We start from the raw sequence: 56,282 nt of genomic DNA, 5'->3' as shown, positions 1-56,282 counted from the left end.
ATGTACTGCTTGCAGGTCTCCACCAGCTTGGGCAGCTCATCGTGGCGCTGCTTGAGCAGCACGTCGATGTTCGACCAGGCCTTGCTCACGCCGTGCTTGAGGCGCACCAGGCCGTTGTACAGCGACACCGCATAGGCGCCCAGCAGGACGAGGACGACGATGAGAATCACAGCGGTCAGGCTCATGCAGTTTTCTCCATACAGAACTGCGAATCGGGTGCTGGCATTCTAGCGGCAACGAAGCGGCCGGGCAGCGATATCCCGCACAGCGGCGAATAATGGCCTTTACACATAATGCGAAACATTTGCATTATGTCGCGGTTTACCAGGTACACCCGCGTACCACTCATATTCAGTACATGCAAAGGACCCCGCCATGATTCGTATGCCCCTGGCTTCGGCCAGCCTGCTGGCTATTGCCATTTCTCTCGCCGGTTGCGGCGACGACAAAGCTCCCGCCACTCAAGCCGCAGCTCCGGCGGCCAGCAGCGAGAGCACTGCAGCGGCCGGCGCGGCGCAGGTCGACGAGGCAGCGGCCAAGGCGGTGGTCAATCATTACGCCGACCTGGCGCTGGCCGTGTTCAGCGACGCTGCCAGCACCGGCAAGGCCCTGCAGAGCGCGGTCGACGCCCTGCTCGCCGACCCCAGCGAGGCCACTCTGAAGGCCGCCCGCGAAGCCTGGCTGGCTGCTCGCGTGCCTTACATGCAGACCGAAGTGTTCCGTTTCGGCAACCCGGTGGTGGACGAGTGGGAAGGCCAGCTCAACGCCTGGCCGCTGGACGAAGGCCTGATCGACTACGTCGCCGACGACTATCAGCACGCACTGGGCAACCCCGGCGCCCAGGCCAACATCATCGCCAACACCGAGATCCAGGTCGGTGAAGACAAGATCGACGTTGCCGAGATCACCGGCGAGCTGCTGGCCAGCCTCAACGAGCTGGGCGGCTCCGAAGCCAACGTCGCCACCGGTTACCACGCCATCGAGTTCCTGCTCTGGGGCCAGGACCTCAACGGCACCAACCCGGGCGCCGGCGAACGTCCCTACACCGATTACCTGGTTGGCGAAGGCGCCACCGGCGGCCACAACGAGCGCCGTCGCACCTACCTGAAAGTCGCTACCGACCTCTTGGTCAGCGACCTCAACGACATGGTCGAGCAGTGGAAGGATGGCGTCGAAGGCAACTATCGCAGCGAGCTGGTCGCCGACTCGGGCGAGAACGGTCTGCGCAAGATGCTGTTCGGCATGGGCAGCCTGTCCCTCGGCGAGCTGGCCGGCGAGCGCATGAAGGTCGCCCTCGAAGCCAACTCCACGGAAGACGAGCACGACTGCTTCAGCGACAACACCCACAACTCGCACTTCTATAACGGCAAGGGCATTCGCAACGTCTACCTGGGCGAGTACAAGAAGGTCGACGGCAGCACCCTGAGCGGCCCGAGCCTGTCGGAACTGGTGGCCAAGGTCGATGCCCAGGCCGATGCCAGCCTCAAGGCCGATCTGCAAGCGACCGAGGCCAAGCTGCAGGCTCTGGTCGACAGCGCCGAGAAGAACAACGTGCACTTCGACCAGCTGATCGCCGAGGACAACGCCGAAGGCCAGCAACTGGTACGCGACGCCATCGCCGCCCTGGTCAAGCAGACCGGCGCCATCGAGCAGGCCGCGGCCAAGCTGGGCATCAGCGACCTGAACCCGGACACTGCCGATCACGAGTTCTGATCGACGTAGCGGGCTGAAGAAGCCGGCGTCCCGATAAGGAGCGCCGGCTTTTTTGTGCCTCGTGCCTCGGTCCGCTCAGCCTCGCGCCACCGCGCTGCGGTATTCGCCGGGGCTGACGCCATAGGTCTGCTTGAACTGCCGCGACAGATGGCTCTGGTCGGCGAACCCCAGCTGCATGGCGACGCTGAGCGCCGAGCAGCCACTTCTGAGCAGCGTCCGCGCCTGCTCCAGACGACGCTGCCTGAGCCAGGCATGCGGTGGCAGACCGGTGGCCCGGCGGAATACCCGGGCGAAGTGAAAGGGTGAGAGATTGACCGCCGCCGCCAGCTCTTCCAGCGATGGCGGCTCGCTCAGCTGGCTGGCAAGCAGCTCCTTGGCCAAAGCCACCGCCCGCGGTTCCTGGCCGACGCCACGCGGCGCCGGCAGGCGCGCGTAACGCTGCAGCAGCTCGAGCATCGCCTCGCGCCACAGGGTCTGACGTTGCAGCGCCTCGCTGTGCGGATCCTCCAGCAGACGGTGCAGCGCACTCAGCCGCGACGCCAGGAGCGGATCATGGTGCACGCTGTCGTGGAACATGGGCGGTGCAGCCGGTGGCGACTCGAGTTCGGCCAGCAGCGCCTCGAAAGTACCGGGCTGCGGGTAGAACACCCGGTACTGCCAGCCTTGCTCGACCCCTTTGGAACCGGTATGCACCTCGTCCGGATTGAGCAAGGCGATGCTGCCGGCGCCCGCCAGGTGATCGACACCGCGATAGCGATAGCGCTCAGCACCGGCTTCGAGCACGGCGATCACATGACCGTCGTGCACGTGCGGGGCGAAACGATGTTCGACAAAGCGTGCGGACAACAGCTCCAAGCCGTGCAGATCGTCGCTGGCGCTGAACCGCGCGCGTTCGCTTCCCGTCAGTGGCTGCATGTTCAGCCGCCGAAGCGCGCTTCCAGGGCGGCGCGCACCTGCGGCCATTCCTGATCGGTGATGCTGTACAGCACCGTGTCGTCGAGACGGCCGTCGGCCAGGCGGCGATGGTTACGCAGCAGGCCCTCGCGGGCGGCGCCCAGCTTCTCGATGGCGCGTTGCGAGCGCAGGTTGCTGGCGGCGGTTTTCAGCTGCACACGGACCATGCCCCAGTTGTCGAAGGCATGCTTGAGCATCAGGTACTTGATGCTGGCGTTCAGCCCGCTGCCATGCTGGGCGCGATCGAGCCAGGTCCAGCCGATCTCGCAGGCCGGCAGGCTGTTCATGAAATCGCCGAAGCGAGTGGTGCCGACCAGCTGCTCGCCGAGACGGATGGCGAATGGCAGCGCGCGTTGCTCGCGCAGTTCGGCCAGTGCGCTGCGATACCAGTCCAGAGGCTGGGTACCGCTCATGTACAGCAGCTCGTCACGATTGGCCTCGGCCAACGCGACCAGGGCCGGGATATCGGCATCGGCCAGTGGCTCCAGGCGCAAGGCTCCTCGCTGCAGCGTGACCAATTGCGGTTTGAACATGCTTCCTCCTGGCGCGGTTGCAAGCCGACCACGCTATCAGCCCATCGCCTGCGGCACAATCGGACCGTTTCGCAAAGCGCGGTCGACACCCTGCGACCTTGGTCGCAGCCGACAGGCCGCGGCTTTGTGCAACACTGATGATTATCCGCCTCGCCCAGCAGCGCAGGCTTCTTCGTTCCACTCTGCGTTCCGGAGTTCGCATGTCGCTGTCCCCCGGGCTGATCGCCGCGGTCGCCCTGATCTACATGGCCATTCTCTTCGCCATCGCGTTCTATGGCGATCGCCGCGGCACGCCCATGCCGCCGAAGGTTCGCGCCTGGGTCTACTCGCTGTCCCTGGCGGTCTACTGCACCAGCTGGACCTTCTTCGGCGCGGTGGGTCAGGCCGCCGAGCAACTGTGGTCGTTCCTGCCGATCTACCTCGGCCCGACCATTCTGCTGCTGACCATGCCCTGGGTGCTACAGAAGATGGTGATGATCAGCAAGCAGGAGAACATCACCTCCATCGCCGACTTCATCGCCGCGCGCTATGGCAAGTCCCAGTCCCTGGCCGTGGTGGTGGCGCTGATCTGTCTGGTCGGCGTACTGCCGTACATCGCCCTGCAGCTCAAGGGCATCGTGCTCGGCGTCAACCTGCTGATCGGCATCGATCCGCAGACCATCGGCACCAGCGCCCAGGACACGGCGCTGATCGTGTCGCTGGCCCTGGCGCTGTTCACCATCCTGTTCGGTACGCGCAACCTGGACGTTACCGAGCACCATCGCGGCATGGTGCTGGCCATCGCATTCGAGTCGCTGGTCAAGCTGCTGGCCTTCCTCGCCGTCGGTGCCTTCGTCACCTTCGGCCTGTACAACGGCGTGGGCGATCTGCTCGCCCAGGCCCGGGTCACCGCCGAACTGGACGACTTCTGGGCCAAGCCGGTCAACTGGCCGGCGATGCTGGTACAGACCGGCATGGCGATGATCGCCATCGTCTGCCTGCCACGGCAGTTCCACGTCACCGTGGTGGAGAACATCGAACCCAAGGACCTGCGTCTGGCGCGCTGGGTATTCCCCGCCTACCTGATGCTGGCCGCACTGTTCGTCGTGCCCATCGCCCTGGCCGGGCAGATGCTGCTGCCGGCGGGCATCACCCCGGACTCCTTCGTTATCAGCCTGCCCCTGGCCGAGGCCCATCCGAGCCTGGCGGTGCTGGCCTTCATCGGCGGTGCCTCGGCGGCCACCGGCATGGTGATCGTCGCGTCCGTGGCCCTGTCGACCATGATTTCCAACGACATGCTGCTGCCCTGGCTGCTGCGCCGGCAGAGCACCGAGCGACCGTTCGAGGCCTTCCGCCACTGGATGCTCACCGCCCGCCGGGTCAGCATCGTGCTGATCCTGTTGCTGGCCTACGTCTGCTATCGCCTGCTCGGCGAGGGCACCAGCCTGGCCACCATCGGTCAGGTGTCGTTCGCCGCCATCGGCCAGCTGGCGCCGGCCATGTTCGGCGCCCTGGTGTGGAAACAGGCCAACCGCCGCGGCGTGTTCGCCGGGCTGATCTTCGGCGCCATACTGTGGTTCTACACCCTGGTCCTGCCGCTGGCGGCACGCGGCATGGGCTGGTCGCTGGAAAGTTTCCCCGGCCTGACCACCCTGCTCTACGCGCCCCTCGGCCTGCAGGTGGATCCGCTGACCCGAGGCGTGGTGCTGTCGCTGGCCGGCAACCTACTGTTGTTTGCCTGGGTCTCGTGGTTCTCGCGCACCCGGGTGTCCGAGCACTGGCAGGCCGGGCGTTTCATCGGTCATGACCTGGGTACCAAGCCCAGCAACCGTAGCCTGCTGGCGGTGCAGGTGGAGGACCTGCTGGCGCTCGCCAGCCGCTTCGTCGGCGAGGAACGTGCCCGGCAGAGCTTCGCCCGCTTCGCCCTGCGTCAGGGCAAGGGCAAGGACTTCGACCCCAACCAGCCGGCCAACAGCGAATGGATCGCCCATACCGAGCGCCTGCTGGCCGGCGTGCTCGGCGCCTCCTCGACCCGTGCGGTGGTCAAGGCCGCCATCGAAGGCCGCGAGATGCAGGTCGAAGACGTGGTGCGCATCGTCGACGAGGCCTCGGAAGTCCTGCAGTTCAACCGCGCCCTGCTGCAGGGGGCGATCGAGAACATCACCCAAGGCATCAGCGTGGTCGACCAGAACCTGCGCCTGGTGGCCTGGAACCACCGCTACCTGGAGCTGTTCGACTACCCCGACGGGCTGATCTACGTCGGCCGCCCCATTGCCGAGATCATCCGCTTCAACGCCGAGCGCGGCATGCTCGGCAGCGGCGACGTCGAAGAGAACGTCGCCAAGCGCCTGTACTGGATGCGTCAGGGCACCGCGCACAGCTACGAACGGGTGTTCCCCAACGGCCGGGTGATCGAGCTGATCGGCAACCCCATGCCCGGCGGCGGCTTCGTCATGAGCTTCACCGACATCACCGAGTTCCGCGAGGCCGAGCGCGCCCTCAAGGAAGCCAACGAGAGCCTGGAACGGCGCGTCGCCGAGCGGACCCAGGAACTGTCGAAACTCAACCAGGCGCTGACCGAGGCCAAGGCCCACGCCGAAGCGGCCAACCAGTCGAAGACGCGCTTTCTCGCCGCGGTCAGCCATGACCTGATGCAGCCGCTCAATGCCGCACGCCTGTTCTCCGCGGCCCTGGCCCACCAGGACGAAGCCCTGCCGGTGGAGGCCCAGGAACTGGTGCGCCACCTGGACAGCTCGCTGCGCTCGGCCGAGGATCTGATCACCGACCTGCTGGACATCTCGCGCCTGGAAAACGGCCGCATCGCCCCGGACCGACATCCCTTCGCCCTGGCCAGCCTGTTCGACACCCTCGCCGCCGAGTTTGGCGTGCTGGCCGCCGAGCAGGGCATCGATCTGCGCGTGCGGGGCAGCAGGCAGTGGGTCGACAGCGACATCAAGCTGCTGCGGCGCATTCTGCAGAACTTCCTCACCAACGCCTTCCGCTACGCCAAGGGGCGTGTGGTGCTGGGCGTGCGCCGCGAGGGCGAGCACCTGCGCCTGGAAGTCTGGGACCGCGGTGCGGGCATTCCCGAGGACAAGCGCAAGGTGATCTTCGAAGAGTTCAAGCGTCTGGACAGCCACCAGACCCGAGCGGAAAAGGGGCTCGGCCTGGGCCTGGCGATTGCCGACGGGCTGTGCCGCGTTCTCTCACACCGTCTGGAGGTTCGCTCCTGGCCGGGCAAGGGCAGCGTGTTCAGCGTCAGCGTGCCGCTGGCGAGAAAACCCGCACCCAAGCCGCAGGGGCCCGCCTCGCAGGCCGCAGACGGCCAGCCGCTGCACGGCACCCAGGTGATCTGCATCGACAACGAGGACAGCATTCTCACCGGCATGCACAGCCTGCTGTCACGCTGGGGCTGCCAGGTGTGGACGGCGCGCAACCGCCTGGAATGCGAGCATCTGCTCAGCGAGGACGTGCGTCCGCAACTGGCCCTGATCGACTATCACCTGGACGAAGGCGAGACCGGCACCGAACTGATGGCCTGGCTGCGCACCCGTCTGGGCGAACCGGTACCTGGCGTGGTGATCAGCGCCGACGGCCGCCCGGAACTGGTGGCCGAGGTACATGCGGCGGGGCTCGACTACCTGCCCAAACCGGTCAAGCCGGCGGCCCTGCGTGCCCTGCTCAGCCGCCATCTGGCATTGCGCGGTTAATCGAGCGGCTGCTTTCCGCGAGGGTTCGCCGCTGGTGGCAGCCTAACCCTGGCTGCGCTGCAGAAACCCCTGCAGCAGCCGGTGCACCCGTTCGCTCAGCTCGCGGTTGGCCGCCACCGGCAGGCCGCGCGCCAGCTCGGCCTCGACCACTTGCTCGACCAGTGGCCGCAGACGCAGCAATTGCGTGCTGAGGTCTTCCAGCTGGTCGGCACGGGGCAGCGCACTCTGCAGCAATGGATTGACCAGATGCCCGACGATCATCTGCACGATGCCGGTGGATACCTGCTCGACATGCCGGCGAATCGACTCCAGCTCATCCAGCAGCGCCGGCAGCGGAATACCGGCGCGGTACAGCTCGACACCCGCGGCAAACAGACGCGGGCTGGGCACGCTGAGGTGGTCGCCGGCGAACTGCAGCAGGCCCATGGCCTGGGCGCGATCGATCAGCTCGTCGTCCAGATCGTCCGCGAAGATCGCCTGCAGCTCGGCGAACTCCAGCCGTCCGGGCTGTTCGGGCTCTCCGGGGCCGCGGATGGCCTGTTCCAGGCCCAGCACATGCGCCAGATCGCGCCCCTGCGACCAGGCCTCGAACAGCTCGCGAATATTGGCGATGCTGTAGCCGCGCTCGAGCAACTGGCCGATCAGGCGCAGGCGCGCCAGATGCTCGCCACTGTAGATGCCGACTCGCCCGCGCCGCTCGGGCGGCGGCAGCAGACCGCGATCCTGGTACGCGCGCACGTTGCGCACCGTGGTCTGCGCGGCCTGGGCCAGCTCGTCGACCGTGTATTCGGCGACAGCCGCCGCGGCCACGGGGGCGGCGCTGCCGAGCAGGCGCTGGAGAAACAGAGAAGTCGGAGTCATGGCGCGATCATAGCGTCGCGCTTCGCCGGCCAACAACCGCGCGCATCCCCCCAACCAAGGGCTGGACTTGCCCTTCGCGCCAGGCCCGATAACGGCCACGAAAGCCGCGCGATCCCGGCAGTAGAGCGGCTGCTGCCTCCAAGTGACAGGAAAGTGCCGATGCCCACACGACGCCGGACCGGCTAGGCAAGGGCAGGCGCAGGGCAAACAATGACATCAGACGATGTCATCCTGATCAGCGGAGCCCGCCATGCCTGCAACAGTCCTGCCACCCGCCCCGTTCGGTGCCGACCTGTGAACGCCCCGCTGCACCGCCGCGAGCTGCCAGCGCAGCGCTGCCACGTGCAGGGGGACGGCGTACGCCTGCAGGCCTATGTCTGGGGCAAGGCCGACGGACCGACCCTGCTGCTGGTCCATGGTTACCCGGACAGCCACGAGATCTGGCTGCCGCTGGTGAGCGAGCTGGCTGCCGACTACCGCATCCTCGCCTACGACGTGCGCGGCCATGGCGCCTCGCAGGCGCCGCGACGGCTGCGCGATTATCGCCTGGAGCGGCTGGCGAACGATCTGGAAGCGGTGATCCGCGCACTCAGCCCGCAGCAGCCGGTGCACCTGGTGGCCCACGACTGGGGGTCGATCCAGAGCTGGGAAGCGGTGACCGAGCCGCGCATCCAGCCGTTACTGGCTTCCTATACCAGCATTTCCGGACCCTGCCTGGACCACGTTGGCCACTGGATGCGCCAGCGCATCAGCCTGCGCAGTCCAGGCGCTCTGCGGCAGGTGCTCGGCCAGCTGCTCAGTTCCTGGTACATCGCCCTGTTCCACATCCCGCTGCTGCCGGAGCTGTGCTGGCGCCTGGGTCTGGACCGCGCCTGGCCCTGGCTGCTGCGCCGCGTGGAGGGCGTGCACGGCCTGCCGCCCAGCAGCACGCAACGCAGCGACGGCATGCGCGGGGTGCAGCTGTATCGCGCCAACTTCGTCCGCAGCCTGTTCAGCCCGCGGGCGCGCAGTACCCGCGTGCCGGTGCAGCTGATCGTGCCTCTGGCCGACCGTTTCGTACGTCCGCAACTGTTCGACGACCTGCCGCATTGGGCGCCTTCACTGACGCGCCGTGACGTTCGCGGCGGGCATTGGCGCGTGCTGGCGGAGCCGAAAGCCCTGGCCGGCTGGATACGCGAGCATGTCACTCGGATGGAGGAAGATCAGGGCGTATCGAAACCGCCCGCAGGTTAACTACGGCGGAGAGAAACGCCCTCAGGACAGACGCGCAGCTGCGATGCCGGCTACTCGCCCAGCTCGTCCAGCGCCGGCAGGTCGGCGGCGCGCTCGAGCAGCTCGGTCGGCAGGCTCTTGCTGGCACGGGCGCCAAGCAGCTTGAGATTCTCCGCACGACCGATCAGGTTGCCGCGCCCCTCCACCAGCTTGTTGCGCGCGCTGGCGTACGCCTTGTCCAGCTGCTGCAAGCGGCTGCCCATTTCATCGAGGTCGGCGATGAAGGCGACGAACTTGTCATACAGCTGGCCGGCCCGCTCGGCGATTTCGCGTGCGTTCTGCCCCTGGCGCTCCTGACGCCAGAGGCTGTCGATCACCCGCAGGGTCGCCAGCAGGGTGGTCGGGCTGACGATCACCACCTGCTGCTCGAAGGCTTCCTGAAACAGGTCGGGCTCGGCCTGCAGCGCTGCGGCGAAGGCCGCTTCGATGGGCACGAAGAGCAGGACGAAATCCAAGCTGTGCAGGCCTTCCAGGCGCTGGTAATCCTTGCCGGACAGGCCCTTGAGGTGACTGCGCAGCGATAGCAGGTGCTGCTTCAGCGCCTGCTGGCGGAGCGGCTCGTCCACGGCGGCGACGTACTGCTGATAGGCGCTGAGGCTGACCTTGGCATCGACTATCACCTGTCTCTCGCCTGGCAGGCGGATCAGCACATCGGGCTGGAAGCGCTCGCCGCCCTCCCCCTTGAGGCTGACCTGGGTGTGATACTCGCGACCCTTTTCCAGGCCGGCATGCTCCAGCACCCTTTCGAGCACCAGCTCGCCCCAGTTGCCCTGGGTCTTCTGGCCCTTGAGCGCACGGGTCAGGTTGGTCGCTTCATCGCCCAGGCGCTGGTTGAGCTGCTGCAGACGCTCCAGCTCCTTGCCCAGGGAGAAACGCTCGCGCGCCTCCTGCTGGTAACTCTCGTCGACGCGCTTCTCGAAGGCCTGGATGCGCTCCTTGAGCGGATCGAGCAACTGGCCGAGACGCTGCTGGCTGGTTTCGGCGAAACGCTGCTCGCGCTCGTCGAAGATCTTCGTCGCCAGCTCGGCGAACTGCGCGCGCAACTCGTCGCGCGCGCCCTGCAGATCATCGAGGCGCTGCTGCTGATTATCGCGATGCTCCTGCAGCTCGGCGGCCAGCGCTGCGCATTCGGCGGTCAGCCGGCGCAGTTCGGCCTCGTTGCGTTCGCGCTGCTGATGCCAGGATTGCGCCGCCTCACGGGCGATCTGTCGCTCCTGCTGCAGCAGCTCGTTCTCGCGCCGCAGGCCGGCCAGTTCGCTCTGCTGCTCCACCTTGATCTCGCTGACCTCGGCCAGCTCGGCACGGCAGGCGTCGAGCTGAGCGAGCAAGCCTGTCTGGCTCAGTTGGGCGTGTTCCAGGCGCTCCTGCAGCAGCGCCTGCTCGCTCTGCGCCTGGGCGACGCGTCGTTGCAGCGACCAGAGACCAGCCAGCAGCGGAACAAGGGCCGCGGCGGCACCAATGGCGAGGGATAGGGGGTCGACGGGCATAGACACTCCATGTTGAACCGCTGGCAGTATACCCAGCCAGCCCGTCCGTGGGGTCAGCGCGCCAGACGCTCCAGCTCCAGCTGTGCGCCGCGGTCACCGGCCCTGGCCGCCTGGCGCAGCAGTTCGAAGCCCATGCGGCGGTCGCGCGGATTGCCGCAGTCGCGGCACAGCAATTGCCCCAGGCGGCTCTGCGCCTGCACGCAGCCCTTGCGCGCGGGCTGCTTGAGCAGGTTGCCGGCGATGCGTTTGACACTGGGGGTCCGCCCCAGGCGCGGGCTGTCGAGCAGCCAGAGGGCGACACGCATGGGCAAACGCGAGGCATTGGAGTCGGGGGCCGAGGTGGTAGCGGGTGTAACGCGTGGCATAAAAAAGAAGGGGTGACTGCCGGGGCGCGCCACTCTACTCCTTTTTTTGCCGAGGTAAAGACTTGCCAAAACCCACCATTGGCGTTCCAGAGCAAGCGCTCGGCACAATCCACAGAAGCTGTGGATAACTCCGTGCACAACTTGGGCGAAAGGGACGTGAGCCCCGATGCTTCGGGGCTCTCAGTCAAACTGTCGATTTTTTCACCAACGAAAAAAATGCATATTTTTCATTGACTTAAAAATCAGCCACGAAAAATCAAGCGTTTAGCGTTGTTTCTGACAGTGATGTGACAGCCTGCATCAGCATTGTGCACAACTCCCTGCGACAGATCCGCGCAGCGCTCTGTTTCGGGGCATCGACGCGGTCATGCGGGCTGCGGCAACTGCCCTTGAACCAGGAACTGCTCCCAGCGAAACAGCCGCGGCTGATCGGGGGTCTGGGCATGCTTGAAGGCCACGTATTCGCCGGTGGTTTCGCACAGCCAGGCGGTCAGGTTGCGTGGTCGCTTTTCCGCAAACGCACCGGGAACGTACAGCGCAACATTGCTGCCACCGGCCGGGCAGCGCGCCGAGCGGTACTCGAAGGCCTCGATGCCGGCCGCTCGCATCGCCGCCCCCAAACCTTGCGGCACGCTGTAATCGCTGGGATGGGCCAGCAACTGGCGATGCAGGTCGAATGGCGGCTGCTGCAGCTGAATGCCGCGCTCGACCCGATAGCGCGCCTCGAAGGTGGAATGTTCGGAAAGGATGCGCCCGCTGGGCGGCGGACTGACCATGCCGTTCCACAGCACGAAGCGATAGTAGGCCGCCTCGGCCATCGCCGTTTCCAACCGCAAGGCCGCGTAGAACAGGCTGGGTTCGTGCACCGTGCCAAAGCGCGAGCCCCAGCGCAGCGGCGGATAGCGAAACGGCGTCTTCAGCAGATAGTGCAGCGGCTCGCTGCCCTGCGGCAGCGGCGGCTTGCTGGCTTCGAGCAACTCTTCCAGCAGAGCCTGCTCGGCCAGGGTATCGACCAGTTGCAGGGTGGCGACTTGCGCCTGGCTCTCCACCATGCGCAGCAGCTTGCCGCGCAACGGTCGAACCTGCCGTTCGCCTTCGCATAGTTGCCAGATGTCCATGGCGATACCTCCCAAGGGTAGAGCCTGCTCAAGGCATCGCGACGCTGGAGCCGTACAAGGCGCTGGGTTAGTGACAGCCTCCGGCTGATCACAGCAGGCAAGCAATGCTCAGAGCCGCGAAAAACTGTATTTTTATACAGCATCTTGACCCACGGCAATCACCCCTTCGGACGAACTGCGCTGGTCGTACGCAGCCTACCGAGCCCGTTCTCGATGCCGCAGGACTTGTTGGCTTTCAGACCTTGCCGCGAATGGCGTCGAGATACTCGACGACGCGCACCAAGCCCTGCACCTGAGTCATCTGCTGCAGCGGCACGCCAGCCAGATGGCGGTTCTCGGTACGCAGAAAATGGCGCATGTCCTGCTGATTGCCGCCGAACAGGGCGAACAGGGCTCGGTAGACCCGGATCAGCAACAACGCCAGTTCACCGGTCTTGCTCTGCGGACGCAAACCGCCCTGCTCGCCCCAGCGCCCGATGGCACTGCGATGGACGCCGACGATGTCCGCCAGTTCCTGTTGGGTCAACCCCAGTTGCTCGCGGGTATTGAGCAGCGCCTTGGCCAGCACCGCATCGGCGTCGGGTTGACAGTGAGTCACCGCGCTCATCACTTCCTCCTTCGCTTGTTCACAACAAAATAAACATCAAAAGCTGTAAACACACAATAGCACGGAAAGTCGCTTGGCACTCACTCGGGCATGGGGTACCGTCCGATGGACCGCATCGAGCAAGGAAAACTCATGAGCCGCCAGCGTTTCTGGCTGAGCATCTGCGTCGCGACACTGGCGCTGCTGTCGCTACTGGTCTGCTATGCCGGCTACCGCATGCAGCAACTGCTCGAGGAGCAGCACATCGAACTGGACTGGCAGCACCTGAGCCTGTCCTGGCGCGGCCTGCAGCTACAAGGCGTGAGCCTGGTGCAGCGCCGTAGCGGTGAGCTGCAGATGCAGGCCGGGCAGGTGCGCCTCTACTGGCTGGCCAGCGAAGCGCCTCGCTACCGCCTGACTGCGCAGGATGTGCGGCTGTTCTGGCGGCCTGAGCAGACAGAACCCGAAAGCCTGAGCGCAAACGATCCGGCCGGTGTCCTCCAGAGTCTGACCCAGACCCTGCCATGGCTACCGCGACGAATCGAGGTGCACGACGCCCAGGCGCAGCTGCCCTGTCACAGCGGCCGCTGCACACTGCAGGGCGACCTCGAATTGCAGCTGCTGGACGATGAGCTGCAGCTGCGCGCCCTGCTCCTGCGCGACACGCACCAGGCGCAGTTGAGTGCGCAGTTGCAGGGGCTCGGCAGTGCGCCGGACAGCCCGCGCCAGGCGCAGCTGAACCTGCTGCTCGACGACCAACCGCAGATCACCCTGCACAGCGACCTGCAGCCTCAGGCCGCTGCCCTGCAATGGAGCGGCAACCTGGAGATCGCTGCATTACCGGATACGGCCTGGCTCGTCGACTGGCTGAGCGAATGGACGCAGCTCGACACCGCCGCCCTGCCTGACACGCCCCGGCAGGCAGGCGTGAACGCCCAGTGGCAGCTGCAGGTGCCGCAGGAAACCCTGGCATTCAGCGCGCTGCTCGCCACGCCCGGATGGCTGCGAGTCGATGCGCAGCTGCCGCAGCCCTGGCCGCTTCCCGGCGTCGGCCTGGTCAGCGGCGAGCTGGCGCTCGACCTGCGCAACGCCATGGGCCAGTGGCAGGCCCGCCGCCTGGACGGCCAGCTGCAGCTCGACGCTCAGGATGCACCCTGGCTGGCGTCGCTGCCGAGCGGCCTGCGACCGCAGCGATTGCAGTTGCACTTCGCCCCACTGGACGACGCTACCGACGAGGAGCTGGCCCTGCGACTGAAAGTCAGCGGGCAAGGTCCGCTGGAACTGCAGGCCGATGCCGAGCTTGGCCTGCGCCAATCCCCCGCCTGGGCGGTGGAAGTTCGACAGCTGCAGTTGCAAGCCCGCAGCAAACGCCTGGACCTGACCGACAGTCGTCTCGATGACCTGCGCCTGAATCTCGCCCTCAAGGGCAGCGTCACGGCGCAGCAGTGGCAGCTTGGCCTAACAGGCAAGTCCCGCCTCGACGTCCAGCGCCTGCGCAGCGCCGAGCTGGACCTGCAGCAGGCTCAGGCGACACTGGCCGGCACTGAACTGGGCGGCACCCCGAGCGCACCGACTCTCTCCGGCCCGCTGGGCATCCGCATCCAACGCCTGCAGCACCCGCAATTGCAGACACAGGGCTGGCAATGGCAGGGACGGATCGACGCGAACAGCGCCCGTCAGTCCCTCGACGGCGCCCTGCTGGCCGATTCGGGCCTGAGCGCGGCCCTGCGCCTGAACAACACGACCAATGCACTGAAGCTCAATGCCACCCTCGACGAGCTGTTCCTGCGTGCCGGCAACCCGTTGGCACAGACCCTGGCCGCCTGGCCGCCATTGCTGTCGCTGGACAATGGCCGCGTGCAGGCCGAGGCGCAGTTGCAACTGCCCAGCGGCAAGCCCCTGCAGCTCAAGGCCAGTCTGACCGGCAAGGGTCTGGCCGGCGTCTATGACCGCACCACCCTGAACGGTGTCGATGCCGAACTGCGCCTGCAACTGGCCGGCGATCGACTGCGCCTCGACCTGCCGCAACTGAGTGCCCGCCAGCTCGATCCCGGCATCGAACTCGGCCCCCTGCAACTGCAGGCCAGCTACCAAGCCAGCCTGCAGCGGCCGCTGGCCGGCAACCTGACACACCAGCGCGCCGAGCTGGGCGTGCTCGGCGGCAGCCTGAGCCTGGCACCGGCAACCTGGGCACTGGCACAGCCCAGCCAGTTGCTGCCCCTGCGCCTCAGCGGCCTGGATCTGCAAGAGCTGTTTCGCGTCTACCCGGCCGAAGGCCTGTCCGGCAATGGGCTGATCGACGGCACCCTGCCGCTGCGCCTGGGCGACGCCATCAGCATCGAGCAGGGCCTGATCGAAGCCAGGCCGCCGGGAGGGCGACTGCGCTTTCAGTCGCCGCGCATTCGCGCCATGGGCCAGGCCAACCCCGGCATGAAACTGGTCACCGACGCACTGGAGGACTTCCACTACGATCTGCTCAGCAGTAGCGTCGACTATGATCAGTCCGGCACACTGCGCTTGGGCATGCGTCTGCATGGACAGAACCCGGCCATCGAGAAGGGCCGGCCCATCCACTTCAACATCAACCTGGAAGAAGACGTTCCGGCCCTGCTGGCCAGTCTGCAGCTGACCGACAAGGTCAGTGGCATCATCCAGCAACGGATTCAGCAATGGATGCGCCAGCGTGTCCCCCAAGAATCAAAGGAGTAGCGCCATGCGCACGTACCGCCTCCTCGCAGTCCTGAGCCTGGGGCTGCTGTGCCTGGCCTGTACCCCGACGGTACAACTGGCCATGCCCAACGAGCCGATCAACATCAACCTGAACGTCAAGGTCGAGCACGAAATCTACATCAAAGTGGACAAGGCTCTGGACAGCGTATTTAGCGAAGGCAGCGGTCTGTTCTAAGGAGAAAGGCGATGATCCGTTACATTTCGACCCTGTTGCTGGCATTGAGCCTGAGCCTGCCGGCCTACGCACTGAACCTCAACCAGGCCATGAGCGCACTCGGCGAGGCCAAGAGCAGCGGGCAGCTGGGCGAGCAACCCAACGGCTACCTCGGCGTGGTCAAGCCCGGTGGCCAGGCCGAGGAAATCGCCCGCCTGATCAACCAGGCGCGCCGTGCCGAGTATCAGAAGGTGGCGCAGGACAACGGAATCAGCCTGAGCGATGTCGAAGCCATCGCCGGCAAGAAGGCCATCGAGCGCACGCCGAAGGGACAGTTCATCCAGCTCAATGGCCAGTGGCTGCAGAAGTGACTTAGGGTATCGCGGTGCCGCCCAGGCCGTGCGCACCGGCGCCCGTCGGCTTTATTAGGCGCAGAAACGAAAGAACCCGCCTAGGCGGGTTCTTTTTTGCGAAGGCAGCGATCAGGCGCCGGCTTTGCTCACGGCATCCTTGATCAGGGTCTGCAGCTCGCCCTTCTCGTACATCTCGGTGAGGATGTCGCTGCCGCCGACCAGCTCGCCGGCCACCCACAGCTGCGGGAAAGTCGGCCAGTTGGCGTACTTCGGCAGGTTGGCGCGGATTTCCGGATTCTGCAGGATGTCGACATAGGCGAACTTCTCGCCACAACCCATCACCACCTGGGCGGCACGGGCGGAGAAGCCACACTGCGGCGCGTTGGGCGAGCCTTTCATGTACAGCAGAACGGTGTTGTTGGCGATCTGCTCTTTGATGGTTTCGATGATATCCATTGGGCACCTCAGCATAGACTTCGCGACCCGACGGTCGCCACGGTGGCGCGATTGTAGCGAAAAGCCGAGCACAATGCTCGGCCTTGCCGTCGCTCCCTTGCCTTGATACGACCCCGGATCGCAGCTATGCGGCCACCACCTCGACCGGCACGCCATTGAGCACCGCATTGCCGGACAACGCATCGAGGCGGCGCTCGTCGGTCAGGTCGTTGGCACTGGCGCCCGGCTGCTCGCTGGCAATAGCCATCTGCACGCCGGGGCGCGCATGCCCCCAGCCGTGCGGCAGGCTGACCACGCCGGCCATCACCTCGTCGCTGGCCGCCACCTCCACCTCGATGCTGCCAACCCGCGAGCGCACCTGCACGCGCTGGCCGTCGACCAGGCCACGACTGGCCAGGTCGGACGGATTCATCAGCAGCTGGTGACGCGGCTTGCCCTTCACCAGGCGGTGGTAGTTGTGCATCCAGGAATTGTTGCTGCGCACGTGGCGTCGGCCAATCAGCAGCAGTTCGTCCGCCGCTGGCGGCACCTGCGCGGCGAAGCGTGCGAGGTCGCCCAGCAGCAGTTCGGGAGCCGCCTCGACGGCCTTCGAAGCGGTCTTCAGCCGCGCCGCCAGGTTCGCCTGCAAGGGCCCTAGGTCGAGCCCGTGCGGGTGATCGCGCAGCGCTGCCAGGCTGAGCTTGCGCTCGCTGCGATCCCCATAGGGGCCGAAGCGCAGCCCCATGTCGATCATCTGCTCCGGTGCCAGGGTCGGCTTCAGCTCCAGGCCATTGCGCGCGGCAAAGGCCTGGGCCAGGCCGACGAAGATTTCCCAGTCGTGCAGCGCACCTTCCGGCTTGGCCAGGATCGCCTCGTTGAAGCGGGTGACGTTGCGCACCGCGAAGACGTTGAAGGTGGTGTCGTAGTGATCGTGTTCCAGCGGCGCGGTCGGCGGCAGGATCAGGTCGGCGTAACGGGTGGTCTCGTTGATGTAGAAATCCACCGAGAGCATGAAGTCCAGCCCCTGCAGCGCCTGCTCCAGCTGGCGACCATTGGGGGTGGACAGCACCGGATTGCCGGCCACCGTGACCAGCGCGCGGATCTGCCCCTCGCCGGGGGTGAGCATCTCTTCGGCCAACGCCGAGACCGGCAGCTCACCGCCGTATTCCGGCAACCCGGACACCCGGCTCTGCCAGCGATTGAAATGCCCGCCCGAGGTGCTCGCCACCAGGTCCACCGCGGGCATGGTGCAGAGTGCCCCGCCGACCCGATCGAGGTTGCCGGTAACCAGGTTGATCAGCTGCACCAGCCATTGGCAGAGGGTACCGAAGGTCTGGGTGGAAACGCCCATGCGCCCATAGCAGACCGCCTTGTCCGCCGCGGCGAAGTCCCGCGCCAGCTGGCGAATGGTGGCAGCCGGTACGCCACAGCGAGCGCTCATGGCTTCGGCCGTAAATTCGGCGATGGCCGCGCGCACCTGCTCAAGCCCCTCCACCGGCAGATGGCTGCCACGGGTCAGGCCTTCCTCGAACAGGGTATTGAGCAGCGCCAGCAGCAGCGCGGCATCGCTGCCGGGACGCACGAACAGGTGCTGATCGGCGATGGCGGCAGTCTCGCTGCGCCGCGGGTCGACCACCACCAGCTTGCCGCCACGGGCCTGGATGGCCTTCAGGCGCTTCTCCACATCCGGCACGGTCATGATGCTGCCGTTGGAGGCCAGCGGGTTGCCGCCGAGAATCAGCATGAAGTCGGTGTGGTCGATGTCCGGAATCGGGATCAGCAGGCCGTGGCCGTACATCAAATGGCTGGTCAGGTGATGCGGCAGCTGGTCGACCGAGGTGGCCGAGAAACGGTTGCGCGTCTTCAGCAGGCCGAGGAAGTAGTTGCTGTGGGTCATCAGCCCGTAGTTGTGCACGCTGGGGTTGCCCTGGTACACGGCCACGGCGTTCTGCCCGTGCTCGGCGCGGATCGCGCTGAGGCGCTCGGCGACCAGCTCGAAGGCCTCGTCCCAGGCGATGGCCTGCCACTGCTCGCCGCTGCGGCGCATGGGCTGGCGAATGCGGTCGGGGTCGTTCTGGATGTCCTGCAGCGCCACCGCCTTGGGGCAGATATGGCCGCGGCTGAAGCTGTCCTGGGGGTCGCCCTTGATCGAGCGGATCTGCGTGCTGCCGTCAGGCTGGAGCTCGGTTTCGATGGCGAGGCCGCAGATGGCTTCGCACAGATGGCATGCACGGTAATGGAGGGACTTGGTCATGGCCTGGCCTCTTGTTCTGATGCGAGACGACCGGTCAGGTCGCAGACTTCGAACTATGGGCCGGGCAAGGGGACGACGCCAGCAGCGTTCGTCTCATGAATCGGCAGGCATCATGCCTGCCGATTCAGGGTCGCAACGATCCGAATTAACGGATGGAGGTCACGGTGCCCTTGTTGCCGGTAACGCTGACGCTCACGGTCTTGTACACGAAGTAATCCTGAACGTTCACTTCGTAACGCGGGGCGACGATCACGTCGGCACCCGAGGCCTTGACTGCCTTGTAGGCAGCTGCGGACTTGGCGGAAGCAACCGGGTCGAGACCCAGCGCGAAACCACCCTCGCCACCACCGTAGGTCACGCCATCGGCGAACTGGGTATCACCGCCCAGCTTGAACACACCGAACAGGATGTTCACCGAAGATTGACCGGAGATGGGCTCGCCCACTTTCACGTCGGCCTTCAGGTTGGTCTGCACGGTGCCGTTCAGCGGAACGGTCGGCTGGCTAACGTTCTGGCTGGCACAGCCAGTCAGCAGGGCGAGAGCGGAGAAAGCGGCGGCGTAGGCTACGTGTTTCATGCAAAACTCCTTTGCACATATATTCCATGGATGTCCCCGTTGCGGGGCAATGCATTGCCTAGGAAAGGCGGCGGCATCCTAGAGGCCCGTTCCAGAGCGGCGCAAGCAATGATGTCAGTTTTGTGACATTTCGCACGCAGCTTTGCGAAAAGACTTACAAAACATCCATTTGCCGGTTCGAGGGCGGCAATTTGCGCCTTCTCGTCATTTCCTTATAAGATCGCGCCTTCCCCTGTTTCGTCGCACCCTGCGGCCTCTGCCGCAAGCCCTGCCGTTTTCCCGTTTTTTTGCATTCGCCTCGGGCTTGCGAACTGTAGTGATAAAGGTAGTTAACGATGAGCGTCAGACACTTTCTCTCGATGATGGATTACACACCGGACGAACTGGTGGGGCTGATCCGCCGAGGCATCGAGCTGAAGGACCTGCGCAATCGCGGTGTGCTGTTCGAACCGCTGAAGAACCGCGTGCTGGGCATGATCTTCGAGAAGGCCTCGACCCGCACCCGCCTGTCGTTCGAAGCCGGCATGATCCAGCTCGGCGGCCAGGCCATCTTCCTCTCGCCGCGCGATACCCAGCTGGGCCGCGGCGAGCCGATCGGCGACGCCGCCATCGTCATGTCGAGCATGCTCGACGCCGTGATGATCCGTACCTTCGCCCACAGCAACCTCACCGAATTCGCCGCCAAGTCCCGAGTGCCGGTGATCAACGGCCTGTCCGACGACCTGCACCCCTGCCAGTTGCTGGCCGACATGCAGACCTTCCTCGAACACCGTGGCAGCATCGCCGGCAAGACCGTGGCCTGGATCGGCGACGGCAACAACATGTGCAACTCCTACATCGAAGCGGCGATGCAGTTCGACTTCCAGCTCAAGGTCGCCTGCCCCGCAGGCTACGAGCCGGACGCACGTTTCCTCGCCCAGGCCGGCGAGCGCGTGCAGGTGCTGCGCGACCCGCGCGAGGCGGTGGCCGGCGCCCACCTGGTGAGCACCGACGTCTGGGCCTCAATGGGCCAGGAAGACGAGGCCGCACAGCGCATGGCGCTGTTCCGCCCCTACCAGGTAACCCCGCAACTGCTCGACCGCGCGGCCGAGGACGTGCTGTTCATGCACTGCCTGCCGGCCCACCGCGGAGAGGAAATCAGCGTCGATCTGCTCGACGACCCACGCTCGGTAGCCTGGGATCAGGCCGAAAATCGCCTGCACGCGCAGAAGGCGCTGCTGGAAATGCTGGTCGAACCGGCGTATCACCACGCATGAGCGAACCGTTGCTGCAACTGCGCGGGCTGAATTGCGGCTACCACGCGCACAAGGTGGTGCAGGACCTCGATCTGCATCTGAACGCAGGTGACATCGGCTGCCTGCTCGGCCCCTCCGGCTGCGGCAAGACCACCACGCTGCGCGCCATCGCCGGTTTCGAGCCGGTGCTCGAAGGCGAGATCGAACTGGCAGGCGAAGTGATTTCCCGCGCCGGTTTTACCCTGGCTCCGGAGAAACGCCACATCGGCATGGTGTTTCAGGACTACGCCCTGTTTCCCCACCTGAGCGTGGCCGAGAACATCGCCTTCGGCATTCGCAAACAACCCGACGCCGAGCGCGTAACCCAGGAGCTGCTGGAGCTGGTCAAGCTCGGTCACCTGGCCAAACGCTATCCGCACGAGCTGTCCGGCGGGCAGCAACAGCGTGTCGCCCTGGCCCGCGCCCTGGCGCCGGAACCACAGCTGCTGCTGCTCGACGAGCCCTTTTCCAACCTCGATGGCGAGTTGCGTCGACGCCTCAGTCATGAGGTGCGCGAGATTCTCAAGGCGCGCGGCACCAGCGCCATTCTGGTCACCCACGATCAGGAAGAGGCTTTCGCCGTCAGCGATCACGTCGGCGTCTTCAATCAGGGCCGCCTGGAGCAGTGGGATACGCCGTTCAATCTGTACCACGAGCCGCTCACCCCCTTCGTCGCCAGTTTCATCGGCCAGGGCTACTTCATTCGCGGCCAGTTGCTCAGCCCGGATACGGTGCAGACCGAGCTGGGGGTGATTCGCGGCAACCGTGCCTATACCTGGGCACAGGGCAGCGCGGTGGACGTGCTGTTGCGCCCGGACGACATCGTCCCGGATGAGAGCAGCGGGCTGAAGGCGCGCATCGTCGGCAAGACCTTCCTCGGCGCCGCCACTCTCTATCGCCTGCAGCTGCCCACCGGCAGCCAGCTGGAATCGATCTTCCCCAGCCATGCCGACCACCTGCCGGGTGACGAAGTGGGCATCCGCATCGCCGCCGATCACCTGGTGGCCTTCCCGGCTCTGGGCAGCGTGGCGGCGCAGTTGCAGCTGACCGACTCCGGCGGCGTGCGCCGGGTCAGCAGCAACTGAATCAGAGCATCAGCCGGCCAGAGGCGATGTGCCGCGCATGGCCGGCGATCTTGACCCGCTCCCCCTCCAGGCGACAGAGCAGCTCGCCACCGCGCGCCGAGCACTGAAAGGCGCTCAGTTCGCTGCGCTCCAGGCGTTCTGCCCAGTAAGGCATGAGCATGCAGTGGGTGGAGCCGGTGACCGGGTCCTCATCGATGCCGATGCTCGGCGCAAAGTAGCGCGAGACGAAATCATGCCGCTCGCCGGGCGCCGTGATCAGCACGCCCAGCCCCGGCAGCTCGGCCAGCGCCGGCAGATGGGGAGCGAAGCCCCGCACCTGCGCCTCGCTGGCGAGCACCACCATCAACTCCTGCACGCTGCCATCGGCGTTGAGCAAGGTCAGCACGTCCTGCGCCGCCAGACCTAGCGCACGGTCGACCTGGGCATGCAGCGATGCCGGCGCCGGCACCACCGGGCGCAGCGGGAAATCCAGCTCCAGCCGCTCGCCCTGGCGGGTCACACGCAGCTCGCCGGACAGGCAGGTGAACAGCAGCACCTCACCCGCTTCCTGATAGAGATCGAACAGTACCTTGGCGCTGGCCAGCGTCGCATGGCCACACAGCGGCACCTCGCTGGCCGGCGTGAACCAGCGGATATGCCAGGCTTCGCCCTCCTTCACCACGAATGCCGTCTCGGCCAGGTTGTGCTCGGCGGCGATGCGCTGCATCAGCGCATCGTCGAGCCAGGCATCGAGGCGATAGACCATGGCGGGGTTGCCCGCGAAAGGACGGTCGGTAAAGGCGTCAACTTGATGAAATTCGAGCGGCATGATGCGTTCCTGACCAGACAAGAGCGGCCAGCATGCCTGCGCCAGGTAAGCGGCAACAGATACAGTTGCCGTTTTCCAGATGCCCTGGGCGCCATCCGCACAAGCGGCTTGCTCAGCGCCGGCCCAGGCTCCATATCTGCAGCCGCTCCCACGCTCTTGCGACGCCGCTCAGCCCTCGCTGCGCACCCGCTTCACCGCATCCAGCCAACCGGCATAGAGGCGCTCACGGTGCGTCTCGCTCATCCGCGGCTCGAAGCGATGCTGGCGATGCCAGTGACTGGCAATGGCCTTCAGATCGGGATAGAGCCCCAGTTGCAGGCCGGCCAGATAGGCAACCCCCAGCGCCGTGGTCTCGGTGACCTCGGGGCGCTCGACGCTGACCCCGAGGATGTCGGCGAGAAACTGCATGACCCAGTTGTTCTCCACCATGCCGCCGTCCACCCGCAGCGCGCTGGGCGCCGCGGCGCCGTCCTGACGCATGGCCTCGAGCAGGTCGCGGGTCTGGTAGCACACCGACTGCAGGCCGGCGGTGACGATCTCCTTGATCCCGGTATCGCGGGTCAGGCCGAAGATCGCGCCGCGCGCCTTGGGGTCCCAGTACGGCGCGCCCAGGCCGGTGAAGGCCGGTACCAGGTAGACGCCACAGGCCTCGCCGGTGGCCTCGGCCAGCGCCTCGCTGTCACGCGCATGGCTGATCAGCTTGATGCCGTCGCGCAGCCACTGCACCGCCGCCCCGGCGACGAAGATGCTGCCCTCCACGGCGTAGGTGACCTTGCCACCCAGGCGATAGCCGACGGTGGTCAGCAGGCGATTCTTCGAGCTCACCGGCTGATCGCCGGTGTTCTGGATCATGAAACAGCCGGTGCCATAGGTGCTCTTGACCATGCCGGGCTCGAAGCAGGCCTGACCGATCAGCGCCGCCTGCTGATCGCCGGCCATGCCCAGCACCGGAATACTGGCACCGAGCAGCTCGGCTTCGGCATGACCGAACTCGGCCGCGCAATCGAGCACCTCGGGCAACAGGCTGGCAGGGATGTCGAACAGCTCGAGCAAGTCCTGATCCCATTGCTGGGTGTGGATGTTGAACATCAGCGTGCGCGAGGCATTGCTGGCATCGGTACGATGCACCTTGCCACCGGTCAGGCGCCACAACAGGAAGCTGTCCACCGTACCGAAGCGCAGCTCGCCGCGCTGCGCACGCTCGCGGGCGCCGGGTACGTTTTCCAGGATCCAGCGCAGCTTGGTGGCGGAGAAATAGGGGTCGATCAGCAGACCGGTCTTGGCCGACACCATGGCCTCGTGCCCTGCATCCTTGAGGCCGGCGCAATAATCGGCGGTACGGCGGTCCTGCCAGACGATGGCCGGGTGAATGGGGGTGCCGCTGGCGGCATCCCACACCAGGGTGGTCTCACGCTGATTGGTGATGCCGATGGCAGCGATCGCCTCCGCCTGCAGGCCGCTGCTGGCGATGGCCTCGCGACAGACCTTGAGGGTGGACAGCCAGATTTCCTGGCCATCGTGCTCGACCCAGCCGTCCTGCGGAAAGTACTGCTTGAACTCCTGCTGGGCACGCGCCACCGGCAAGCCCTGGGCACTGAAGATGATGGCACGGGAACTGGTGGTGCCCTGATCGATGGCTAGCAGGTATTTGGACATGCGCGTTTCCTTGTTGTTATGTCGTCTGTTCGCTGCGCGAACGCAGGCGATTCAAGTCATGGGCGACCGATTTCGGCGAAACCGGCCTGGGTGAGCTTCGCCAGCACCTCGGCCGCCAGTTCCACCTCCAGGCCGCGCCGCCCGGCGCTGACGTAGATGCTGGAATGGTTGCGGGCCGAGCTGTCGATGAAGGTACGCAGACGCTTCTTCTGCCCCAGCGGGCTGATGCCGCCCAGCAGGTAACCGGTGGCGCGCTGGGCCGCGGCCGGGTCGGCCATGTCCGCCTTCTTCGCTCCGGCGGCCAGCGCCAGCGCCTTGAGGTCGAGACTGCCGGCAACCGGAACCACCGCCACCAGCAGCTCGCCCTTCTCGGTCGCGGCGAGCAGGGTCTTGAACACCTGCGCAGGTGCCAGGCCGAGTTTCTCCGCCGCCTCCAGCCCATAGGACGGGGCCTTGGGATCGTGCTGATAGCTATGCACCCGGTGCACGGCCTTGGCTTTCTTCAACAGGTCGATGGCTGGGGTCATGTTCGAATGTGAAAACAAGCTGAAAGAAAGCGTACATTAGCCGAAATCGTCCGGTTGGGCAGCCTATAATGGTCCGTCACCAAAGGAAGCCATCATGAATCTGGCCCCTCGCCAACACGACATCCTCAATCTCGCCCGTGAGCGCGGCTACGTCAGCATCGACGAACTGGCCCAGGCCTTCGCCGTCACTCCACAGACCATACGTCGCGACATCAATCAGCTGGCCGAGCACGGCCTGCTGCGCCGTACCCACGGTGGCGCCGCCTGCGAGGCCTCGAGCATTCAGAACACCGCCTACGGCATGCGGGCCGGGCAGATGCGCGAGGAAAAACAGCGCATCGCCGAAGCCGTGGCCGCGCAAATTCCCGATCATGCCTCGCTGTTCATCAACATCGGCACCACCACCGAAGCCATCGCCCGCGAGCTGCAGAACCACAAGGGTCTGAAGATCATCACCAACAACCTGCACGTGGCCGCCCAGCTCAGCGCCAAGGCCGACTTCGAGGTGCTGGTGGCCGGCGGCACGGTGCGCAGCGACGGCGGCATCGTCGGCCAGGCGGCGGTGGATTTCATCCAGCAGTTCAAGGTCGACTACGCCATCGTCGGCATCAGCGGCATCGACGAGGACGGCAGCCTGCTCGACTTCGACTATCAGGAAGTGCGGGTTTCCCAGGCCATCATCGACAACGCCCGCCAGGTGTTTCTCGCCGCCGACTCCAGCAAGTTCGGTCGCAATGCCGTGGTCCGCCTGGGCTCCATCGCCCTGGTCGACCGCGTGTTCACCGACTGCGCACCGTCGCCCGCCATCGCCCGCCTGCTGCACAGCCACAAGGTCCAGCTCGACCTGGTCTGATCAGGCCGAAGCCGGCTGCTGCAGCGCGGGTGCCCATCGCCAGCCCCGCGCTGGCCGGCTGCACCCGCCCTCCCCTCGCTCCACGACCACTCGGCGCACAATCGCGCAGCGGGCTAGCGAAGTCGCGCATCTTCGTCTAGCATATTTTCGAAAGTGAACATCAACACATTCGAATCCAATAGCCGAGCGTGCCCCATGCCTCACGATCCGTTCGCCAGTCCCGTTGCGGAAGTCTATGACCTCGCCGTCGTTGGCGGCGGCATCAATGGCGTGGGCATCGCCGCTGACGCGGCCGGCCGCGGCCTGTCCGTATTCCTTTGCGAAAAGGATGACCTGGCCAGCCACACGTCCTCGGCCAGCAGCAAGCTGATCCATGGCGGCCTGCGCTATCTGGAGCATCACGAGTTCCGCCTGGTGCGCGAGGCCCTGGCCGAGCGTGAGGTGTTGCTGGCCAAGGCGCCGCATATCGTCAAACCCATGCGCTTCGTTCTGCCGCACCGCCCGCACCTGCGTCCGGCCTGGATGATTCGCGCCGGCCTGTTTCTCTACGACCACCTCGGCAAGCGCGAACGTCTGCCCCCCTCGCGCGGCCTGCGCTTCGGCGCCGGCAGCCCGCTCAAGGCGGAGATCAGCCGCGGCTTCGAGTACTCCGACTGCTGGGTGGACGACGCCCGCCTGGTGGTACTCAATGCCATGGCCGCCCGCGAGAAAGGCGCTCATATCCATACCCGCACCCGCTGCGTCAGCGCGCGACGCAGCAAGGGCCTGTGGCACATCCACCTCGAACGCAACGATGGCAGCCTGTTCTCCATCCGCGCCCGCGGGCTGGTCAACGCCGCCGGCCCCTGGGTTGCCCGCTTCATCCGCGAAGACCTCAAACAGCAGTCGCCCTACGGCATCCGCCTGATCCAGGGCAGCCATATCGTGGTACCGCGCCTGTACGAGGGCGAGCAGGCCTACATCCTGCAGAACGAGGACCGACGCATCGTCTTCGCCATTCCCTATCTGGAACGCTTCACCCTGATCGGCACCACCGACCGTGAATACCAGGGCGACCCGGCGCAGGTGGCCGTCAGCGCCGAGGAAACCGACTACCTGCTCAAGGTGGTCAACGACCATTTCAAGCAGCAGCTGAGCCGCGCCGACGTGCTGTACAGCTTCTCCGGGGTCCGCCCGCTGTGCGACGACGAGTCGGACGAGCCTTCGGCCATTACCCGCGACTACACCCTGTCGTTGTCCGGTGCACCTGGCGAAGCGCCGCTGCTCTCGGTATTCGGCGGCAAGCTGACCACCTACCGCAAGCTGGCCGAATCCGCCATGGCGCAGCTGCAGCCCTACTTTGCGAACCTGGGACCGGCCTGGACCGCCAGCGCCCCCTTGCCCGGGGGCGAGAATCTGGAGAGCCTGAGCGCGCTGATCGAAGCCCTCTGCGAGCGCCATGGCTGGTTACCCACCAGCCTGGCCAGGCGCTGGGCCGTCAGCTATGGCAGCCGCACCTGGCGCCTGCTCGAGGGCGTACACAACCTGACCGATCTTGGCGAACATCTCGGCGCCGGGCTCTACACCCGCGAAGTCGACTACCTGCGCCGTGAGGAATGGGTGCGCGGCAGCGCCGACCTGCTCTGGCGGCGCAGCAAGCTGGGCCTGTTCATGACGCCGAGCCAGCAGGCCCGCCTGCAGGACTACCTGCGCAGTCACGACCCGCATTCCGCTCACGCCGCCTGAATTCCGCGTGCTCAATGCCCCGCTCTGCGGGGCTTTTTTATGGCGCGAAAAAAAATTTGTCGATCCGCTTTCCGGACCATTCAGCCAGTTGAATTCCCGGGCAAGTTTTTTATTGCGTCAATTCAATAACTTGGCACTTTGATGCGGAATCGAAACATTCGTATTCAGTTTTATTTTTACTTATCTTTCAATAACTTAGGTTTGACAGAGAAGAAAACGGGGCAGAAAATTCGTAGTCATCCACCTTCATCGAAACAGCAGGAGCGATCATGAAAGGCGACAAGAAGGTCATTCAGCACCTGAACAAGATTCTCGGTAACGAACTGGTCGCCATCAACCAGTACTTCCTGCATGCGCGCATGTACGAAGACTGGGGCCTGAAAAAGCTTGGCGAGCACGAGTATCACGAGTCCATCGACGAGATGAAGCACGCCGACAAGCTGATCAAGCGCATCCTGTTTCTCGAAGGCATTCCCAATGTGCAGGATCTGGGCAAGCTGCTGATCGGCGAGAACACCAAGGAAATGCTCGAATGCGACCTGAAGCTCGAGCACAAGGCCCATGCCGATCTCAAGGCCGGCATCGCCTACTGCGAAAGCATCGGCGACTACGCCAGTCGTGAGCTGATGGAAGAAATCCTCTGCTCCGAGGAAGACCACATCGACTGGCTGGAAACCCAACTGGGCCTGATCGAGGCGGTAGGCCTGCAGAATTACCTGCAGTCGCAGATGGACGAATAAGTCAGCCGCAACAAAAAACGGGAGCCAATGGCTCCCGTTTTTTATTGCGCCAGGCAATCAGCGCGCCTCCTGCTCCTTGACCCGGAACCAGGCCGCATACAGCGCCGGCAGGAACAGCAGGGTCAAGGCCGTGGCCACCACCAGGCCGCCCATGATGGCCACCGCCATCGGCCCGAAGAACACGCTGCGCGACAGCGGGATCATCGCCAGCACCGAGGCCAGCGCCGTCAGCACGATGGGCCGGAAGCGGCGCACCGTGGCTTCGATGATGGCGTGCCAGCGGTCCAGTCCGGCCTCGATGTCCTGCTCGATCTGGTCGACCAGAATCACCGAGTTGCGCATGATCATGCCGGCCAGGGCAATGGTGCCGAGCATGGCGACGAAGCCGAACGGTTGACGGAAGATTAGCAGGAACAGGGTCACCCCGATCAGCCCCAGCGGCGCGGTGAGAAACACCATCGCCGACCGCGAGAAACTCTTGAGCTGCAGCATCAGCAGCGTCAGCACCACGACGATGAACAGCGGCACGCCGGCGTTCACCGACTTCTGCCCGCGGGCGGAATCCTCCACCGTACCGCCGACTTCCAGCAGGTAGCCATCGGGCAGTTCGGCGCGAATAGGCTCCAGGGTCGGCAGGATCTGCTGGGTCAGGCTGGCCGGCTGCTGCTGGCCGTAGACATCGGCGCGCACCGTGACGTTGGGCAGGCGATTGCGGTGCCAGATGATGCCCTCCTCGAAACCGTATTCCAAGGTCGCCACCTGCGACAGGGCCACGCTGCGGCCGCTGTCGGTCGGGACCGCCAGGCTGGGCAGCAGGCTCAGGGCCTTGCGCTCCTGCGCGGTACCGCGCTGCAGGATCTCGATCAGCTCATTGCCCTCGCGATACTGGCTGACACTGGTGCCGGACAGCGAGCCCTGCAGGAAACGCGACAGCTCGGCGGTGTTGACTCCCAGTGCACGGGCGCGGTCCTGATCGATATTGAGGATCACCACCTTGCTCGGCTCCTCCCAATCCAGGTGCACGTTGACCACATGCGGGTTCTCACGCACTTTGTCCGCCACCTGGCGAGCCAGGGCGCGCACCTCGTCGATATGCTCGCCGCTGACGCGGAACTGGATCGGATAGCCCACGGGCGGGCCGTTTTCCAGGCGGCTGACGCGACTGCGCAGGGCTGGGAACTCATCGTTCATCACCTGGATCAGCCAGGTGCGCAGACGCTCGCGCTCCTCGATGCTCGAGGCCAGCACCACGAACTGGGCAAAGCTGGCTGCCGGCAACTGCTGGTCCAGCGGCAGGTAGAAACGCGGCGAACCGGTGCCGACATAGGCCACGTAGTTGTCGATGCCCGGCTGCTCCTTGAGCAGCTGTTCCAGGCGACGTACCTCGGCCTCGGTGGCACTGAGCGACGCGCCCTCTTCCAGCTTGATGTCCACCATCAGCTCCAGACGCCCGGACGCCGGGAAGAACTGCTGCGGTACGAAACGGAACAGCAGCACCGACGCGACGAACAGGCCGATGGTCAGCATGATCACCGTGCCCCGGTAGCGCACGCACCACTCCACGGCAGCCCGCACGCGACGGTAGAAGGGGGTCGCGTAGGGGTCATGGCCGGCGTCGCTGCCGCCATGCTTGGCGGCATGCAGCTTGGCCAGGTCGGGCAGCAGCTTGTCGCCGAGATAGGGCACGAACATCACGGCGGCGATCCACGAGGCGATCAGGGCGATGGCCACCACCTGGAAGATCGAACGGGTGTATTCGCCCGTGCCGGACTGCGCGGTGGCGATGGGCAGAAAGCCCGCGGCGGTGATCAGGGTACCGGTGAGCATGGGGAACGCCGTGCTGGTCCAGGCGAAGCTAGCCGCCTTGAAGCGGTCGTAGCCCTGCTCCATCTTGATCGCCATCATCTCCACCGCGATGATCGCGTCGTCCACCAGCAGGCCGAGGCCAAGTACCAGGGCGCCGAGGGAAATCTTGTGCAGGCCGATGCCGAGGTAGTACATGGTGGCGAAGGTCATCGCCAGCACCAGCGGAATCACCAGCGCCACCACCAGGCCGGTGCGCAGGCCGAGGGAGAAGAAGCTGACCGCCAGCACGATCACCAGCGCCTCGACCAGCACCTTGACGAACTCGCCCACGCCGGTCTTCACCGCCGCCGGCTGATCCGACACCTTGCGCAGCTCCATGCCCAGCGGGAGCGTCTGTTGCAGGCGGGCGAACTCGCCCTCCAGCGCCTTGCCCAGCACCAGAATGTCGCCGCCGGCCTTCATCGACACGGCCAGACCGATGGCATCCTCGCCCATGAAGCGCATACGCGGCGCGGGTGGATCGTTGAAGCCGCGCTTGACCTCGGCCACGTCGGCGATGCGGAAGGTGCGATCACCGACGCGAATGGGAAAGTCGCGAATCTCCTCCACCGACTCGAAACGCCCGGTCACGCGTAGCTGAATGCGCTCGCTGGCGGTCTCGAAAAAGCCCGCGGCAGCCACCGCGTTCTGCGCCTCCAGCGCCTGCTGCACCGCCGCCAGCGGCAAGCCGAGGGTGGCCAGCTTGGTGTTGGACAGCTCGATCCAGATCTTCTCGTCCTGCAGGCCGACCAGCTCCACCTTGCCGACGTCCTTGACGCGCTGCAGCTGCAGCTGGATGCGGTCGGCGTAGTCCTTGAGCACTGCGTAGTCGAAACCGTTGCCAGTCAGGGCGTAGATGTTGCCGAAGGTGGTGCCGAACTCGTCGTTGAAGAACGGGCCCTGAATGCCCGGTGGCAGCGTATGGCGAATGTCGCTGACCTTCTTGCGCACCTGGTACCACAGCTCGGGAATCTCCGAGCTGCGCATCGAGTCACGCGCCATGAAGGTGACCTGCGACTCGCCCGGCCGCGAGAAGCTGGTGATGCGGTCGTACTCGCCGGTCTCCATCAGCTTCTTCTCGATGCGTTCGGTGACCTGGCGCGACACCTCCTCGGCGCTGGCGCCCGGCCAGTTGGTGCGGATCACCATGGCCTTGAAGGTGAAGGGAGGATCTTCGCTCTGGCCGAGCTTGGTATAGGAAAGCGCCCCCACCACGGCCAGCAGCAGCATGATGTAGAGCACGATCTGGCGATGGCGCAGCGCCCAGGCAGACAGGTTGAAGCTCATGCCGGCTTACTCCTTGGCGGCCAGTTCGACGTTGCGGTTGTCGCGGTCCACCGGGCGTACCTGCAACCCCTCGCGCAACACCTGGACACCCGCCGCTACCACCCAGTCGGTTGCCGACAGGCCTTCGAGCACCGGCACGCGATCGTCGCCATAGGCGCCGACCCGCACCAGACGGCGCTGCACGGTGTGCTCCCGGGGATCGACCACCCAGACGAAGGGCTGGCCCTGTTCGGCGCTGAGCGCCGACAGTGGTACCGCCAGCGGCACCTCGCCGTTGCTGGCGATGAATACGCGCGCGCTTTGTCCCAGTTCGGCCGGCACCTTGCCTTCGCTGAAGGCAACCCGGGCGGCGAAGGTGCGCGACTGCGGATCGGCCGCCGGCGCCATCTCGCGGATGCGACCGGGGAAGCGCTGATCAGGCTGCGACCAGAGTTCCACCTCCACCGGCTGACCGATTGCGAAGCGACCGAAGCTCTGCTCCGGCAGGCTGATGGAGACCTCGCGCTCGCCATCGGCGGCCAGGGTGAAGACGGTCTGTCCGGCGGCCACCACCTGCCCCACCTCGACGGCGCGACGCGCAATCACGCCGTCCTGGGAAGCGCGCAGCACGGCGTAACCGGCCTGATTGCTGGCCACGTCGTACTCGGCCCTGATCTGCTTCAGGCGCGCTTCGCCGGAACGGTAGAGGTTCTCGGCATTGTCATACTGCGAGCGGCTGACCAGGTTGCGCTCGAGCAAAGTCTTGTAACGGTCGCGCTCGGCACGCACGGTCTGCAGATTGGCCTCTGCGGCCGCCACCTGCGCACGGGTCGCCTCCAGTTGCAGGCGTACGTCCTGCGGGTCCAGCTCCGCCAGCGCCTGATCCTTCTTCACTCGATCGCCGACATCCACCATGCGCTTGCTCACCTTGCCGGTGATGCGGAAAGCCAGCTCCGGCTCGTAACGTGCGCGAACCTCGCCCGGATAACTGTCGACCAGGGCCGCAGCCGGTTGCGGCTGCACCACCATGGCAGGTCGGATCGGCTGCTGCATCGGCTCGCCGTTACCGCAGGCAGACAGGAGAAAGACAAGACCCAGAGACGCAACTAGGGGAAGCACATGGCGGGACATGATGGCGACCTTTCGGAGAAGGTTTGGAATATTTGTACTGGCGGGTATAGTAAAAATAGCAAACTCGCCAGTCCAGTATTAAAATTCGCCAATGCCTGACAAGTTGTTACAGCCTTCCGGCCCCGGCCGACCGAAGGACCTCGCCAAACGCCGCGCCATCCTCGACGCGGCCAAGACCCTGTTCCTGCGCCACGGCTACGACGGCAGCAGCATGGACGCCATCGCCGCCGAGGCCGGGGTTTCCAAGCTCACGGTGTACAGCCATTTCACCGACAAGGAGACGCTGTTCTCCGCGGCGGTGAAGGCCAAGTGCGAGGAACAGCTGCCGGAGCTGCTGTTCGAGCTGCCGGCCGGGGCGCCGATCGAGACCGTGCTGCTGAATATCGGCCGCGGCTTCCACGCGCTGATCAGCAGCCGCGAGTCGGTGGAGTTGCATCGGATGATGGTCAGCCTGGCCAGCCAGGATCCCAAGCTGGCGCTGATGTTCTATCAGGCCGGGCCGCAGCGCGTGCTGCAGGAGATGGAAGCGCTGCTGCGCAGGGCAGATCAGGGCGGCCTGCTGCGGATCGACGACCCGCTGATGGCCGCCGACCAGTTCTTCAGCCTGGTCAAGGGCGGCGCGCACTTCCGCCTGCTGATCGGTTGCTGCGCCCCGCTCGAAGGCGCGGCCGCCGAACGACACGTGCACGAGGCAGTGGAACTGTTTCTACGCGCCTATCGATGCTGAACCACCGCAGGGTGAGCCGTGCGCACCGCTGCAATCGCGGCGAACCCTCAGTCGGCGCACCCTACGCGCCTTCCAGCTTCTTCTTCGGGTAGACGTCGTAACGGCTGGACTTGCCTTCCAGCACGTAGCCGGGTTTCGCCCCCTCGATGGCCGGCGCCTTGCGCGGGCGCTTGACCACCACCCGGTGACTGGCCAGCGCCAGCGCCGCCGCCAGCAGCGCCGGCGCGTCCAGATCGTCGCCCACGAACGGCCTGAACAGGCGCATTTCCTTCTTCACCAGGGCGCTCTTGTCGCGGTGCGGGAACATCGGATCGAGGTAAATCACCTGAGGCGCCTCGCCCTGCCAGTTCTGCATCAGGTCGATGGCATTGCCTGTCAGCAAGCGCATGCGTGCAACGATGGGCGCCACCTCGAGGTCGAGCTCGGCGCGTTGCAGGCCGTCCTCGAGCAGCGCGGCGATCAGCGGCTGGCGTTCGATCAGAGTCATTTCACAGCCCAGGCTGGCCAGGACGAAGGCGTCGCGCCCCAGACCCGCGGTTGCATCGAGAATCCGTGGACGGATACCCGACTGCACCCCTACCGCCTTGGCGATCATCTGCCCGCTGCCACCGCCGAACTGGCGTCGATGGGCTGCCGCGCCCTCGACGAAATCCACCCGCACCGGCCCCGGCGCCTTGTCGCCCAACTCCACCAGTTGCAGGCCCTGATCACCCAGTTGCAGGGCAAAATCGGTCTCGCCAACCCGCGGCAGGCCAAGGCGCGCCGCCCAACGGGCTGCTGCCTCGGCGTGATGGGCTTGCAGGGCATCCATGCGGATGCTGGCGTTGCGAGGCTCGTCGGTCATGGGCTCTGTCTGCTCAGGAAACATTCACACTCGGCCTCACGGCCGCTATCGAAGAAGCGGCATTCTGCCAGAGCCGGCCGCCGACAGCCGCATCGAGTGTCACCCTGGTGGATGCTCCTTGCGCCAGCCCCGAGACGCCCGGCCGGGCTTTTTGGCCAGGTGCCAGCTTCAGAGTCACCTCCCCGCATGCTCCATAGGGTGCGCCGTGCGCACCGGTACACCCGACAAGAAACCGTCCGCCCCTACCAGCGCCGCCTTAACGGCACATGCGCCACATACCCATGTCCACGTGAAAGTGGTCGCGGTGGGCGGCGTTGTAGTCCGGCCCCAGGGTCACGTTGAAACTGTCGCAGGCCGCCTCCTGCACCAGGCGCAGGAAGCGCGCCTTGTCGCCCTCTCCCGGCCAGTCGTGCAGCACGCTGATGCGCCGTCCGTCGCGCAGCCGGAAGCCGACCATATCCAGGGCATTGGCATAGGAATGCTGGCTGGGTCGCTGGCTGCCGGCGATGCTGCGGCAGGCGAAGCTGCCGACGTGCTCGATGCGGCTGACCGGCTGGCCGAACACCGCCTGCGCAGCGGGCTGCAGCCCATGCCGTTCGAACAGGGCGAAACTTACCGCCAGCGGACAGGTGGCCATGAAGCTGCTGCTCAGGCCGACGTTGGCGCCCTGGATACGCACGGCATTTTCTATCGGGCAGCCGGGATGCGGCGTGCTGTCGGGAAGACGGGTGAAACGCAGCTCGGAAGTCGCCAGGGCCAGGTCGCACAACTCGCGATCCTCGCTCAGGCGCCAGAGCTTGAAGCCGGTCAGCAGGTTCGGCTGCTCGCGCACGTCCAGCGGCGCCCAGGGATTGAAACGTGGCGCCACATCCACCCAGCCGCGCCACAGCGCAACCAGCAGAGCCGCGCCGAGCAGCACGGCGAGCAAGAGCAATCGGCCGAATATCCGTATCAGCATGTCCATGTCCTATCAGAGCAGGCCGAGCTGCTCCAGTTCCGGCTCTCTATGCAGCGTCGGCAACTCCGGCAAGCCGGGCAGACGCAGGCTCAGTTGCTGGTGAAAGCGTCGCGCCAACTCGGGCGCCAGGCGGTTGTCCGAGGTGTGGGCGAAGACGTAGGGGCGCAATCCCTGCTCGATCCAGGCGGCGACCTTGTCCAGCCAGGGCGCCATGAAGGGGTCGTTCGCCAGCAACTCGGGATGACCGATGAAGCGCAGCTGCGGGCTCTGGCTGAACGTGGTGGGCCGAGTCGGCAGGCGCGGCTTCTTGGCCTGCGCGTGGAGCACGGCCGCTTCCTGTGAATCACAGCTGAACAGGGCACGGGAATCCAGGCAGATGCGCTCGACACCGCGCTCATGCAACAGGCGATTGAGCACGCGCTCGGCATCACCCTTGGCGAAGAACTCCGGGTGCCGCACCTCGATGGCCAGCGGCCAATCGCCCCAGTGCTCGATGAACGCCGCCAGCTCGGCCAGGCGCGTCGGGCCGAAGCTGGCCGGCAGTTGCAGCCAGTACGGCGCAACCCTGGCGCCCAGGGGCGCAAGCAACTGGCGAAAACGCTCGACCTCCTCCAACTGCTGGCACAGGTCGTCACTGTGGCTGACATCGCGCGGCAGCTTGGCGCAGAAACGGAAATCCGCCGGCATCTGCTGGGCCCAACGCGCAACGGTCTGCTCGCTGGGGCGAGCGTAGAAGGTGGTGTTGCCCTCGACGGCGTTGAACACCTGAACGTAGCGGCCGAGAAAATCGGCGGGCCGGGTGTCATCGGGGTAGAGCGTGGCGCGCCAGGCGGCTTCGCTCCAGGAGGGACAGCCAAGATGATAGGGAAGCGCAGCGCTCATCGATCGATTGTGGCGGACCTGACAGAGGCGCGCGGAACACGCCGTGGGACGATGTTAGGCGTAGAGGTCGAGACCGAGCACTTCCTGCGCGTCGGATTCGTTGGCATAGGCGGCGGTGGTGCTGTAGCTGGCCAGCGCCTGGACGGCGCGGTTGCTCATGGCCGGCTGCTGAAACGCCAGGTCCTGGGAACGGGCCGGCAGGCTGTCGGTGTTGGCGCTGCTGGCCTGCACCCGACGAATCTGCGGAGCCTGCTCCAGCCCCTGGCTGCTGGCCGGTGCGGTCGGTTGCTCACGCCGAACCTCGATCTCCCGCTGCGCCTCGCGATAGGGCGTGACCGCAGTGCCCGAACGGGGGCCGCGATCGGGCGAGTAGGAAGGTAGGTAAGCGTCGATCCGCATCTAGGACTGCTCGGTGGGCTCGGCTGAACGAAGGACAGTGCTGGCAATGTAGCGGCGGCCACCGGACTTGGCAAATGCCAAGGGGTTCTTGACGCCAAACATCCGACCAATTGTCATGCCGACGGCGCCTTGGGTGTCGCGACCTGATCGCGCAGGTACACCGGCTGGGCCTGATCGGCCGGCAACGCCTCGCCACGCGCCCAGGCAAAACGGGCCAGAGCGAGCAGGTCTTCGGCGTGCGGCAGCAGGCTGCCATCCATATGAGTGGGCTTGAGCGCGATACGCGCGGCATAGGTGCCCCAACCGGTACCGGCGCCGAACCAGTCGCCGCTGCAGCCACGCGGCGCCTCGGCCTGCTCCGGCGGCAACACCGCCTCCTCGCCGAGCAGACGCATCTCGCCGGCATCGGCGCGGTAGCAGCCCCAGTACACCTCATCCATGCGCGCGTCGATGGCTGCCGCCACCTGGGTCGCGCCCCGCTCACGCAGCGCGCGCTGGGCCAGCACGGCCAGATTGGATACCGGCAACACCGGCCGGTCCAGGGCAAACGCCAGGCCCTGAACCACGCCGATGGCGATGCGTACGCCCGTGAAGGCGCCCGGGCCACGGCCAAAGGCGATGGCATCCAGCGCCGAGGCGGCGATGCCGGCGTCGCCCAGCAGTTGCTGAATCATCGGCAACAGGCGTTGCGCATGCAGGCGCGGGGCAACCTCGTAGTGGCTGAGCACGCGACCGTCATGCAGCAGCGCGACGGAGCAGGCTTCGGTGGCGGTATCCAGGGCCAGGAGAGTGGTCATTGCATTCGGACAGCTGCAGAAAAAAGAGCCGGCATTAGACCGGCTCGAGGAGTTTTTTTCCAGCACCCTGACGGCCAGACGCCACCGGCGCACGACCGGTGGCGGCCGCAACGCCCTACCAGGGCTCGACGACCGTCTCGGCCTCCCAGCCTTGCAGCGGCGCCTTGGACCAGGTGCCGTAGCTGGCGTTGGGGAACACGATCCACTCCACGCCCCACTTGCCGGCCTCTTCGGCAACGGTGTTGCGCTGCGCGTCGAGCGGCGTCTTGCGAAAGCGCGCATCGAAGTCATGCAGCGTGTCGCCCAGCAGCATGATGATCTGATGATCGGCGCTGACGATGGCGCGCCGCTCGACCTTGGGCGGGCCGAGCAGCAGCACGCTCTGCTCCGAGACCTGCGGCAGGCCCAGCTTGCTCAGGGTGGCCAGGGTGTATTTCTTTTGCTCGTCGGCGCGGTCGGAGATGTAGCGGATGGTCACGCCCAGCTTGTCGGCGCGGTCGAGAAACTGCTTCGCGCCGGGAATCAGCCTGGGCACGCCGTCGCGCTCCCAGGGCAGCCAGGTATCCCAGGCGTCGTACTGGTGACAGTTGGCCAGATCACGCGCCAGCAGGGCGCTGTTGTCGATCACGGTTTCGTCGAGGTCGGTGACGATGGCCAGCTTCGACGGATCCTTCGCTGCGGCCACGGCCTTGTCGAGTTTCTCCGTGGCGATGTTGTAGGCCTGCAGCTGCAGCGCCTGGATTTCCGCCGATTGCTGCTGAAAGCGCAGGCCCATGGCGAACTCGGCAACGGAACAGTCGGCCTTGCCCGGTGCGGCGGTCTCGGCGAATACCGGCGGAGTGGCCAGCAGTGCTGCCGCAAGGCCCAGCCAGATGCGTTTCTCGATCATTGAATGCCCTCTTCCTTATAGGTTGTCGACGCGCCCCGACGCAGGCCGGAGGCTTGCATCGTCGATACTAGTCGGCCCGCCTTGCGCGGCCATGCTTGAGAGCGACCAGAACGTATCCATGTTCCATATACGACAAAGGCCCCTTGCGGGGCCTTTGTCGGAGACAGCTGGCGGTGGACTCAGTCCAGCGCGGCCAGGGTCTTGGCGGTGATGTCTTCGACGCTGCCGACGCCCGGAATGTGGCTGTACTTCGGGGTGCCGGTCTCGGCGGACAGCTTCTGGTAGAAATCCACCAGCGGCTTGGTCTGCGAGTGGTAAACGGACAGGCGATGACGCACGGTCTCTTCCTTGTCGTCTTCACGCTGAACCAGTTCCTCACCGCTGACGTCGTCCTTGCCGGCGACCTTCGGCGGGTTGTACTCGGTGTGGTAGACGCGACCGGAAGCCGGGTGCACACGACGGCCGGACAGACGCTTGACGATTTCCTCGTCGTCGACGGCGATTTCCACCACGTGATCCAGGGTCACGCCGGCGTCACGCAGGGCTTCGGCCTGCGGAATAGTGCGCGGGAAGCCATCGAACAGGAAGCCATTGGCGCAGTCGGGCTGGGCGATGCGCTCCTTGACCAGGTTGATGATCAGGTCATCGGAAACCAGGCCACCGGCATCCATCACGCTCTTGGCCTTCAGGCCCAGTTCGGTGCCCGCCTTGACCGCAGCACGCAGCATGTCGCCGGTGGAGATTTGCGGAATACCGAATTTCTCGGTGATGTAGCGAGCCTGGGTACCTTTGCCGGCACCGGGCGCCCCCAGCAGAATCACGCGCATCGATGTGCTCCTCAAGAGTTATCTAGTAATCGGTCGGACTCGCCTCGTGGGGCCAATCTCTTAAATGGTGCGGCAGCCGCAGCGGCCAAAAGGCTGCTCAAGATACACAGCGCACCCCAGGCGCACAAGCCGCCAAAAGTCGGATAAAACCCCTTCGCCCGACCCGGTGAACAGGCTCGGCGAGGCCGGCCTGGCACATGCCTTGCCGGCCTCTGCGCCCCTCAACCGGTGTTGCGCAGACCGGCCGCAATGCCCGCCACGCTGACCAGCAGCGCCTGCTCCAGAGGGCTCTCCGGCGCCTGCTGGCGTAGCCGGCACCGTGCCAGCAGCTCGGCCTGCAGCAGATGCAGCGGATCGAGATAGGTGTTGCGCACGCTGATCGATTCCAGCGTCTCCGGGCTGTGCGCGAGCAGGCGCGACTGACCGGTCAGTTCCAGCACCGCGGCACAGGCCTGCGACAATAGGTCGCGTAACTGCGCACCCAGTGGCTGCAGCGCCGGCTCCACCAGACGCTGGTCATACAGTGCTGCAATGCTGGCGTCGGCCTTGGCCAGCACCATCTCCAGCATGTCGATGCGCGTGCGGAAGAACGGCCACTGCTCGCGCATGTTCTTCAGCAGCTCGCCTTCGCCACCTGCCAGTGCCTGACCCAGCGCCTGTTCCCAACCGAGCCAGGCCGGCAGCATCAGGCGGGTCTGGGTCCAGGCGAAGATCCACGGAATCGCCCGCAGGCTCTCGACCCCACCTTCGCGGCGCTTGGCCGGACGACTGCCGAGTGGCAGCCTGCCCAGCTCCTGCTCCGGGGTCGCCTGGCGGAAGTAGGCGACGAACTGCGGATGCTCGCGCACTACGCCGCGGTAGGCCTTGACCCCGACGTCGGCGAGACGATCCATCATCGCCCGCCAGCTCGGCTCGGGCGCAGGTGGCGGCAGCAAGGTGGCCTCCAGCACCGCAGCGAGATACAGATTGAGGTTCTGCTCGGCGATGTCCGGCAGGCCGAACTTGAAGCGGATCATCTCGCCCTGCTCGGTGGTGCGGAAACGCCCCGCCACCGAACCCGGCGGTTGCGACAGGATCGCGGCATGAGCCGGGCCACCGCCCCGGCCCACGGTGCCACCGCGGCCATGGAACAGCAGCAGCTCCACCTGATGTTCGCCACACAGGCGCACCAGCTCCTCCTGGGCGCGGTACTGCGCCCAGGCGGCCGCGGTGGTGCCGGCATCCTTGGCCGAATCGGAATAGCCGATCATCACTTCCTGCGGCCCGTGCAACCGCACCCGATAACCGGGCAACCCCAGCAGGCGATCGATCACCGGGCCGGCGTTGTCCAGATCGGCCAGGGTTTCGAACAGTGGCACCACGCGCATCGGCCGGCGCAACCCGGCCTCCTTGAGCAGCAGTTGCACCGCCAGCACGTCGGAGGCTGCACCGGCCATGGAGATCACGTACGAGCCCAGCGCTGCCGCGGGCGCAGCGGCCACCTCGCGGCAGGTGGCGAGCACTTCGGCGGTATCGGCCGAGGGCCGGTAGTCGCTCGGCAGCAGCGGCCGACGGCTGTCCAGTTCGCGCTGCAGGAAGGCCAGGCGCTGCTCCTCGTCCCACTCGGCGTAACGCCCGAGGCCCAGGTAATCGGTGATCTCCGACAACGCGGCGGCGTGCCGGGTGGAATCCTGACGCACATCGAGACGCACCAGGAACAGGCCGAAGGTCGCTGCCCGGCGCAGGCAGTCGAGCAGCGGCCCATCGGCGATCACGCCCATGCCGCAGGCATGCAGCGACTGATAGCAGAGCTGCAGCGGCGCCAGCAGATCATGATTGTCCTGCAACACCGCAGCGCCGGGCGCGATGTCGGCCGTCAGCGCCTGCTGCGCCCAGCTGCGCGTCTCGCGCAGGCGCTCGCGCAACTGCTTGAGCAACGCCCGATAAGGCTCGGCGCTGTCACCGACCTGGGCGCGCAGCTCGGCACTGGCCTGCTGCATGGACAGCTCGGCGGCCAGTTGATCGACATCGCGCAAGTACAGGTCGGCGGCCATCCAGCGCGCCAGCAGCAGCACCTCGCGGGTGACGCGAGCGGTGACATTGGGATTGCCGTCGCGGTCGCCGCCCATCCAGGACGCAAAGCGAATCGGCGCCGCCTCCAGCGGCAAACGCAAACCGGTGGCGGCCTGCAGGCTGCGGTCGGCGCGGCGCAGGAACTGCGGCACGGCCTGCCACAGCGAATGCTCGATCACGGCGAAGCCCCATTTGGCTTCGTCCACCGGGCTGGGCCGGCTGCGTCGAATCTCTTCGGTATGCCAGGCCTCGGCGATCAGCCGCTGCAGACGCAGGGCGATACGCTCACGCTCGGCCGGCAGCAGGTCACTGTGGTCCAGCGCCGTCAGCTGCGCGGCGATGGCATCGTATTTCTGGATCAGGGTACGCCGCGCCACTTCGGTGGGGTGAGCGGTCAGCACCAGTTCGATGTCCAGGCGCCCGAGCTGACGGGCCAACTCGTCGGGTTTCTGACCGGCGGCGAGCAGGCGTTCGAGCAGCTCGTCGAGCACCCGCAGCTCGAAGGGCTCGGGCTCGTCCGGGCGGCGTCGGCGCACACGGTGTTGCTGCTCGGCGATATTGGCCAGATTGAGAAACTGGTTGAAGGCCCGCGCAACGGGCAACAGCTCGTCGTCGCCGAGGTCGCCGAGGGTGCTGGTCAGCTGTTCGGCTCCGGCCGCCGAGCCGCGGCGGCCGGCCTTGGCGCCCTTGCGAATGCGTTCGATCTTGTCGAGAAAGTCGTCGCCGAGCTGGGTTCGTATGGTCTGCCCGAGCAGCTCACCGAGCAGGTGGACTTCCTCTCGCAGGCGCGCATCGATTTCCGCCATGTCGCACTCCTTGTCCTGATCAATGTCAACAGAGTGCCCAGCGCGCCAACTTCTTACAAGGGTGCGACGCACACCGCGGCGGTGTCCATGCGCTGGGTCTAGGCTTACCTACAGGCATTCCCGGCATGCGCCGGGCTGTCCCGTCCGCGCTGCCCTTGAGGAGCTGAGACATGAGAATTCGAGAACTGGCCAAACATTGGGAGCAGAACGCCAAAGGCCGCCTGACCACGACCCGCTACCACATCCATCTGGATGTAGAGGCAGCGGCGCGCCTGGCCGCGCTGGCCGAGATGTACCCCAAGCATCACAGCGAAGAACTGCTCGGCGAACTGATCGGGGCGGCACTGGAGGAGCTGGAAGCCAGCCTGCCCTACGTGCGCGGCAGCAAGGTGGTGGCGCTGGATGAACAGGGCGACCCGCTGTACGAAGACATCGGCCCGACGCCACGCTTTCTCGCCCTGTCACGCAAGTATCTGCGCGAACTCACCGAACAAGGCTCGGAACAGACGCACTGAAACCGCTTCAGCCGGCTCGCCTGTTCGATATATCGCGCATATCGCCTTACACCGCCGGGCGCTGCAGCGCAACCAGAAGCGCTGCGGGGCGTCGGCGGCCATCCGTTAGCGGCCCCCATCCGGCGGGGCCGGCGCTGCCCATAACCTCAAGCGAACGCCCATGGATCGCCGTTTCGCTTGCCTTTGCGCATCCTTCCAGGCGGCCCTCCTGCCGCTGCAATCCGCCCCGCCACACCAGGTATGCGAGCAGAAAACTGACCAACAGGTCACTGTTGCAATCATGAGCTAGCTGTCTTTTTTTCTGAACCTTTCAAAAAATGTTTCGGTCCCACTTCTAGGCCATCGAGCAACGCCGGCGCCGTCCAGGCCCCGGATAGACGCTCGTCGCGATGCGCCAGCCACGGATATCGTCGTTCATAGGAGTGTTTCAAATGGAGTTAGCCACCATGAAGACTCATACCGAGAAAACCCCGAACACCTCCCGCCACGGGATGAAACTGGCCGCCCTGGTCTTGGGCAGCAGCCTGGTGCTGGCAGGCTGTGCCGGTAATCCACCCAGCGAGCAGTACGCCGTCACCCAGTCCGCCGTGAATTCGGCGATCAGCGCCGGTGGCACCGAGTTCGCCGCCGTGGAGATGAAAGCGGCGCAGGACAAGCTCAAGCAGGCCGAACTGGCCATGCACGAGAAAGAGTATGACAAGGCTCGCCGCCTGGCCGAACAGGCCGAGTGGGACGCCCGGGTCGCCGAACGCAAGGCCCAGGCGGCGAAAGCCGAGCAGGCTCTGCAGGACGCCCGCCAGGGTGTCCAGGACCTGCGCGAGGAAGGCATGCGCAACGCTCAGTGAGCGTCATGTCACCTACTCATTCGCTGACAGATAAGGATGAATCGCCATGCGTAAACACGTGATGATCCCCGCCCTTCTGGCCCTGAGCGTCGGCCTGGCCGCCTGCTCGCACCAGCCCAATGCCAATCTGGAATCGGCTCGCAACAACTTCTCCACGCTGCAAAGCGACCCGCAGTCGAACAAGCTGGCGGCGCTGGAAACCAAGGAAGCCCAGGAATGGCTGAACAAGGCCGACAAGGCCTACATGGAGCGTGACGACGAGAAGAAGGTCGACCAGCTGGCCTACCTGACCAACCAGCGCGTCGAGGTGGCCAAGCAGACCATCGCCCTGCGCGCCGCCGAGAACGAGCTGAAGAACACCTCGGCGCAACGCGCCAAGGCACTGCTCGATGCCCGCGACGCGCAGATCCGCAAGCTGCAGGACAGCCTCAACGCCAAGCAGACCGAGCGCGGCACCCTGGTGACCTTCGGTGACGTGCTGTTCGACTTCAACAAGGCCGAACTCAAGAGCAGCGCGCTGCCCAACGTCACGCAACTGGCGCGCTTCCTCCAGGAAAATCCCGAGCGTCAGGTGATCGTCGAGGGCTACACCGACAGCGTCGGCTCGGCCAGCTACAACCAGGGCCTGTCCGAGCGCCGCGCCGAGTCCGTACGCCGCGCACTGATCCGTGCCGGTGTCGAGCCGACTCGTATCGTCGCCCAGGGCTACGGCAAGGAGTATCCGGTAGCGGACAACTCCAGCGACTCGGGCCGCGCGCAGAACCGTCGGGTGGAGGTGACCATCTCCAACGACAACCAGCCGGTGGCACCGCGCTCCTCGGCCGGCGCCTGATCGCAGCGCTGCAATGAAGAAACCCGCCTGATGGCGGGTTTCTTTTTTAGGTGCGCACGACGCAAGCGCGTGGCCTTACTGCTCCAGCTGCGGCGTTTCCTGACCCAGGCAGCGCACGGCCTGTTTCTTGTTGTCCACCAGCACGCCGGTCAGCCCTTTCTGCTGCATGTCGAACAGCACCAGCACGCCATCGATGCATTGCGCCACCTGGTTGGCCGGTTTCAGCGAAACCTTGTAGTCCTCGCCGGGAATGGTCTTGAGCATGGTGAAATCGGACAGCAGCAAGGCATCTTCCGGTTTGGCGAAGTGCAGGTAGCCGTAATACCAGAGCACACCGATGGTGCCGACGATGCTGGCGATGCCGGTGAGGATCAGGGGAATGGGGTCACGTTCGGTCATTGCGGACTCTCAGTTGCGGATTCGTTGGCCGCCCCCTGGCGCTGGACGAAGGCCAGGGGCGCACTGACGAACTCCAGCATAAGCTGGCGCCAGGCTGGCTCGGCGAAGGTTTGCACGTGCCCGCCACGGGTCGCCTTAAAGGCTCGCGGCGGGCGCGCAGCTTGATACAAACGGCGGCCATTGGACAGGGGTACCACGGCGTCGTCAACACTGTGGTAGATCAGCAGCGGCAGCCCCTCGAGCCCGGCGATGCCGTGGATGGCGCTGTCGCCGTCCGGCACCAGCCAGGACAGCGGCACCTGCAGCGGCCAGGTCAGCCAGGAGCTGCTCAGGGCATGCCGGGCGACGCTGCGATAGCTGGCCGGCACGCCATCGAGCACCATGGACTGCAAGGCCTCGCGACGCTGCGGGTGCTGCGCCAGGTAGTGCACCGCCAGCGCACCGCCGAGGCTCTGGCCGAGCAGGATCAGCGGTTTGCCCTGCACCTCGGGGGCCTGCTCGAGCCAGGCGAAGGCGGCATCGATGTCCTGGTACACCGCCGGCAGACTGGGCTTGCCCTCGGACAACCCATAACCGCGGTAGTCCAGCATCAGCACCTGATAACCCTGTTCCGGCAACCAGTAGGCGCCGCCCAGGTGCCAGGCCAGGTTGCCGCCGTTGCCATGCAGGTGCAGCACCGTGCCTTTCAGCTCCACCCCCGGCTTGGCCGGCAACCACCAGGCATGCAGACGGGTGCCATCGGCGGCCCGCAGGTCGATGTCGCGGTACTCCAGCCCGGCCCGCTCGGGGGTGAAGGGCAAGCCCGGCTCGGGGTAGAACAGCAGGCCGCTGCAGCCGCCCAGCCACAGGCTGACGATCAGCAACGTGACGGCGCGCAGCTTACTTGCCACCGGCACGCACCTCTTCGCGGGCCTGGACGGTCGCGGCATACACCCGCTCGGCCAGGCGCGAGAACGGCAGGCTCTGGATCCATACCGTGCCGGTGCCCTTGAGCGTGGTCAGCAGCAGCCCCTCACCGCCGAACAGCATGCTCTTGAGGCCGCCAGCCAGGGCGATGTCGTAGTCGATACCGCTGCTGAAGGCCACCAGGCAACCGGTGTCCAGGCGCAGGGTCTCGTTGTTCAGCTCCTTGCGGATCACCGTGCCGCCGGCATGCACGAAGGCCAGGCCGTCGCCTTCGAGTTTCTGCAGGATGAAACCCTCGCCACCGAAGAAGCCGGCACCGATGCGCTTGGCGAAGCTGATGCCGATGCTGGTGCCATGAGCGGCGCAGAGAAAGGCATCCTTCTGGCAGATCAGCCGTCCGCCGACCTGCGCCAGGTCGATGGGCACCACGGTGCCGGGATAGGGCGCGGCGAAGGCGACCCGCGCCTGGGTCTTCCCGCCATTGCTGAAATGGGTCATGAACAGCGATTCGCCGGTAAGCATGCGCTTGCCGGCGCTCCACAGCTTGCCCAGCAGACCGCTGGAGGAGCCGTCGCCCATGCGCGTTTCGAAACGCACGCCGTCGGTCATGTAGTTCATCGCCCCAGCCTCGGCGATCACCGTCTCGCCGGGGTCGAGGACGATCTCTACCGATTGCGCCGAGGCGCCGAGGATTTCGTAGTCGAGTTGATGGCTGGGCACGGGCTGGTCTCCGGGATGGGCCACGGCGGGGTAGGCCTGGCGCTGAACCAGTGGTGCGCACGGCGCACCCTACGGCGGCTCTAGAGGATATTGGCGTAGTCGGCTTCGATGCGGTCCAGGCTCAGATGGTTGAGGAAGTTGGAGAAGCACATCCAGGCCGACAGCGCGTTCATGTCCTGGAACTGCGGCGGCAGGTACTTGGGCGGCAGCACCAGGCCCTCGTCCACCAGCTTGCGCAGGGTGCGCATGTCTTCCAGGGTGGTCTTGCCGCAGAACAGCAGCGGGATCTGCTCCAGCTTGCCCTTGCGCACCGCCAGCTGGATGTAGTTGTAGATGAGGATGAAACCCTTGAGGTACGACAGGTCCTTGGTGAATGGCAGGCCATTGGGCAGCGAGCCGCGAAACACCCGGCTGGCGTTGCTGTAGCCGCCTTCCAGGCCATAGCCCTGCTCGCGGAAGAACTCGAACACCTCGAGGAAATCCGCCCCCTCCTCAGCCATGTGGATGGCGCGGGTGCGGTTGGTCAGCTTGCGCAGACGGGTCGGATAGGAGGCGAAGGCGATCACTTCCATCAGGATCGCCAGGCCTTCCTGGGTCACGGTGGACGAGGGTGGGCCCTTGGCCAGGAAGGTGCAGATCGGCTGGTTCAGCCCGTTGAGCGTGGTGCCCACATGCACCAGGCCCTCGTGCACTTCCAGCGCCTTGACGTCGCGCTCGTTGAAGCGCGCGTCGCTGCGAATCTTGATGTAGTCGGCGCCCGCCGCGGCGTCGGCGAGGATGCCGTCGGACTCGAACACGCGGATGGTGTCATCGCCGAACACCCCGGCCAGACGCTGCTGCAGGATGTTCACCGCATCACTGGCGCCGAGGATCTTGGGCTCGTCTTCCAGATCGCCGCGGGCGGCGATGTTGTTGAGGTAGTCCGAGAGCATCAGGCCGAGATCGGCCAGGGTCGGGTCACCGGCATGGAAGGCATCGGAGGCCGCGCCGTAGAGCTCCTGGCTGATCAGGCCGAAGTCCTCGGTGCCGCGCGCCTCGAGCATGCGGATGACCATGCGGTATTCCTTGCACATGCGCCGCATGATCTGCCCGACCGGGTTGAACTGGCCGAGCTGGCGGGTGATGTCGCGCTCGATGTTCTGGAACTCGAGCTTCTTCGCTTGCGCGTCGAAGGCCAGCGGCCGGCTCAGGTAGTAGTCGCGGTCCACCGCCGGCGGCTGCTTGCCCTTGGCCTTGAGAAAGGCGTCGCGGATGCCGTCGTCCCACTTCACCGCATCGAGCACGCGAATGGGGTTCTGCGCCTCGACGATGCGGTCGCTCAGGGCACGGATACAGAGCTGATAGTCGTCCAGTTTCTGCTGGCTGTTCATGGCAGTTCCTACTCGGCGGCCCGCTGATAGCGCGCCACCTCGACGAACAGGTCGGCGTTGGCCGGGTCGTCAAGATAGGCGAATACCTTGTCCAGCGGGCTGGTGATGAGTGCGCCGTCACCTTCGGGCATGTCGACGGTTTCGCCCTCCAGCAGGCCCTTTTCCATGTCCTGCAGGATGCGCTCGCTGTCGAGGTTGTACAGCACCAGTTCGTTGCTCTTGGTCAGCTCGAAACCGGCGATGGCGAAGTTGGCGCCCAGGCTCTTCGGCAGACCGGCCGACAGGTACCAGCGGCGGCCATGATGGGCCACGGTGAAACCGAACTCCTCGAGGCTGTCGAGGTTGTCCGGGCTGCCTTCGTAGACGCGCGCCTGGTACAGGTTGGAGCCGGCACGGGTGATTTCCAGATAGAGCTGATCGCCCCACTCGTCCTGGCGGGTCCATTCGCCCAGCAGCGGAATCGGCGCGGCTTCGTTGGCCGGGATCGGGTCCTTGAAAGTAACCAGACAACCACTCAACAGCAGGAAGGACAAGGCGACCAGTACGCGCCAGGCTTTCATTTCGCTCTCCTTGTGAAGACCGCTCGGCGGCGTAGCCGGCGGTTTACAACCCCAGAACCAGGTTCATGTAGCGTTTAAGGATGGCCAGCATTCCCTCGCTGTCCAGGTGCTCGACACCGTCCAGCAGGCCCTGATACTCCATCCGCACGATGGCGGCCGTCAACAGCACGGCATCCTGCTCCGGTTGGCGTGAGCCGAGCACCTCGAAGAAGTGGGTGACGCCCTGCTGCAGGATCTGCCGATGGGCGCGTACCAGGTCGCGCAGACGCGGATTGAGCAGCGCCTCCTGCTGGAAGGCCTGCTCGGCGATCAGGTGATCGCGGCGCTCGCGCAACTGCCGCTGCACGTACTGCACCGCCAGCCCGGCGATCTCGTCGGCCAGTTGCCGGCGCGCGGCCTCGCTGCCGTCGAGACGCCCCACCAGTTCTTCCAGCAGGCCCTGGGTGCTGGCCCAGAAGGCCGCCATGTGCGCGGCGCTGCGCTCGACGAACTGGGCGAAGGTATCGGTGATCAGGTCATCGATATCCTTGAAGTAGTAGGTGGTGGCCGACAGCGGCACCTGCGCCTCGGCTGCCACGGCGCGATGGCGCACGGCGCGCACGCCCTCACGCACGATGATGCGCATGGCGGCGTCGAGGATCGCCTGGCGACGCTGCTCGCTGCCCTGACGGCTGGCCTTGCGGCCCTGATACTGGACGCTTTCGGCGACGGCGGTGGCCGCCTGGGTGGCATTCGGAGAGGCAGGCACGGAAGTCACGGCAGGTCGATCCTCTACGTTCGGGTCATGGCAGGGAGAGTAATGGGTTCACCGCTCCACCAAAAGCGTCCAGCACCATGAATGTTGCGCAGCGAAGGCTGCCGGCGCGCTTGGGCATCCTGCGCCCAGTCAGCAAAAAGCCGCCCGAGGGCGGCTTTTCTGTCTGGCATCAGGCCTGCGGACGCATGTGCGGGAACAGGATGACGTCGCGGATCGACGGCGAGTTGGTCAGCAGCATCACCAGACGGTCGATGCCGATGCCCTCACCGGCGGTGGGCGGCATGCCGTATTCCAGGGCGCGCACGAAGTCGGCGTCGAAGTGCATGGCCTCGTCGTCGCCGGCGTCCTTCTCGGCCACCTGGGCGTGGAAACGCTCGGCCTGATCCTCGGCGTCATTGAGCTCGGAATAGGCGTTGGCGATCTCGCGGCCGCCGATGAACAGCTCGAAGCGGTCGGTGACGGCCGGGTTCTGGTCGTTGCGACGCGCCAGCGGCGAGACCTCGAAGGGGTACTCGGTGATGAAGTGCGGCTGCTCCAGCTTGCTCTCCACCAGCTCCTCGAAAATCATCACCTGCAGCTTGCCCAGGCCTTCGTGGCCAAGCACCTTGGCGCCGGCCTTCTTGGCGATGGCGCGGGCCTTGTCGACGTCATTGAGGTCGGCTTCGCTGATGTCCGGGTTGTACTTGAGGATGGAGTCGTACACCGACAGGCGCACGAAGGGCTCGCCGAAATGGAACACCTTGTCGCCGTAGGGCACGTCGGTGGTGCCCAGCACCGCCAGGGCCAGCTCGCGGAACAGCTCCTCGGTCAGGTCCATGTTGTCGCGGTAGTCGGCGTAGGCCTGGTAGAACTCGAGCATGGTGAACTCGGGGTTGTGCCGGGTCGAGACGCCTTCGTTACGGAAGTTGCGGTTGATCTCGAACACTTTTTCAAAACCACCAACAACAAGCCGCTTGAGGTACAGCTCCGGGGCGATGCGCAGGAACATCTGCATGTCCAGGGCGTTGTGATGGGTCTCGAAGGGCTTGGCCGCCGCGCCGCCGGGAATGGTCTGCAGCATCGGGGTTTCCACTTCGAGGAAGCCGCGCTCGTTGAGGAAACGGCGGATGTGCGCGATCACCTGCGAACGTACGCGGAAGGTGTGGCGGGTTTCCTCGTTGACGATCAGGTCGACGTAACGCTGACGGTAGCGCTGCTCGGTGTCGGTCAGGCCGTGGTGCTTGTCCGGCAGCGGGCGCAGCGACTTGGTCAGCAGGCGCACGCTGGTCATGTTCACGTACAGGTCGCCCTTGCCGGAACGCGCCAGGGTGCCTTCGGCGGCGATGATGTCGCCCAGGTCCCAGGTCTTGATCGCTTCCAGGGTTTCGGCCGGCAGGCCCTTGCGGTCAACGTACACCTGCAGGCGCCCGGAGGTGTCCTGCAGGACCATGAAGGCGCCGCGGTTGAGCATGATGCGTCCGGCGATCTTGACCGGGATGGCAGCGGCCTCCAGCTCTTCCTTGCTCTTGCCCTCGTACTGTTTCTGCAGCTCGCCGCACAGGCTGTCGCGACGGAAATCGTTGGGGAAGGCAATGCCCTGCTCACGCACGGCGGCAAGCTTTTCCTTGCGCTGGGCGATCAGCTTGTTTTCTTCGTGCTGACGCTCTTCGTGGCTGAGGCTGGGCTGGTCGAGTTGTTGGTCGCTCATGGTCGTTATCTGCCTGACGCGTAAATGCAAATGGGGTTTGGTAGGAGCCGGCGGACTCCTACAGGGTAAGGGTTACAGGCCCTGTTTCAGGCTAGCCTCGAGGTAGCCGTCGAGGTCGCCATCGAGGACCTTCTGGCAGTCGCTACGCTCGACACCGGTACGCAGGTCCTTGATGCGCGAGTCATCGAGCACGTAGGAGCGGATCTGATGCCCCCAGCCGATATCCGACTTGGAGTCTTCCAGCGCCTGCGAGGCGGCGTTGCGCTTCTGCATTTCCAGCTCGTACAACTTGGCCCGCAGCATCTTCATCGCGGTGTCCTTGTTGGCGTGCTGGGAACGTTCGTTCTGGCAGGCGACCACGGTGTTGGTCGGCACGTGGGTGATACGCACCGCCGAATCGGTGGTGTTGACGTGCTGACCACCGGCGCCGGAGGAGCGGTAGGTGTCGATGCGCAGGTCGGCCGGGTTGATCTCGATCTCCACCTTGTCGTCGATCTCGGGGGACACGAACACCGCCGAGAACGAGGTGTGGCGACGGGCGCCGGAGTCGAACGGACTCTTGCGCACCAGGCGGTGCACGCCGATCTCGGTGCGCAGCCAGCCGAAGGCGTACTCGCCCTTGATGTGCACGGTGGCGCCCTTGATGCCGGCGACTTCACCTTCGGACAGCTCGATAATGGTGGCGTCGAAGCCACGCTTGTCGGCCCAGCGCAGGTACATGCGCAGCAGGATGTTGGCCCAGTCCTGCGCTTCGGTACCACCGGAGCCGGCCTGGATGTCCAAGTAGCAGTTGTTCGGGTCCATCTCGCCGCTGAACATGCGGCGGAACTCCAGCTTCTCGAGGATCTCGCGCAGGCGCTCGACTTCGGCGACGATGTCGTTCACCGCACCTTCGTCGTTCTCTTCGGCGGCCATTTCCAGCAGGTCCCTGGAATCGGCCAGGCTGCCGGTGAGGTCGTCGATGGTTTCGACGATCTGCGCCAGCATGGCGCGCTCGCGGCCCAGGGCTTGGGCATACTCGGGCTTGTTCCAGACGCTGGCGTCTTCCAGCTCGCGGTTTACTTCGACCAAACGATCATGCTTGTGATCGTAGTCAAAGATACCCCCGAATTGACTGGGTACGTTCGGACAGGTCCTTGATGCTGTTGAGGATCGGATTGATTTCCATGGTGGGCAGCACTCTCGGGCAATAGACGCGAAACAGCCCAATCCGGCTCGCCCGAGCGGCTGATGCGCTGCCCTGGCCGAGCACGGCAAGAGCCGTGACCGCAAAGTTTCTGAAAAGCCGGCGAGTATACCCGACTCGAAGCCCCCTGGCAGCCCGCTGGATGACCGGCGGGGCGCGCTCAGAACTTCAGGCTCAGGCGTGCTGCCAGGGCGTTGTCGCGCGCGTCTTCGGCGTAATGGCCCGCATAGGTCAGGCCTAGGTAGAGACTGCGGCTGAGTTCATGATCCAGGCTCAGGTCGAGACGCAGGCTGCTGCGCTCGAACTCACGACTGTGCAACTGCTGGGGTGCGCCCTGGCCGTCGATCGCCTCGTCACGCAAGCGGTCGCTGCCCAGGTTCTGCCGCAGCGCCAGACTGGCACGCCCTACCCACTTGCGCTGCTGCCAGTACCAGGGCGCGGCCAGACGCCAGCCAAGCGTCAGGTAACCGGCCTGCTCGTGCGCTGCCGCCAGGCGCAGTCCGTCGAAACGCCGGGCGTCGGCATCCAGATGCACGAACGCCAGGCCGGCAAATGGCTCCAAGGTGAAATCGCGATAGTCCAGGGCGTAACTGCTTTCGCCAAACAGCTGCCAACTGCGCGCGCCATCGCGCCGTTCCAGCTCATGCCAGCCGTGCAGCACCCCGAGCCGAAACCCCAACTGGTTGTATACCCGCGTCGCGGCGTAGACCCCAAGGTAATGACTGTCGGTGCGGCCATGACCCTGATCATGATCCAGCCGGGCACGCGCCACTCCACCCAGCACACCGCCGATCCACTGCCCACCCAGCGCACGATCCATCCCCATCAGCAGCCCCTCGCCGCGGCGCTCGAGGCCGGCGTCGTCCCAGCTCCCCTGGATACCGTAGGTACGCGACCACAGCGGCCACTCGCCGGCCTCAGGCGCCGCCTCGCGAAAGGCGAAGCGCACCTGCTGCAGACGATCCAGGGCCGCCTCACGCGGCAAGCGGCTGTCCTCCAGGAGCAAGGCGCGCTGGTCCAGCGCCAGGTCGCCAGCTACGATGCCCGTAGCGACCTGCAGCAAGCCCAACCCGATCAGCGCTACACGCAGAGCCATGTTCGTCTCCAGTCATCGACGCCCAATGCTACCAGAGCACAGCTGTCGCCTCGCCCGCCAAGGCTCGGCTCGACCGGTCACGCGCTCACCGCGCAACCAGGCTCGCGCTGCGACACCCTGCTTATCGCCGCGCGTGCATCGGCGGCGATCATCTGCGCCGCCTTCTCCGCGATCATCAGTACCGGCGAGCAGGTATTGCCGGAGGTGATGGTCGGCATGATGGAGGCATCGACCACCCGCAACCCGGCGATGCCTTGCACGCGCAGGCGGGCATCGACCACCGCGCCCTGCCCCTGTCCCATGGCGCAGGTGCCGACCGGATGGAAGATGGTGGTGCCGATCTCCCCCGCAGCGCGCTGCAGATCGGCCTCGCTCTGGTAATCCGGCCCGGGCTTGTACTCCTGCGGCCGGTAGCCGGCCAGCGCAGGTGCGGCGACGATGCGCCGGGTCAGGCGGATGGCATCGGCGGCCACCTGCAGGTCGCGCTCGTCGCTCAGGTAGTTGGGCTGGATCGAAGGCGCGACTGCTGCGTCCACAGAGGTGATCGCGACACGACCACGACTGTGCGGGCGCAGGTTGCACACCGAGGCGGTAAAGGCCGGGAAATCGTGCAGGGGCTCGCCAAAGCGCTCCAGCGACAGCGGCTGCACGTGATACTGCAGGTTGGCACGCGCCTGGCCGGGGTCGGACTTGGCGAAGGCGCCCAACTGACTGGGCGCCATGGACAGCGGCCCACTGCGCTTGAGCAGGTATTCCAGGCCCATGCCCAGCTTGCCCCAGGGCGTGGCGACGATGCGATTGAGCGTCTTCACCCCCTCGACGCGGTAGATCAGGCGCAATTGCAGGTGATCCTGCAGGTTCTCGCCGACGCCTGGCAGCTCGTGCTTCACCCCGATGCCGAGGCGTTCGAGCAGCGGCCGCGGGCCGATACCGGAACGCTGCAGCAAGGCCGGCGAGCCGATGGCCCCGGCGCAGAGAACGATCTCGCGGCGCGCCGCCACCCGTAGCGCCCGCCCCTGCCAGCGCAGCCACAGCGCACTGGCGCGGCCGCCCTCCAGCTCCAGGCGCTCGGCTTCGGCGCCGGTCAGCACCCGCAGGTTAGGACGCTGGCGAATATCGCGGAGAAAGGCCTTGGAGGCGTTCCAGCGCACGCCGCGCTTCTGGTTGACCTGAAAGTAGCTGCAGCCCTCGTTGTCGCCGCCATTGAAGTCATCGATGCGGGCGATGCCGCTCTGCGCCGCCGCCTCACGGAAGGCTTCGAGAATGTCCCAGGACAGGCGCTGGCGCTCGACCCGCCACTCGCCATCGCCGCCATGCAGGTCGCTGGCGCCGGCAAAGTGATTTTCCGATCGCTTGAACAGCGGCAGCACGTCACGCCAGGCCCAACCGGGATTGCCGGCCGCCGCCCAACCGTCGTAATCGGCCGCCTGGCCACGCATGTAGATCATGCCGTTGATCGACGAGCAGCCGCCGAGCACCCTGCCGCGCGGGTACTTCAGCGCGCGCCCGTGCAGGCCGGGGTCGGCCTCGGTGTTGTAGCACCAGTCGGTACGCGGGTTGCCGATGCAATAGAGGTAACCGACGGGAATATGGATCCAGGGGTAGTTGTCGCGCCCACCGGCCTCGATCAGCAGTACGCTGACGCCGGGGTCGGCAGACAGGCGATTGGCCAACAGGCAACCGGCCGGGCCTGCTCCGACGATCAGGTAGTCATAACTGTCCAGGGGCGTCTGCGCCATGAGCGTCCTCGCAAGGCTCGGGTATCCAGACTCAGAGACTAGCCGGCGACATGCGAAGGCAGAATGATCTTTTGGTCGGACATAAGGGCCCTGAATGATGCGTGCATGATCGCTGCGGCGCGGGCGATCCAACCGCTCGGCCTTGTCGTTACACTAGCGATGTCCCCCCAGAGCCCGCTGCGATGCCGTCCACGCCACCCAAGCCGCTCCCCGTCGTCGAACAGCCTCGCGGCTGGCAGCGCTGGCTGCCCGGCCTGCTGGTGCTCAGGCACTACCAGATGGCCTGGCTGCCCAAGGATCTCGCCGCCGGGCTGGTGCTGACCGCCATGCTGGTGCCGGTGGGCATCGCCTACGCGGAAGCCTCGGGGGTACCGGGCATCTACGGCCTGTACGCGACCATGGTGCCGCTGCTGGCCTACGCCCTGTTCGGCCCCAGCCGGATTCTGGTGCTCGGCCCGGACTCGGCGCTCACCGCCGTGATTCTCGCCGTGGTGCTGCCCCTGTCGGGCGGCGAGCCGATGCGCGCAGTGATCCTGGCCAGCATGATGGCGGTGGTGGCCGGGCTCACCTGCATCGTCGCGGGCCTGCTGCGCCTGGGCTTCATCACCGAACTGCTGTCCAAGCCGATCCGCTACGGCTACATGAACGGCATCGCCCTGAGCGTGGTGATCAGCCAGACGCCCAAGCTGTTCGGCTTTTCCATCGACAGCCAGGGGTCGGTGCAGGACATCTGGGCCATCGCCAACGCCCTGCTGGCTGGCCTGGTCAACTGGCCCAGCTTCATCGTCGGTGGCGGTACCCTGGCGCTGATCCTCGCACTCAGGCGCTTCCGGCGACTGCCCGGCATCCTCATCGCGGTCACGCTCGCGACCCTGGCGGTGGACCTGCTGGACCTGAGCCAGCACGGCGTCGCGACACTGGGCGAGCTGCCTCAGGGCCTGCCGAGCTTCACCCTGCCCTGGCTCAGCGGCGTCGATCTGGCCAGCGTGGTGCTGGGCGGCGTGGCGGCGGCGCTGGTGGCCTTCGCCGACACCAGCGTGCTGTCGCGCACCTATGCCGCGCGCAGCGGGCGCTACGTCGACCCCAACCAGGAAATGGTCGGCCTGGGCGCAGCCAATCTGATTGGCGGCTTCTTTCAGGGTTTTCCCGTCAGCAGCAGCGCCTCGCGTACACCGGTGGCCGAGGCCGCCGGGGCGCAGACGCAGCTGACCGGCGTGGTCGGTGCCCTGGCAGTGGCCGGACTGCTGATCGCCGCCCCGAACCTGATGCAGTACCTGCCGGCCAGCGCCCTGGCAGCCGTGGTGATCGCCGCGGTGATCGGCCTGTTCGAGATCGCCGACCTCAAGCGCATCTTCCGCGTGCAGCAGTGGGAGTTCTGGCTGTCGATGGCCTGTTTCGCCGGCGTGGCCACCTTCGGCGCCATCCCCGGCATCGGCATCGCCGTGCTGCTGGCGGTGATCGAATTTCTCTGGGACGGCTGGCGCCCCTACTATGCGGTGCTTGGCCAGGTCGACGGCATTCGCGGCTTCCACGATATCGAGCGTCACCCCGAGGCCCGCCTGGTGCCCGGCCTGGTGCTGTTTCGCTGGGACGCACCGCTGTTCTTCGCCAATGCCGAACAGTTTCAGCAGTGCGTGCTCAAGGCCATCGCCCAGTCACCGACGCCGGTGCGCCGCCTGGTGGTGACGGCCGAACCGGTGACCAGCATCGACGTGACCTCCGCCGACATGCTCGCCGAGCTGGAGCAGATGCTGGCCGATGCTGGGATCGAGCTGCATTTCGCCGAGGTCAAGGGCCCGGTCAAGGACAAGCTGCGCCGCTTCGGCCTGCTGCGCGAGCACGGCGAGCAACGCATCCAGCCCACGGTGGGTGCCGCCGTCGATGCCTACCTGGCCGACCACGGCATCGACTGGTCCGGCGAGGCGCCACCACAAGGCCGGAGCTGGCACGCCGACTGAGGACGGGCTCAGACGCGCGCCGCCTCCAGACGCACCTGGGCCTCCAGCTCGCTCTTCAGCGCCGGCGCCAGCTGCAGCTGCCGCGCCAGCTCTTCGAGGTAGGCGCGCTCCATGAAGTGCTCCTCGTCCACCATCAGCACGCTGGCCAGGTACATTTCCGCAGCCATTTCCGGCGTGCTGGCGGCACGCGCCACGTCGGCCGGGTCCAATGGCTTGTTCAGCTCGGCGTGCAGCCAGGCTTGCAGCTCGGCGTCCTGCGCCAGCTTGCCCAGCTCCTCCTCGATCAACTGGCGCTCACGATCATCGACATGGCCATCGGCCTTGGCCGCCGCCACCAGTGCCTTGAGAATGGCGCGGCTGTGCTGCTCGGCCTGCGGCGCCGGCAGACGGTCCAGGGTCTGCGGTTCCACCGGCTGCGCGCCGCCCTGCAGGGCCTGCTGCGCCTGCCAGTTGCCGTAGGCCTTGTAGGCCATCACGCCGAGCGCAGCCAGGCCGCCATAGGTCAGCGCCTTGCCGCCCATCTTGCGCGCCTTCTTGCTG

Annotated in this window: 51 protein-coding genes (1 of these 51 running past the window's edge); 16 read left to right on the top strand and 35 right to left on the bottom strand. The window is 65.8% G+C overall.

What is annotated here, in order from left to right; genetic code table 11:
* Positions 1-185 carry the 5' portion of a LemA family protein gene (locus N7333_RS11640; RefSeq protein WP_129481675.1) on the bottom strand. Its footprint begins 388 nt before the window's first position, so only the first 185 of its 573 coding nucleotides appear in the window; its start codon is at positions 183-185; the stop codon falls past the left edge of the window.
* 190 nt (positions 186-375) lie between these two features.
* Here N7333_RS11640 and N7333_RS11635 point away from each other — a divergent pair, with 190 nt between their 5' ends.
* Entirely contained in the window at positions 376-1,713 is a 1,338-nt protein-coding gene (locus N7333_RS11635) for an imelysin family protein (RefSeq protein ID WP_129481676.1), read from the top strand.
* A 75-nt stretch (positions 1,714-1,788) separates the two neighbouring features.
* On the opposite strand, the gene N7333_RS11630 is transcribed toward N7333_RS11635, so the two are convergent.
* Positions 1,789-2,628: an AraC family transcriptional regulator gene (locus N7333_RS11630; RefSeq protein ID WP_003246035.1), complete on the bottom strand. Its 840-nt coding sequence runs from the start codon at positions 2,626-2,628 to the stop codon at positions 1,789-1,791.
* A 2-nt stretch (positions 2,629-2,630) separates the two neighbouring features.
* The gene (locus tag N7333_RS11625) at positions 2,631-3,200 is read right to left on the bottom strand and encodes a GNAT family protein (RefSeq protein ID WP_129481677.1); all 570 of its coding nucleotides are present in this window, start codon (positions 3,198-3,200) and stop codon (positions 2,631-2,633) included.
* 200 nt (positions 3,201-3,400) lie between these two features.
* Between N7333_RS11625 and N7333_RS11620 the strand changes: the two genes are divergently transcribed.
* Positions 3,401-6,889, top strand: coding sequence for a PAS domain-containing hybrid sensor histidine kinase/response regulator (locus N7333_RS11620; protein ID WP_129481678.1), 3,489 nt, complete (start codon positions 3,401-3,403; stop codon positions 6,887-6,889).
* Positions 6,890-6,931: 42 nt separating this feature from the next.
* Here the strand turns inward: N7333_RS11620 and N7333_RS11615 are convergent, their stop codons facing one another.
* Complete coding sequence (locus tag N7333_RS11615; RefSeq protein ID WP_012019411.1) at positions 6,932-7,750, bottom strand: MerR family transcriptional regulator; 819 nt, start codon at positions 7,748-7,750, stop codon at positions 6,932-6,934.
* A gap of 294 nt (positions 7,751-8,044) precedes the next feature.
* Here N7333_RS11615 and N7333_RS11610 point away from each other — a divergent pair, with 294 nt between their 5' ends.
* Positions 8,045-8,983, top strand: a complete 939-nt coding sequence (locus N7333_RS11610) for an alpha/beta fold hydrolase (RefSeq protein ID WP_129481679.1) — start codon at positions 8,045-8,047, stop codon at positions 8,981-8,983.
* Between the two features lie 50 nt (positions 8,984-9,033).
* Here N7333_RS11610 and rmuC read toward each other — a convergent pair whose 3' ends face one another.
* The 4 genes from rmuC to N7333_RS11590 form a co-directional block, all read right to left on the bottom strand.
* Entirely contained in the window at positions 9,034-10,395 is a 1,362-nt protein-coding gene (rmuC, locus tag N7333_RS11605; protein ID WP_177491028.1) for a DNA recombination protein RmuC, read from the bottom strand.
* 167 nt (positions 10,396-10,562) lie between these two features.
* The gene (locus N7333_RS11600; RefSeq protein WP_279858864.1) at positions 10,563-10,814 is read right to left on the bottom strand and encodes a sel1 repeat family protein; all 252 of its coding nucleotides are present in this window, start codon (positions 10,812-10,814) and stop codon (positions 10,563-10,565) included.
* Between the two features lie 425 nt (positions 10,815-11,239).
* Entirely contained in the window at positions 11,240-11,992 is a 753-nt protein-coding gene (locus tag N7333_RS11595; protein ID WP_129481681.1) for an RES family NAD+ phosphorylase, read from the bottom strand.
* Between the two features lie 235 nt (positions 11,993-12,227).
* Positions 12,228-12,599 (bottom strand): XRE family transcriptional regulator, encoded by a 372-nt coding sequence (locus tag N7333_RS11590; protein WP_096825801.1) that lies wholly within the window; start codon positions 12,597-12,599, stop codon positions 12,228-12,230.
* A 132-nt stretch (positions 12,600-12,731) separates the two neighbouring features.
* On the opposite strand from N7333_RS11590, the gene N7333_RS11585 reads away from it, so the two are divergent.
* Genes N7333_RS11585 through N7333_RS11575 form a run of 3 tightly spaced genes read left to right on the top strand, consistent with a single transcriptional unit; the run spans position 12,732 to position 15,833 of the window.
* Positions 12,732-15,287: a YdbH domain-containing protein gene (locus N7333_RS11585; protein ID WP_129481682.1), complete on the top strand. Its 2,556-nt coding sequence runs from the start codon at positions 12,732-12,734 to the stop codon at positions 15,285-15,287.
* Positions 15,288-15,291: 4 nt separating this feature from the next.
* Positions 15,292-15,483 carry a YnbE family lipoprotein gene (locus N7333_RS11580; protein WP_003246054.1) on the top strand — a complete coding sequence of 64 codons (192 nt, stop codon included), beginning with the start codon at positions 15,292-15,294 and terminating at the stop codon, positions 15,481-15,483.
* 11 nt (positions 15,484-15,494) lie between these two features.
* Positions 15,495-15,833 carry a YdbL family protein gene (locus tag N7333_RS11575; protein ID WP_003246055.1) on the top strand — a complete coding sequence of 113 codons (339 nt, stop codon included), beginning with the start codon at positions 15,495-15,497 and terminating at the stop codon, positions 15,831-15,833.
* 111 nt (positions 15,834-15,944) lie between these two features.
* On the opposite strand, the gene grxD is transcribed toward N7333_RS11575, so the two are convergent.
* The 3 genes from grxD to N7333_RS11560 form a co-directional block, all read right to left on the bottom strand.
* Positions 15,945-16,271, bottom strand: coding sequence for a Grx4 family monothiol glutaredoxin (gene grxD, locus N7333_RS11570; RefSeq protein WP_003246056.1), 327 nt, complete (start codon positions 16,269-16,271; stop codon positions 15,945-15,947).
* A gap of 124 nt (positions 16,272-16,395) precedes the next feature.
* Entirely contained in the window at positions 16,396-18,504 is a 2,109-nt protein-coding gene (locus N7333_RS11565) for a molybdopterin oxidoreductase family protein (RefSeq protein ID WP_129481683.1), read from the bottom strand.
* 145 nt (positions 18,505-18,649) lie between these two features.
* Positions 18,650-19,081, bottom strand: coding sequence for a hypothetical protein (locus N7333_RS11560; RefSeq protein WP_003246059.1), 432 nt, complete (start codon positions 19,079-19,081; stop codon positions 18,650-18,652).
* A gap of 335 nt (positions 19,082-19,416) precedes the next feature.
* Here N7333_RS11560 and argF point away from each other — a divergent pair, with 335 nt between their 5' ends.
* Complete coding sequence (gene argF / locus N7333_RS11555; protein WP_129481684.1) at positions 19,417-20,337, top strand: ornithine carbamoyltransferase; 921 nt, start codon at positions 19,417-19,419, stop codon at positions 20,335-20,337.
* Positions 20,334-21,440 carry an ABC transporter ATP-binding protein gene (locus N7333_RS11550; protein ID WP_129481685.1) on the top strand — a complete coding sequence of 369 codons (1,107 nt, stop codon included), beginning with the start codon at positions 20,334-20,336 and terminating at the stop codon, positions 21,438-21,440. Before argF ends, N7333_RS11550 begins: the two co-directional genes overlap by 4 nt.
* Position 21,441: 1 nt before the next feature.
* Here the strand turns inward: N7333_RS11550 and N7333_RS11545 are convergent, their stop codons facing one another.
* From N7333_RS11545 to ybaK, 3 genes are all read right to left on the bottom strand, one after another.
* Positions 21,442-22,248: a PhzF family phenazine biosynthesis protein gene (locus N7333_RS11545; RefSeq protein ID WP_129481686.1), complete on the bottom strand. Its 807-nt coding sequence runs from the start codon at positions 22,246-22,248 to the stop codon at positions 21,442-21,444.
* 168 nt (positions 22,249-22,416) lie between these two features.
* Positions 22,417-23,904, bottom strand: a complete 1,488-nt coding sequence (gene glpK, locus N7333_RS11540) for a glycerol kinase GlpK (protein ID WP_129481687.1) — start codon at positions 23,902-23,904, stop codon at positions 22,417-22,419.
* 56 nt (positions 23,905-23,960) lie between these two features.
* Positions 23,961-24,431: a Cys-tRNA(Pro) deacylase gene (gene ybaK / locus N7333_RS11535; protein ID WP_129481688.1), complete on the bottom strand. Its 471-nt coding sequence runs from the start codon at positions 24,429-24,431 to the stop codon at positions 23,961-23,963.
* A 94-nt stretch (positions 24,432-24,525) separates the two neighbouring features.
* Between ybaK and N7333_RS11530 the strand changes: the two genes are divergently transcribed.
* The 3 genes from N7333_RS11530 (at position 24,526) to bfr (ending at position 27,749) form a co-directional block, all read left to right on the top strand.
* A complete protein-coding gene (locus N7333_RS11530) occupies positions 24,526-25,284 on the top strand; it encodes a DeoR family transcriptional regulator (RefSeq protein WP_003246065.1) in 759 nt (252 codons plus the stop codon).
* 195 nt (positions 25,285-25,479) lie between these two features.
* A complete protein-coding gene (gene glpD, locus N7333_RS11525; RefSeq protein WP_129481689.1) occupies positions 25,480-27,009 on the top strand; it encodes a glycerol-3-phosphate dehydrogenase in 1,530 nt (509 codons plus the stop codon).
* A 269-nt stretch (positions 27,010-27,278) separates the two neighbouring features.
* Positions 27,279-27,749 carry a bacterioferritin gene (bfr, locus tag N7333_RS11520; RefSeq protein ID WP_003246067.1) on the top strand — a complete coding sequence of 157 codons (471 nt, stop codon included), beginning with the start codon at positions 27,279-27,281 and terminating at the stop codon, positions 27,747-27,749.
* 57 nt (positions 27,750-27,806) lie between these two features.
* Here bfr and N7333_RS11515 read toward each other — a convergent pair whose 3' ends face one another.
* Both N7333_RS11515 and N7333_RS11510 read right to left on the bottom strand, forming a co-directional pair.
* Positions 27,807-30,881 carry an efflux RND transporter permease subunit gene (locus tag N7333_RS11515; RefSeq protein ID WP_003246069.1) on the bottom strand — a complete coding sequence of 1,025 codons (3,075 nt, stop codon included), beginning with the start codon at positions 30,879-30,881 and terminating at the stop codon, positions 27,807-27,809.
* 6 nt (positions 30,882-30,887) lie between these two features.
* Complete coding sequence (locus N7333_RS11510) at positions 30,888-31,991, bottom strand: efflux RND transporter periplasmic adaptor subunit (protein ID WP_012019425.1); 1,104 nt, start codon at positions 31,989-31,991, stop codon at positions 30,888-30,890.
* A 91-nt stretch (positions 31,992-32,082) separates the two neighbouring features.
* On the opposite strand from N7333_RS11510, the gene N7333_RS11505 reads away from it, so the two are divergent.
* Positions 32,083-32,718, top strand: coding sequence for a TetR/AcrR family transcriptional regulator (locus N7333_RS11505; protein WP_003246073.1), 636 nt, complete (start codon positions 32,083-32,085; stop codon positions 32,716-32,718).
* 61 nt (positions 32,719-32,779) lie between these two features.
* Here N7333_RS11505 and N7333_RS11500 read toward each other — a convergent pair whose 3' ends face one another.
* From N7333_RS11500 to ppc, 8 genes are all read right to left on the bottom strand, one after another.
* A complete protein-coding gene (locus N7333_RS11500) occupies positions 32,780-33,562 on the bottom strand; it encodes a class I SAM-dependent methyltransferase (protein ID WP_129481690.1) in 783 nt (260 codons plus the stop codon).
* A gap of 256 nt (positions 33,563-33,818) precedes the next feature.
* On the bottom strand, positions 33,819-34,520 hold the full coding sequence (locus N7333_RS11495) for an extensin family protein (RefSeq protein ID WP_012019428.1): 702 nt from the start codon (positions 34,518-34,520) through the stop codon (positions 33,819-33,821).
* Positions 34,521-34,532: 12 nt separating this feature from the next.
* Entirely contained in the window at positions 34,533-35,402 is an 870-nt protein-coding gene (locus tag N7333_RS11490; RefSeq protein ID WP_129481691.1) for a DUF72 domain-containing protein, read from the bottom strand.
* Between the two features lie 54 nt (positions 35,403-35,456).
* Complete coding sequence (locus N7333_RS11485) at positions 35,457-35,801, bottom strand: hypothetical protein (RefSeq protein WP_279858862.1); 345 nt, start codon at positions 35,799-35,801, stop codon at positions 35,457-35,459.
* Positions 35,802-35,914: 113 nt separating this feature from the next.
* Positions 35,915-36,598, bottom strand: coding sequence for a tRNA (adenosine(37)-N6)-threonylcarbamoyltransferase complex dimerization subunit type 1 TsaB (gene tsaB / locus N7333_RS11480; protein WP_096825790.1), 684 nt, complete (start codon positions 36,596-36,598; stop codon positions 35,915-35,917).
* A 115-nt stretch (positions 36,599-36,713) separates the two neighbouring features.
* Positions 36,714-37,487 carry an HAD family acid phosphatase gene (locus N7333_RS11475; RefSeq protein WP_129481692.1) on the bottom strand — a complete coding sequence of 258 codons (774 nt, stop codon included), beginning with the start codon at positions 37,485-37,487 and terminating at the stop codon, positions 36,714-36,716.
* A 179-nt stretch (positions 37,488-37,666) separates the two neighbouring features.
* Positions 37,667-38,314: an adenylate kinase gene (gene adk, locus N7333_RS11470; protein WP_003246084.1), complete on the bottom strand. Its 648-nt coding sequence runs from the start codon at positions 38,312-38,314 to the stop codon at positions 37,667-37,669.
* A 221-nt stretch (positions 38,315-38,535) separates the two neighbouring features.
* Positions 38,536-41,172: a phosphoenolpyruvate carboxylase gene (gene ppc, locus N7333_RS11465; RefSeq protein ID WP_003246086.1), complete on the bottom strand. Its 2,637-nt coding sequence runs from the start codon at positions 41,170-41,172 to the stop codon at positions 38,536-38,538.
* Positions 41,173-41,342: 170 nt separating this feature from the next.
* Between ppc and N7333_RS11460 the strand changes: the two genes are divergently transcribed.
* The 3 genes from N7333_RS11460 (at position 41,343) to N7333_RS11450 (ending at position 43,364) form a co-directional block, all read left to right on the top strand.
* Positions 41,343-41,687, top strand: coding sequence for a hypothetical protein (locus N7333_RS11460; protein WP_003246087.1), 345 nt, complete (start codon positions 41,343-41,345; stop codon positions 41,685-41,687).
* Between the two features lie 431 nt (positions 41,688-42,118).
* Positions 42,119-42,532, top strand: a complete 414-nt coding sequence (locus N7333_RS11455) for a DUF4398 domain-containing protein (RefSeq protein ID WP_003246089.1) — start codon at positions 42,119-42,121, stop codon at positions 42,530-42,532.
* A gap of 46 nt (positions 42,533-42,578) precedes the next feature.
* Positions 42,579-43,364: an OmpA family protein gene (locus N7333_RS11450; protein ID WP_003246091.1), complete on the top strand. Its 786-nt coding sequence runs from the start codon at positions 42,579-42,581 to the stop codon at positions 43,362-43,364.
* Between the two features lie 75 nt (positions 43,365-43,439).
* Here the strand turns inward: N7333_RS11450 and N7333_RS11445 are convergent, their stop codons facing one another.
* The 10 genes from N7333_RS11445 to N7333_RS11400 form a co-directional block, all read right to left on the bottom strand.
* The gene (locus tag N7333_RS11445) at positions 43,440-43,763 is read right to left on the bottom strand and encodes a hypothetical protein (RefSeq protein ID WP_003246093.1); all 324 of its coding nucleotides are present in this window, start codon (positions 43,761-43,763) and stop codon (positions 43,440-43,442) included.
* Positions 43,760-44,653 (bottom strand): alpha/beta hydrolase, encoded by an 894-nt coding sequence (locus N7333_RS11440; protein ID WP_129481693.1) that lies wholly within the window; start codon positions 44,651-44,653, stop codon positions 43,760-43,762. Before N7333_RS11440 ends, N7333_RS11445 begins: the two co-directional genes overlap by 4 nt.
* Positions 44,643-45,389 (bottom strand): TIGR00266 family protein, encoded by a 747-nt coding sequence (locus tag N7333_RS11435; protein WP_003246096.1) that lies wholly within the window; start codon positions 45,387-45,389, stop codon positions 44,643-44,645. The genes N7333_RS11440 and N7333_RS11435 overlap by 11 nt, the downstream gene beginning before the upstream one ends.
* An 80-nt stretch (positions 45,390-45,469) precedes the next feature.
* A complete protein-coding gene (locus N7333_RS11430; RefSeq protein WP_003246097.1) occupies positions 45,470-46,759 on the bottom strand; it encodes a flavohemoglobin expression-modulating QEGLA motif protein in 1,290 nt (429 codons plus the stop codon).
* An 8-nt stretch (positions 46,760-46,767) separates the two neighbouring features.
* Complete coding sequence (locus N7333_RS11425) at positions 46,768-47,319, bottom strand: hypothetical protein (protein ID WP_003246099.1); 552 nt, start codon at positions 47,317-47,319, stop codon at positions 46,768-46,770.
* A gap of 43 nt (positions 47,320-47,362) precedes the next feature.
* Positions 47,363-48,076, bottom strand: a complete 714-nt coding sequence (locus N7333_RS11420) for a TetR family transcriptional regulator (protein WP_003246101.1) — start codon at positions 48,074-48,076, stop codon at positions 47,363-47,365.
* Between the two features lie 169 nt (positions 48,077-48,245).
* Positions 48,246-49,763, bottom strand: coding sequence for a lysine--tRNA ligase (gene lysS / locus N7333_RS11415; RefSeq protein ID WP_003246102.1), 1,518 nt, complete (start codon positions 49,761-49,763; stop codon positions 48,246-48,248).
* Positions 49,764-49,835: 72 nt separating this feature from the next.
* Positions 49,836-50,931, bottom strand: a protein-coding gene (gene prfB, locus N7333_RS11410; protein ID WP_096827723.1) for a peptide chain release factor 2 whose coding sequence is annotated in 2 segments (ribosomal slippage) — positions 49,836-50,858 and positions 50,860-50,931 — 1,095 coding nt in all. Because the reading frame shifts where the segments join, the coding sequence is not laid out codon by codon here.
* 178 nt (positions 50,932-51,109) lie between these two features.
* The gene (locus N7333_RS11405; protein ID WP_129481694.1) at positions 51,110-52,045 is read right to left on the bottom strand and encodes an autotransporter outer membrane beta-barrel domain-containing protein; all 936 of its coding nucleotides are present in this window, start codon (positions 52,043-52,045) and stop codon (positions 51,110-51,112) included.
* A 77-nt stretch (positions 52,046-52,122) separates the two neighbouring features.
* Positions 52,123-53,784, bottom strand: a complete 1,662-nt coding sequence (locus tag N7333_RS11400; protein ID WP_129481695.1) for a GMC family oxidoreductase N-terminal domain-containing protein — start codon at positions 53,782-53,784, stop codon at positions 52,123-52,125.
* Positions 53,785-53,966: 182 nt separating this feature from the next.
* On the opposite strand from N7333_RS11400, the gene N7333_RS11395 reads away from it, so the two are divergent.
* Positions 53,967-55,742 (top strand): SulP family inorganic anion transporter, encoded by a 1,776-nt coding sequence (locus N7333_RS11395; protein WP_129481696.1) that lies wholly within the window; start codon positions 53,967-53,969, stop codon positions 55,740-55,742.
* Between the two features lie 8 nt (positions 55,743-55,750).
* On the opposite strand, the gene N7333_RS11390 is transcribed toward N7333_RS11395, so the two are convergent.
* Positions 55,751-56,282: tellurite resistance TerB family protein (locus tag N7333_RS11390; RefSeq protein WP_279858859.1), on the bottom strand; the 532-nt coding region annotated here is incomplete at its 5' end.

This window comes from Pseudomonas sp. GD04158 (genome assembly GCF_029834875.1).
Classification (GTDB): domain Bacteria; phylum Pseudomonadota; class Gammaproteobacteria; order Pseudomonadales; family Pseudomonadaceae; genus Aquipseudomonas; species Aquipseudomonas hydrolytica.
This window is presented reverse-complemented; position numbering and strand designations above follow the sequence as displayed.

Excerpts from the sequence above, each read along its gene's own strand:
- N7333_RS11545 (WP_129481686.1), bottom strand. The coding sequence starts at position 22,248 with ATGCCGCTCGAATTTCATCAAGTTGACGCCTTTACCGACCGTCCTTTC.
- N7333_RS11600 (WP_279858864.1), bottom strand. The coding sequence starts at position 10,814 with ATGCGTGTCGCCCTCTGGCTGCTCGACAGCCCGCGCCTGGGGCGGACC.
- N7333_RS11585 (WP_129481682.1), top strand. The coding sequence starts at position 12,732 with ATGAGCCGCCAGCGTTTCTGGCTGAGCATCTGCGTCGCGACACTGGCG.
- tsaB (WP_096825790.1), bottom strand. The coding sequence starts at position 36,598 with ATGACCACTCTCCTGGCCCTGGATACCGCCACCGAAGCCTGCTCCGTC.
- ybaK (WP_129481688.1), bottom strand. The coding sequence starts at position 24,431 with ATGACCCCAGCCATCGACCTGTTGAAGAAAGCCAAGGCCGTGCACCGG.
- N7333_RS11460 (WP_003246087.1), top strand. The coding sequence starts at position 41,343 with ATGAGAATTCGAGAACTGGCCAAACATTGGGAGCAGAACGCCAAAGGC.
- N7333_RS11445 (WP_003246093.1), bottom strand. The coding sequence starts at position 43,763 with ATGACCGAACGTGACCCCATTCCCCTGATCCTCACCGGCATCGCCAGC.
- N7333_RS11590 (WP_096825801.1), bottom strand. The coding sequence starts at position 12,599 with ATGAGCGCGGTGACTCACTGTCAACCCGACGCCGATGCGGTGCTGGCC.
- N7333_RS11620 (WP_129481678.1), top strand. The coding sequence starts at position 3,401 with ATGTCGCTGTCCCCCGGGCTGATCGCCGCGGTCGCCCTGATCTACATG.
- grxD (WP_003246056.1), bottom strand. The coding sequence starts at position 16,271 with ATGGATATCATCGAAACCATCAAAGAGCAGATCGCCAACAACACCGTT.
- N7333_RS11550 (WP_129481685.1), top strand. The coding sequence starts at position 20,334 with ATGAGCGAACCGTTGCTGCAACTGCGCGGGCTGAATTGCGGCTACCAC.
- N7333_RS11455 (WP_003246089.1), top strand. The coding sequence starts at position 42,119 with ATGGAGTTAGCCACCATGAAGACTCATACCGAGAAAACCCCGAACACC.
- N7333_RS11635 (WP_129481676.1), top strand. The coding sequence starts at position 376 with ATGATTCGTATGCCCCTGGCTTCGGCCAGCCTGCTGGCTATTGCCATT.
- N7333_RS11485 (WP_279858862.1), bottom strand. The coding sequence starts at position 35,801 with ATGCGGATCGACGCTTACCTACCTTCCTACTCGCCCGATCGCGGCCCC.
- ppc (WP_003246086.1), bottom strand. The coding sequence starts at position 41,172 with ATGGCGGAAATCGATGCGCGCCTGCGAGAGGAAGTCCACCTGCTCGGT.
- N7333_RS11395 (WP_129481696.1), top strand. The coding sequence starts at position 53,967 with ATGCCGTCCACGCCACCCAAGCCGCTCCCCGTCGTCGAACAGCCTCGC.
- N7333_RS11405 (WP_129481694.1), bottom strand. The coding sequence starts at position 52,045 with ATGGCTCTGCGTGTAGCGCTGATCGGGTTGGGCTTGCTGCAGGTCGCT.
- N7333_RS11560 (WP_003246059.1), bottom strand. The coding sequence starts at position 19,081 with ATGAAACACGTAGCCTACGCCGCCGCTTTCTCCGCTCTCGCCCTGCTG.
- N7333_RS11490 (WP_129481691.1), bottom strand. The coding sequence starts at position 35,402 with ATGAGCGCTGCGCTTCCCTATCATCTTGGCTGTCCCTCCTGGAGCGAA.
- N7333_RS11625 (WP_129481677.1), bottom strand. The coding sequence starts at position 3,200 with ATGTTCAAACCGCAATTGGTCACGCTGCAGCGAGGAGCCTTGCGCCTG.
- glpK (WP_129481687.1), bottom strand. The coding sequence starts at position 23,904 with ATGTCCAAATACCTGCTAGCCATCGATCAGGGCACCACCAGTTCCCGT.
- N7333_RS11475 (WP_129481692.1), bottom strand. The coding sequence starts at position 37,487 with ATGATCGAGAAACGCATCTGGCTGGGCCTTGCGGCAGCACTGCTGGCC.
- N7333_RS11500 (WP_129481690.1), bottom strand. The coding sequence starts at position 33,562 with ATGACCGACGAGCCTCGCAACGCCAGCATCCGCATGGATGCCCTGCAA.
- bfr (WP_003246067.1), top strand. The coding sequence starts at position 27,279 with ATGAAAGGCGACAAGAAGGTCATTCAGCACCTGAACAAGATTCTCGGT.
- N7333_RS11580 (WP_003246054.1), top strand. The coding sequence starts at position 15,292 with ATGCGCACGTACCGCCTCCTCGCAGTCCTGAGCCTGGGGCTGCTGTGC.
- glpD (WP_129481689.1), top strand. The coding sequence starts at position 25,480 with ATGCCTCACGATCCGTTCGCCAGTCCCGTTGCGGAAGTCTATGACCTC.
- N7333_RS11505 (WP_003246073.1), top strand. The coding sequence starts at position 32,083 with ATGCCTGACAAGTTGTTACAGCCTTCCGGCCCCGGCCGACCGAAGGAC.
- N7333_RS11515 (WP_003246069.1), bottom strand. The coding sequence starts at position 30,881 with ATGAGCTTCAACCTGTCTGCCTGGGCGCTGCGCCATCGCCAGATCGTG.
- N7333_RS11495 (WP_012019428.1), bottom strand. The coding sequence starts at position 34,520 with ATGCTGATACGGATATTCGGCCGATTGCTCTTGCTCGCCGTGCTGCTC.
- N7333_RS11425 (WP_003246099.1), bottom strand. The coding sequence starts at position 47,319 with ATGAAAGCCTGGCGCGTACTGGTCGCCTTGTCCTTCCTGCTGTTGAGT.
- lysS (WP_003246102.1), bottom strand. The coding sequence starts at position 49,763 with ATGAGCGACCAACAACTCGACCAGCCCAGCCTCAGCCACGAAGAGCGT.
- N7333_RS11400 (WP_129481695.1), bottom strand. The coding sequence starts at position 53,784 with ATGGCGCAGACGCCCCTGGACAGTTATGACTACCTGATCGTCGGAGCA.
- N7333_RS11615 (WP_012019411.1), bottom strand. The coding sequence starts at position 7,750 with ATGACTCCGACTTCTCTGTTTCTCCAGCGCCTGCTCGGCAGCGCCGCC.
- N7333_RS11450 (WP_003246091.1), top strand. The coding sequence starts at position 42,579 with ATGCGTAAACACGTGATGATCCCCGCCCTTCTGGCCCTGAGCGTCGGC.
- N7333_RS11510 (WP_012019425.1), bottom strand. The coding sequence starts at position 31,991 with ATGTCCCGCCATGTGCTTCCCCTAGTTGCGTCTCTGGGTCTTGTCTTT.
- N7333_RS11575 (WP_003246055.1), top strand. The coding sequence starts at position 15,495 with ATGATCCGTTACATTTCGACCCTGTTGCTGGCATTGAGCCTGAGCCTG.
- N7333_RS11630 (WP_003246035.1), bottom strand. The coding sequence starts at position 2,628 with ATGCAGCCACTGACGGGAAGCGAACGCGCGCGGTTCAGCGCCAGCGAC.
- N7333_RS11530 (WP_003246065.1), top strand. The coding sequence starts at position 24,526 with ATGAATCTGGCCCCTCGCCAACACGACATCCTCAATCTCGCCCGTGAG.
- N7333_RS11430 (WP_003246097.1), bottom strand. The coding sequence starts at position 46,759 with ATGAACAGCCAGCAGAAACTGGACGACTATCAGCTCTGTATCCGTGCC.
- argF (WP_129481684.1), top strand. The coding sequence starts at position 19,417 with ATGAGCGTCAGACACTTTCTCTCGATGATGGATTACACACCGGACGAA.
- N7333_RS11595 (WP_129481681.1), bottom strand. The coding sequence starts at position 11,992 with ATGGACATCTGGCAACTATGCGAAGGCGAACGGCAGGTTCGACCGTTG.
- N7333_RS11565 (WP_129481683.1), bottom strand. The coding sequence starts at position 18,504 with ATGACCAAGTCCCTCCATTACCGTGCATGCCATCTGTGCGAAGCCATC.
- adk (WP_003246084.1), bottom strand. The coding sequence starts at position 38,314 with ATGCGCGTGATTCTGCTGGGGGCGCCCGGTGCCGGCAAAGGTACCCAG.